Here is a 56,771-nt window from a genome sequence, read left to right as displayed (position 1 = left end):
AGCTCTTGCCTCTTTGTCTGCCTCACGTCTTTTTAAAGTCTCGCGCTTGTCGTGTAAATTTTTACCTTTTGCGAGCGCAAGCCTTGCTTTTACGATGTTTTTATCGCTTAGATAAAGTGCTAAAACAACCAAAGTAAGCCCATCTTGTGAGACTTGACCGAAAATTTTATCGATCTGCTTTCTGTGCATCAAAAGTTTTCTGGCTGCTCGCTCATTTGGACGAAATGCGCTGTGTGTGGTTTCAAGATAGCTGATATGAGCGTTTAGTAAGAAAAGCTCACCCTTTATGACGCGCACAAAGCTGTCTTTTAAATTTGCTCTGCCAGCCCTTAGAGCCTTGACCTCGCTGCCTTTTAAAACGATGCCAGCTTCAAAGGTCTCAAGTATGCTAAAGTCATGCAAAGCTTTCTTGTTTTTTGCTAGATCTTTTATCAAAATTTTACCTTTTATTTTACGCTAAATACGCTACTGCCGCTGCCGCTTAGAAATTTATCCCTAAACTCGTTCATCTGTGGATAGAGCTTAAAGCATGGGGCAAAAAGATCGTTTAGCTCCTTGTTTTTATAAATTTCAAGTAGCTCTTTGCTCTTTAAATTTTGCATCTTTTTTGCAGCATTAATGTCTATGTATTGTAAGAAATTGCTTCTAAATTCTTGATAAACCATCGGTGTGGAGCAAAAAACATTTGGCGTGAAGATATTTAAATTTGGCACTTCATCGTCAAATTCTTCTATGATCTCGCCTATGCCGCTTACATTTGCTGCCTTGTAGCCGCTTACAAAAAAGGCCACATCTGCGCCGATTTTAGAGGCTATTTGCATCAAATTTTCGCGTTTTATATTTAAATTTAGCTCGTCATTTACCATTAGTAAAAAGGTGGCAGCGTTTGAACTGCCTCCTCCTAGACCAGCACCTATTGGGATTTGTTTGTTGATGATGATTTTATGAGAGCTAAAAAACTCATCTAGCTCGTTTGAAAAGCCAGCTTTTTTTAGCTCGTCTATCGCTTTTTGGATGATGTTCTCTTTTATCTCTTTGTTGTCGCATTCGATAGCAAAAGAATTTGACCTTTTAAAATAAATTTCATCAAAAAGCTGCTCGCAAAGAACAAAACGTGACAAAATTTCGTGGTAGTTGCCTCTGGTGCCAACTACTTTCAAAAATACGTTGATCTTTGCAAAGCTTTTCATTTCTCGATTTTTTTCGCAAGCTCGTGGATATCGGCTTCGCTTGCTTTTTTGGTGGCGTGGATATTTTCATTTTTAATATCATTTGCCAGCTCGCTTCTTAGTATCATTGTATTGCGCGGGGCCTCGATACCAAGCTTAACGGTGCTTTTTGAGATACTTACTACGACGACTTTTATGTCGTTACCTAGTAAAATTTCTTCGTTTTCTTTTCTTGCTAAGATTAACATTTTTCTACCTTGTTTAAAGTGTAATTTATAGTATCATCCATGATTTGGATTACGCTCATAAATTTATCATAATTTAGCAAATAAATTCCTTGTGTTTGTGTTTCAAAATCGTTAATTTTTAATTTCTTACCATAAAGTATGTTATTAATATCCCCAAAATACGTGTTTTGCTCAATATTTAAAAAATTGCAAATATTTAAAAATTTTTCATTTTCATAGCGAAATTTACCCTCGCTTATCCTCTTTAATGAGCTTAAAGTTACATTATAACCAACTTTTTGCCCAAAAATTTCTGCATAAGAGCGGATGTAACTCCCCTCACTTACACTTAAGCGAAGTGTCAAAAAAGGATGTGAATAATTCAAAATTTCACTCTCATAAATTTCCATTGTCTCTGGCTTTAGCTCAAATTCTTCGCCACTTCTTGCTAGCTTGTAAGCTCTTGTGCCATTTACATGTTTGGCGCTAAATTTTGGCGGGATATAGCTTATCTTACCAGTTAGCTCGCCTCTTATGGCTTCAAGTTTTTCTAAATTTAGCTCTTTTACATTTGAAATTTCAGTGATATTTTCATTATCCATGCTAGGACTGCTAGCTCCAAGCCAGATCGTCGCCTCATAGACCTTTGGGCTTTTGTCTAAAAATCTAAAAAATTTCGTATACGAGCCAAAAGCGACTATCAAACAGCCACTCGCAAATGGATCAAGCGTGCCTGAAAATCCAGCCTTTTTAACGCCATACTTTCTCTTTAGTCGTCCTAAAAAGTGGTTTGAGCTCATGCCAGCAGGCTTGTTTGCCACGAAAATGGCGTTCATACGGCCTTTTCCACGAAGCTTGACATGATCTCTCTTACATTGCCACCAAAATTTATAGTCAGTTTAAACTCTTTTTTGATCTTGCTAACCGCACTTACTCTGCCGATACCAAAAATTTTATGTTTAACAAGGTCACCTTTTTTAAATTCATTGCTCTGTTCGATAACTAGCGAGCCATGCGTGATACCGCTCTCGCTTAAAAATCTACTCTTATTTAGCCTAGTGCGCTGACCTTTGTAAAAGCGCGAATTTGCAAAGCTTAGGCTAAGTGTCCTCTTAGCTCTTGTTATCGCCACGTAAGCGAGCCTGCGCTCCTCTTCGATGTCGCTACCATCGCCAATGAGCGGGAAAAATCCCTCTTCAAGGCCGATCACAAAAAGGTGCTCAAACTCAAGTCCCTTGCTCGCATGCACGCTCATAATGCTAATAGCCTCGTCGCTGATGCCGTCTTGCTCGCTTGTTAGCGTGATCTCGTTTAAAAACTCCTCCAGATCAAAGCTTGGATTTTGCTTGATCTGATCTTTTAAAACAGCGTAAAACTCGTCGATGTTCGCCGCTCTTTCAGCGCCATCTGGCAAGCTCTCGTAGTATTTTTTCACGCCAAATTTAGCTTCAAATTTATCTATGAGGTCAAAAACTGAGCTGCTTTCTTGAAGCTCTTTTAGGTTGTTTGCAAACTCAAGAAGGGCTGATTTTACCTTTTTACTAAAGGCTTCATCGTTATCAGAGATGTTTGAGATTGCTTCAAAAATGGAAATTTTGCCCTCAAATGCCATCTTTTCAAGCTTATCAAGACTCACTTTGCCTAGTCCTCGCTTTGGGCGGTTTATTATGCGTCTTATTGAAAAATCATCATTTGGATTGTTTATCAGCCTTAGGTAGCTTATGATATCTTTGATCTCGGCTCTTTCGTAAAATTTAACGCCGCCTACCATTTTATAAGCGATCTGCTCTTTGTTTAGCCCATCTTCAAGCGAGCGAGAAAGCGCGTTTATGCGGTATAAGATAGCGATATCTTTTGCCTGCACGCCTTTGCTTAAAAGCTCTTTTATATTTTTTGCGATCTTGCCAGCCTCGACGCTCTCATCAAAGCTCTCTATCAAATTTACAGCTTCGCCTTCGCCTTTTGTGCCTACAAGCTTCTTGCCAAGGCGGTTGCGGTTATGATCTATTAGCTCATTTGCAGCCTTTAGTATCGCCTCGCTCGAGCGGTAGTTTTTCTCAAGTCTGATGATCTTTACATTGCTAAATTGATCTTTGAAATTTAAGATATTATCGATCTTCGCACCACGCCAGCCATAAATACTTTGGTCATCATCGCCCACTACGCAGATGTTTTCGTGGCATAGGCAGAGTTTTTTTAGCAGTTTATACTGAAGATCGTTTGTATCTTGATACTCATCGACCATTATGTATTTGTAGCGGTTTGAAATTTCTCTAGCAAGATCTTCGTTTTCGTCTAAAATTTTATATGTAAGCCCTAGTAAATCGTCAAAATCAACAAGGTTATTTGCCTTTAAATAGTCTTCATATTTTTCATAAATTTGCGCTGCTTGCTTATAAAAGTTGTCCTTGCTTTTATCAAATGAGGAGAAATTTGCGTTTTTATAGACCTCTTCGACGCTTAAAAGTGAGTTTTTGTAGTTTGAAATTTCACTTGACAAAATAGCCGTAGCGACTGGGCTTTCAAAGCTTTTGATGATGCGTTTTTTATCGTCTGTGTCGATTATTACGAAGTTATTTTTTCTGCCAAGCTTTTCTATGTAGAGCTTTAAAAACAAAAGTCCAAATTTGTGAAATGTGCAAAGAAGCGGTGAGTAGTTTTTGCCGCTTTGGCTTAGCATCGCCATGGCTCTGCTGCGCATCTCGTTGGCAGCTTTATTTGTAAAAGTAAGAGTTAGCGTGTTTGCCGCGTCTATGCCGACCTCGCCGATGAGATAGGCAAGCCTAGTCGTGATCGTCTTTGTCTTGCCACTGCCAGCACCTGCTAGTATGAGCATCGCACCGTCTATGTGGGTGGCTGCTTCGCGCTGGGCTTCGTTTAAATTTGATAGTAAATTTTCCATTTTTCGCTTTTTAAATTTTCTTTTGATTTTAGCCAAAAATGCTTAAAATTACTATTTTTTCTTAAATATATCTTTATTTTTTGGGTTTTGCAAAAAGACTGAGGCTGATTTTTTAGCATGATCGACTTGCTTCTCTTTTGGCTTATAAATGGAGAAATTTACGAGGATCGGGCTATTTTCAACCAAAATTTGAACCACCGCGCCAAGTGGAAACGATACCACTGAGGCGAAATTTTCACTGCCAAAGCCAGCCTCAAAGCTAAGCTCATCTTGTGTTAGTCTCGCACTCTCAAGCGTATAGCCACCAAGTGAGAACATAATGACTGGCATGCTAAAGCCACTGCTTATCTCATCTGGCAAGCTAGGCTCAAAGCTAACTAGCGGTAAATTTGCCATAACTGAGAAATTTAGCCCCTTTTCAAGTAAAAAATCAATGCACTCATAGACGTGCATCTTCATCAAAAGCGCAAATTTCTCATCGTCTAAAATTTCGTCTAACATCTTAATCCTTTGAAATTTCTAAAAACTCATCTACTAGTTTTTTGACCTCGTTTATACCGATCTGCCAGAAATTTTTATCATCTATATCAAAGCCAAATTTACCCACAAGCTCCCTTGGGCTGAGGCTCCCACCAAGGCTCAAAAACTCGGTGTAAATTTCGACAAAATTTTTGCATTTGCCGCTTTTGTAAAGCCCAAAAAGTGCAAGCACAAGAAGCTGCGCGTAAGAGTAAGCGTAGCAGTAAAATGGCGTATGGATGAAGTGCGGGATGTAGCTCCACCAAATTTTGTAGTAGTCATTTAACGTGACACTTTTGCCAAACATCTTTTTGCTCTCTCTTAGCCAAATTTTATTTAGCTCATCTAGGCTGATCTCGCCTTCATGTGCGTGCACAGCCCTTTCAAAGGTGGTGAAATTTATCTGGCGGTAAAGCGTGGCAAATATATCCTCGATCTTGCCAGCAAGCAGTGAAATTTTCTCTTTTTTGCTAAGACCATCTTTTACGTGGTCAAAAACTAACATCTCGCAAAAGACTGAAGCCGTCTCAGCCGTGGTTAGCGGAGTGTCTGAGTTTAGGTAACTTACGCTATATGAGAGCTTTTGATGCACAGCGTGACCAAGCTCGTGGGCTAGCGTGAAAAGGTCTCTTCGCTGGTTTGTGTGATTTAGCAAAACATAAGGGTGAGTGTCGCTTGATCCTGAGTGAGAAAACGCGCCACCTCGCTTGTTTGGCGCTGGATAAACGTCGATCCAGCCGTCATTAAAGGCGCTTTTAGCTATATCGCCAAATTTAGGTGAAAATGTCCCAAACGCCTTTAAAACTATCTTTTTGCACTCATCAAATTTATACTCACCTTCGCTGCTAAGAGGCGCGTATCTGTCGTAATCATAAAGCTTTTTAAGACCTAAAATTTCTCTTTTTCGCTCGTAAAATTTAGAGACTAGGTCAAAATTTTTCTCCGTTACGGCAATTAGTGAATCAACACTTTTTTTAGTGATTTGATTTTCAAGGTGTCTTGGCTCTTCAGGAAGCTTGAAATTTCGCAGCTCGCAGCTCGTTTTTAGATCAGTTTTTATCATATTATATATGTAGCCAAGAAGGTGCTGGTGCTTGCTAAGCTCGTTTGAGAGGCTTTTGGCGGCCAGTTTTCGCACGCTTTGATCGTTATCATGAAGCTTGGCTAAAATCTCTTCTTCATTTAAAAGCTCGCCTTTAAATTTAAATCTCATCTTGCTCATGCTCTCATCAAAAAGCCTTGAAAAGCCCTCAGCTCCGGTGCTTGCCGTGCGAAGTAGCACTCTTTCTTCAGCAACGCTTAGTTGGTGTGGTTTTGCTTTAGCGAGGTTGCTTAGATAGTAGCCATATTTTTTAGAGCTTTTTATGATCTCTTCTTGTTTTTTAGGGCTAAACTCATTAAATTTGATCTCAAAAAATATCAAATTTTCATTTGCTTTTGTCGCTATCTCATCGATCTTTGCATAAAATGCACCCTTGCTTGTATCTTTGGCAAAATTTAAAAAAGCGTAAGTCATTACTTTTGAAATTTTAGCGATTAAATTTTCATATTCGCCAAATGCCTTTAAAAACTGGTCTGTTTTTAAATTTTCATAAATTTCAAGGTATTTATCTTTAAATTTCTCGCACTCTTTTTGTAAATTTAGTGCGTTTTGTTCGCACTCTTTTTCATTTGCAAAAAGTGCTTTTAGATCCCAAATTTGCATATTTATCCTTTAAATTTTTGGGACATTTTACAAAAAAATGGATAAAAGTAAAATTTCAGCCAAAATTTAGCTGAAATTTTACTGAGGATTATTCTGAAGTCTCTGAGGCTACGGCTGTAAAAAGCACGTCTGATGAGCTATTTAACGCAGTTTCAACTGAGTCTTGGATGACGCCTATCGTAAAGCCAACTGTGACAAACTGCATAGCGATGTCATTGCCGATGCCAAAAAGTCCGCACGCTAATGGCACTAGAAGAAGCGATCCTCCAGCCACGCCAGATGCGCCGCACGCACCAAGAGCTGAGATGAAGCATAGAAGAAGCGCATCGCCAAATGTAACTGTGATAGACGGGATAGAATTTACCGCAGTAAGCGCTAGGATGCTAATGGTAACTGCCGCACCGCCCATGTTTATAGTAGCGCCAAGTGGGATAGAGATCGAGTAGAGCTCCTCTTTTAGTCCAAGCTTTTTGCAAAGCGCCATATTTACTGGGATGTTTGCAGCTGAACTTCTTGTAAAAAACGCTGAGATCGCGCTCTCTTTTAAACAGATCATCACAAGTGGATAAGGATTTTTCTTTGTTAGTGCAAAAACCATCGCTGGATAGACGATAAATGCCACTACAAGCATCGCTCCAACAAGAACTAAGATCAGTTTTAGATATCCTGCAAGTGCCTCAAATCCTGTGTCATGAATGCTGATAGCAACCATGCCAAAGATACCAAATGGAGCAAGTCTAATGATAAATTTAACGATATGAGTTACGCCGTCGCTTATATCTTTAAATACTTTTTTGGTTTCAGGTGTAGCATATCTCATAGCGATGCCACCGCCTATCGCCCATGTTATGATGCCTATATAGTTGCCGTTTGCTAGAGCGGTTATCGGATTTTCGACCATTTTATAGATAAGGTCTTTTAATACGTTTGTGATGCCTTGAGGTGCTGACATATCAGCGCTTTGCAGACCTTTTAGCGGTATCTCGATAGGAAATAAAAAGCTTGCAATTACCGCCACAACAGCTGCTAAAAAGGTGCCAACGAGGTAGAGAGTGATGATCTTTTGCATGCCTTTTGTATGACCAAAATCTTTTAAAATGATAGAGGTTGCAACTAAAACAAAAACAAGAATAGGTGCGATCGCTTTTAGAGCACCTTTAAACAAATCTCCTAAAACTGAGGCTGAAGCAGCGATAGAATCAGCCGAACTAGCCTTTTCTTTGGCCTCATCAAGCTGTTTTGCTTCATCTTGGCTAAGGCGAGTTTTTATGACTTCATCTACGCTTAAGCCACTCTCTTTTTGGATGGTTTGAATTTTAGCTGAGAGTTGGTTGTAAGGGGCTGCTTGATAATGTGTGTAAAAGCCAACTAGGGCACCTAGGATGATACCAACTAAAATTTGAACGATCAAATTTCCATCGGCGTATCTTCTTGCAATGTTTTTAAACATATTCATTTGACACCTTAATAAATTAGTTTTTTGTTGATTCTAGCTAAATGATTTTTAAATATAAAGAAATTTAAAAAGATTAATTCGCTTTTTATATAGATTTGTTACAATTGCACGAAAATTTAACCAAGGAAAAGGACGAAAATGTATCTATTTACTTCTGAAGTTGTAAGCCCAGGTCATCCAGACAAATGCGCTGATATCATCGCTGATAGCATTGTCGATACTATTTTAATGCAAGATCCAAATGGACGCGTCGCAAGCGAAGTTTTTGTAGCTGGAAAAAACATAGTAATAGGCGGAGAGATAAACTCAAAGGTAAAGCTATCTTATAAAGACTACGAAAAGATCGTAAAAGACGCTCTTGCGCATATTGGATATGACGGAAAGAGCAACTTCACAAAAGAGCAGTGCTTGCATCCAGACGATATCGAGGTCAAAGTTTGCTTAAATCAACAAAGTCCAGATATAAATCAAGGTGTTGATCAAAGTGACGGCGAGATCGGAGCAGGAGATCAAGGCATCATGTTTGGCTTTGCAAGCTGCGAGGCGAAAGAATTTATGCCAGCAGCTATAACTTACGCAAGAATGCTTTGTGAAAAAGTCTATAAATTTGCCAAAGCAAACCCTGATAAACTTGGCGTTGATATAAAAACGCAAGTTACGATTGATTACGGCAGTAAAGACAACTTTGAAAACTGCAAACCTCAAAGCATCCACACTATCGTCGTCTCTGCACCTTGTGTGGAGAGCATGAAGATAGAAGAGCTTCGCGCACTAATACAAAATTTAATAGACGAAACTGGCCTTCCAAAAGAGCTATATAATAAAGAAAAAACGATCATCTATATAAATCCAACAGGTAGATATGTAAATCACAGCTCACTGCACGATAGTGGTTTAACAGGCAGAAAACTAATCGTTGATAGCTTTGGTGGATATAGCCCAATAGGCGGTGGCGCTCAGTCAAGCAAGGACTACACAAAGGTTGATCGCAGCGGACTTTACGCAGCGCGCTGGATAGCTAAAAATATCGTTGCAGCTGGCCTTGCTAAAAAATGTATCGTTCAGATAAGCTATGCAATTGGCGTTGCAAAGCCAACTTCAGTTAGTGTTGATACTATGGGAACTCACGCAAACGGCGTAAATGACGATATGCTTTCAAATTTTGTAAGCGAGCATTTTTCTCTAACACCTCGCTGGATAACAAATAAATTTGGTCTTGATAAGCCAAGTAAAGAGACATTTTTATATGCAAAAGTAGCTGCAAAAGGTCAAGTGGGAAATGCAAAATACCCTTGGGAAAAGCTTGATGCGGTTGATACTTTCAAGGCTTTACTGAAAAAATAATCAAAAAAGTGGCTTTATCTAAAAGCCACTTTAAATCTCCCTTTTAAAACTCATCCCAAAACGCTTTTTTAGGCAAAATGATCTCGCTTTTTGAACCATTTACGCTGTGATAGACTGCTTTATTATACTTTGTAGCAAGGTGCTTTATAAGCACTCTTTGAAGCACAGGTTCGCTACTTGGCACAAACCAGCCGTTGTTTGTGATAGCCACGACCACGTCAAATTCGCCCTTATAAAGCTCCTCTCTTGTTGCCTCGTAGCAGATAGCATTTCTGATTTTAACCCCATCTATCTCATAGTCACTAAAATTTTCAGCCTTTTTAAAGTCGCTAGCTCCGCCAAAAAATAGCTTATTTACTGCATCTTGCATAAATTTTGGTAGAGGAATTTCTTCTCCAAATGGCACTAAAAATTTCTTATCCATTCGCCTTAGAGTACCATCTTGAAACAAAAATGCAGAGTTATAAATTTGCTTATTTTCATAGGCAAGCGCACCAGCTACGATAGTTATCTGTTTTGAAAGCTCTTTTAGCTCATCAACAAGTAGTGGCTCATTTGTCATAAATAACGGAAACGCGCTCTCTGGCAGCACGATAAGGCGCCTTTGCTCGGCTATGGCGCTATTTATCATGTCTAAATTTTCATTTGTAAATTTCATGCGCAAGTTTTTATCCCAGCGCACTCTTTGAGCGACATTAGTATTTGTTAGCTCCACCTCAAATGGTAGAGTTTTCGCCTCGCTACTTTTAAACTGCAAGGCGGCGATGAGGCAGATAAAAGCTAGGATAAATTTTAAAATTTTGCTTTTTAAACTCAAAGAAATGGCTGCTAAAAATATAAATATAAGTCCCCTCGTGCTTGGCTCAAAAGCGCCTAAAACAAGTGTCGCTTCAAGGTTAAGCCAGTTAAAACCAAATGGATGCACGTAGCTTATTAAAAATAATAAAACAGCTCTTAGTGCCACAAAGCTTGGAAAAGAGGCTATCCAAAACAAAAGCCCATAAACAAGGGCTACAAAGAGGATGACAAATGGGATAAGCCAGACAAGCTCGTAGTAGATAAAGCTAAAGCCGATCCAGTAAAACCACAAAATTCCAGTGAAAAATCCAGCTGCAAAAAAGCCAGCTCTGCTTAAATTTATGATGATGTAAATTCCAGCTAGTGTGAGAAAAGGTGAGATGAAATTTAAAATTTGATTTTCAGCCATAGCTAAAAAAATGAAATTAGAGAGCAAAAAAGCACCGACAAAGGCTTTTATTATAATTTTAGTGCTAAAATGTCCGTTTAAAAATCTTACAAATAAGGAAATCCATGCAAAACGCAGAATTTTTAACATCACTACTACCCCTTGTTGTGCTTTTCGCCATATTTTACTTTTTGGTTATCAGACCTCAACAAAAACAACAAAAAGCCCATGCAGCAATGCTTGCAGCTCTTGACAAAGGCGATAAGATAGTAACTAATGGCGGACTTATATGCGAAGTGATTAAAGCCGAAAGCGATTTTATCAAAGTTAAACTTAACGATGATGTAATTGTTCGTGTAGCACGTGAGTTTGTAGCTAAAAAGATCGAAGATAAATAATGCGTAACGCAAGAGTTACATATAGGCTGATTATATTAATATTAGCCTTGATTTTTGGTTTTGGCTTTTCGGTGCCATCTTTTTTTCAGACTCAAAGCGGAGCTAAAATTTCGCTGGGACTTGATCTTCAAGGTGGCCTTCATATGCTTCTTGGTGTTGAGACTAACGAAGCCATCCACTCTAAAATCAAATCAATCGCTGGAAGTATAAATTATTATGCTAAAAAAGAAGATGTACTTATTGATAAATTTAAGATAAAAGAAGATAGTGTTGATTTTGCACTACTTGATAGTGACGAGGCTCCAAAGGTTGATAAGGCACTTGCTGAGATAAAAGGACTTGATATCAAAAAAGATGGCCTAAACTATCACATCACTCTAACAGAGCAAGAGAGGCTTGACACGATCGAGTATGCGATCTCGCAAGCTGTTGAGACCATTAGAAACAGACTTGATCAGTTTGGTTTGGCTGAACCAACCGTTGCAAGGCAAGGTAAAGATAATATCCTAGTTGAACTTCCTGGCATAAAGACTGAAGAGGACGAGCAAAGAGCAAGAGACCTTATCGCAAAGGCTGCTCACTTGCAGCTTATGGCAGTTGATGATAAAAGACAAGATCAAGCAAATACTATGAGCGAGGCTGAGGCTGAAAGCTATGGTGATGTGATCTTTAAAGATGCTAAAAACGATCGCGTAAAATACGTCGTTAAAAATATCCCTGTGCTTGATGGCTCGATGCTAACTGATGCAAAGGTTGCATTTTCTCAGCAAAACAACCTACCGATCATAAATTTCACACTAAATTCAGAAGGTGCTAGAATTTTTGGTGATTTTACTGGTGCAAATGTCGGCAAAAGGCTTGCTATCGTGCTTGATGGCAAGGTCTATTCAGCTCCAGTTATAAACGAAAGAATAGGTGGCGGCAGCGGTCAGATCAGCGGTGGCTTTACCCTTGATGAGGCCCACGACGTGGCGATCGCTCTTAGAAGTGGTGCGCTTTTAGCACCTGTTAAGATGTTAGAAAAAAGAAGTGTTGGTCCATCTTTAGGACAAGAGAGTATCAATCAAAGCATGGTAGCGCTTGCTGCTGGATCTATCTTGGTTGTGCTATTTATGCTAGTTTATTATGGAATTTCAGGCGTTTTTGCAAATATTGCTCTAGTTGCGGATGTCGTTATATTGGTAGCTGTCATGGCACTTTTTGGAGCGACGCTTACTCTGCCAGGTATGGCTGGTATCGTGCTAACGATCGGTATGGCTGTTGATGCAAACGTCATCATAAATGAGCGCATACGTGAGCTTTTACGTGAAGGCGTGGCGATAAGAACAGCCGTTCAAAAGGGTTACGAGCACGCTATGAGTGCAATCATCGACTCAAACTTGACTACTATAATCACAGTTGCTGTGCTTTATGCTTATGGTACTGGTCCAGTTAAGGGCTTTGCGGTAACCATGGCGATAGGTATTATGGCTTCGATGCTAACGGCCATTTTAGGCACTCACGGTATGTTTGATGCAGTCATGGATAAGATAGAAAAAAGCGGAAATACCAGACTTTGGTTTGGCTATAAAAGGAGCTAGGGATGCAAATTTTCACTAAGGCAAAAGTTTATGATTTTATGCGGTTTAGATTTGTGTCACTCGCACTTTCTATATTTTTATTTGTTGGTTCGATCTTTTTGCTTGCAACGAAGGGGCTAAACTACGGCATTGACTTTTCTGGTGGTACGCTTATCCAGCTAAAATACGACACCAAAGCGCCACTTGATAAAATTCGCGATGCTTTTGGCACAAATGAAGTGCTTAAAAACGCCTCTGTTACTGAGTTTGGAAGCGAAGATGAGGCTGTTATTAGATTTTCAGGATCAAGTTCAAATTTAACTGGTGACATCGGCACTGAGATAAAGCAAATTTTAAAAGATACTGGAAATTTTGAAGTAAGACGTGTAGATATTGTTGGTCCAAAGGTTGGTGACGAGCTTAGGCAAAAGGGCTTGATGGCTCTTGGAATTTCGCTAATTGGCGTGCTTCTTTATATCACATTTAGATTTGAGTGGAGATTTGCGCTAGCTGCGATCGCAACTGAAATTCACGATATAGTCATAACCGTCGGTGCTATTTCGCTATTTGATATCGATGTAAATTTAGACACTCTAGCGGCTGTATTAACGGTGCTTGGCTACTCGCTAAACGATACGATCATCATTTTTGACAGGATAAGAGAAGGCATAAAAGAGAGCAAGAGAACTGATATCGAGGGCGTTATCAACGAGTCAGTTTCAGCCACACTTTCAAGAACTATCCTAACTTCAGCCACTACGATGATGACTGTTGTTGTGTTATTTTTATTTGGTGGAGATATGATACATGGATTTTCATTTATCCTTATCGTTGGTATCGTTATAGGAACGATCAGCTCGATCTACATCTCATCGCCATTTCTTATCTGGTTTAAATTTAGCATCGAGCATTTTAGGGCTAGAGAGGCTGAGAAGCAAAGGATCAAAAAAGAGCGTGATAAAGAGCGTGCTATGTTTGAAAAAGGCGTTGTGTAAGGAGGGATAATGAACTGGGGAAAAGTTATCTACATATTTTTTGCGCTGATGAGTCTTACGACTACGGCGGAGTTTTTATATGATAAAAACGAGATTGCCCTTTTTGTGGCGGCTAGTATAAATTTGGTTTCAACTTTACTTAAGATCGGTGTTAAAAATTTACTATCAGCTGAGCTTTTTGCTAGCTCGCTGGTTGCTGATTTGCACCTTATACCAGCTTTTGTTATTTTGCAAGTCTCTGAAAATGCAACGCTTAGCTACTCTTTAGCTATTGGCGCAGTCATTGCAAATATATTTTCACTGGCCTTGGTACTAATAGAATCAAGCAAATCACAAGAAGAATTTTAGGAGAAAAAATGGCTGAAAAGAGAAAATATGAGCCTTTAAAGATAGAAAAAAAATGGCAAGAAATTTGGGATAAAAATGAAGAATTTGAACCAAAAGACGACTTAAGCTTGCCAAAAAAATATATCCTAAGTATGTTTCCATATCCAAGTGGACGCATACACATGGGGCATGTGAGAAACTACTCTATCGGCGATGCGCTGGCTAGATCATATAGAAAAAGCGGCTACAACGTGCTTCATCCTATTGGATTTGATAGCTTTGGTATGCCAGCTGAAAACGCAGCCATAAAACATAAAATTCACCCTAAAATTTGGACTTACGAAAACATCGACTATATGAAAAAGGAGCTTGCAAGCCTTGGCTTTTCATTTTCTAAAAAGAGAATTTTAGCTACATCTGACCCACTTTACACAAAGTGGGAGCAAAGCTTTTTTATAAAGATGTTTGAAAAAGGGCTTGTTTATAGAAAAAATGCCATCGTAAACTGGTGTGAGTACGATCAAACCGTGCTTGCAAACGAGCAGGTTGAAGACGGCAAATGCTGGAGATGTGGTAATGATGTTGTGCAAAAAGAACTTCCAGGATATTACTTTAACATCACAAAATACGCTAGCGAGCTACTTGAAGATCTAAAACTTCTTGAAGGCAAATGGCCAAATCAAGTCATCACAATGCAAGAAAACTGGATCGGCAGAAGCTACGGCTTGGAGTTTAAATTTAGCCTTGATGAGGCTTCAAAAGAGACTTTAGGTGGTAAATTTGATGGCTTTGAGGTATTTACGACAAGACCTGATACGATTTATGGTGTTAGCTACACAGCTCTTGCGCCAGAGCATCCTATCGTAAAAGCGCTTCTTGAAAGTGATAAATTTGATGAAAGCAAGAAGGCAAAGATAAAAGCAATACTTAATCAAAGCCCAAGAGAGCGTCAAGCAAGCGATAAAGACGGAGAATTTTTAGGAATTTACGTCGTTCATCCTCTCACAAATGAAAAGGTCCCAGTTTGGGTTGCAAATTTCATCCTAGCTGACTACGGCAGTGGCGCTATCATGGCTGTCCCTGCGCATGATCAAAGAGACTTCGAGTTTGCAAGTAAATTTAATCTACCTATAAAACCAGTCGTAAAGCCGCTTGAAGGTGAGAATAACGGCTCTAAGGCCTATTCGGAGTATGGAATTTCAATAAATTCTGAGCTTATAAACGGCCTTAGCTCAGAGGATGCCAAAAGCTTTATAATAGAGAAATTTGAAAAAGATGGCCTTGGCAAAAGGATCACAAACTACAAACTAAGAGACTGGGGAATTTCTCGCCAAAGATACTGGGGTGCGCCAATACCTGTTGTACACTGCAAATGCTGCGGCGTAGTGCCTGAAAAAGAGGAAAATTTGCCTATCGCACTGCCTGAAGATGTCGAAATCACAGGCGAGGGCAATCCACTTGATAAACATCCAACTTGGAAATTTACAAAGTGTCCAAAATGCGGACAAGACGCGCTCAGAGAGACTGATACGATGGATACATTTGTGGAGAGTAGCTGGTATTTTGCCCGGTTTGCAAGCGATGAGAAGAGTTGGGGGCAAAAAGCGCTTGATGAAAAGAGTGTGAATTATTGGATGAATGTAGATCAGTACATCGGCGGCATCGAGCATGCGATCTTGCACCTTTTGTACGCTAGATTTTTCCAAAAGGTCTTAAGAGACCTTGGCTATCTAAGAGATGATGAGCCGTTTGAAAATTTACTAACTCAAGGCATGGTCTTAAAAGATGGCAAAAAGATGAGTAAAAGCAAGGGCAATGTCGTAGACCCTGATGATATCATAAATAGATATGGCGCCGATACGGCAAGGCTATTTATCCTTTTTGCTGCTCCTCCTCAAAAAGAGCTTGAGTGGAATGACAGTGCAGTTGAGGGCGCATTTAGGTTTTTAAATAGGCTTTGGGAGAAGGCGCAAACTATCAAAAAGATAGACAAGCTGCCTGAGATAGATCACGAAAGTCTAAATAAAGATGAGAAATTTGCAAGGCTTAAAATTTATGAAGCGCTTAAAAAATCAACCGAGGTTTTTGGCGATACATTTGCTTTTAACACTTTAATCGCTGCTTGCATGGAGGCGCTAAACGCTATAAATGCGCAAGATAATGACGACGTAAATGCTGAGGGCTTTTTCATCATCTTAAGTTTACTAGAACCTATCGTGCCGCATATCGCAAATGAGCTTAGCGAAGAACTTTTTGGCAGAAAAAATTTCACAAAGATAGCTGTAAAAGAAGAGGTCTTTGTAAAAGATAGCATCGCTCTTGCAGTTACAGTAAATGGCAAGAAAAGGGCTGAGTTTGAAGTAGCAGCAAGCGAGAGTGAGAGTGAAATTTTAAAACAAGCTAAGCAAAACGTGGCTAAATGGCTTGAAGGAAAAGAAATTTTAAAAGAGATTTATATAAAAGGCAAATTAGTAAATTTTGTCATTAAAGGATAAATTTTGAGATATTTTTTAGCGTTTTTTATTGCGATATTTATATGTGGATGTGGCTATAAACCAGTTTCAAAGATCTCGCAGGATTTGGTTGGAGATAGAGTTTATGTTGATGTTATCATCAGCAAAGAAGAGCCAAAAAATAGTGTCTGGATAAAAGACGCCGTAAAAGAGGGTATGGTCGCAAGGCTAAATAAGAGTTTATCTAGCAAAGAGAGCGCTGATACTTCGATAATTGTCTCAGTGCAAAATTTAACCTATGAAGCGATAATCTATGATGAATACGGCTATATCACATCGTATAAAGCTTTTTTAATTCTAAACTATAAAACCAAATTTAAAGATGGTCGTGTCATAGATATACCTGCTACTGGCGAGTATGATTTTAGCGTGGCAAGACGTCAAAAAAGCGTAAGATACGCAGATAGTGTCATTAGCGATACTCAAAAGTATGAAGCTATAAAAGAGGCTTCAAAAGAGGCGTTTGATGAGTACATCGCAAATTTAGCTGTAAAAGGATATAAAAATGGCAGCAGTAACCGTTAGTCAAATAGTCAAGGAAGCCTTGAGCGAGATAAAAGATCGCCATTTGATGCTAACGCCAGAAAATTACACTGAAGTTTATAATGAAATTTCTAAAAAATATGGCTTTACTACCGAAGAGAGCAAAAAGATAGAAAAATATATCTCAAGGCTTGGTGATGACTATAAAGCGCAAGCTATAAGTCTTCATATAAAAACGGTTGATGAGTTTGTAGCTTTTATGACCGCTAGGCTCTCTCATGGTGCTAAAAATAGCACAGCCCAAGTGGTCGATGATAAAAAGTTAAAGTCATTAAACGCCTTTGCAAGAAGAATCCTCCAAGCCATCTCTATGCTTCACAACAAAGACGCAAAAGCTCTAGCGGAGCAGGGCATGCAGCTACTTGCTAGAAGATATGATGAGAAAAATCTTGAAGAGATGTGCCTTAAATGGTTTGACTTTGTAAGCTCTTACGACACTGAATTTTTGGACTTTTTGAAATATTATGGCGTGAGAGACTTTGACGATCTAAGGACTATGAGCGCTGAGCTTGAGAAGTTTCTTTCTCAAAAAAATGAGGGCGGCGAAGAAAACGCTTTAGTTGAGCTTTTAAATTTTGCCCTTGAGCCTTCTATCACAAAGGAGCTTAGCGAGGAGCTTGGCAACATTAGAAGTGTTTTAAAGCAAAATCCACAAAGTCTAAATAACAAAGAAATTCAAGATAAGATAAAGACCTTTGTTGATCGCAGGATAGAAGAGGATAGAAGCGAGATCATCGAAAAAGTGGGCTCGATAAATAACATCTTGCAAAACATAGGCGATAGAATTTCTGACATCGCAGCTAGCTCAAAAAGTAGCTCGGCTAAGGCACAAAGCATCAAAAACGATCTTAAAAAGGTAAATTTAAATGAAAATAGCATAGATCATGTAAAGAGCATGCTTATCGAGATCGCGGGTGCGCTTGAGATCGAGAGCAAGGAGCTTGGCCTTGAGATGAATAGCAAGCAAGCGACCATTTCTGAGCTACAAAATAGGGTTATTAGCCTAGAAAAAGAGCTGGAGGCTGCTAAACTTGAGAGCAAAGAGGACTTTTTGACAAAGGTTGCTACAAAGCGCGCATTGATGACTGAGATGCAGCGTATCGAAGAGGCTTATAAGCGCTACGGCACGGACTATTCTATCTGCTTTGTTGATATTGACTTTTTTAAAAAGATAAATGACACCTACGGGCATGAGGCTGGCGACGTGATACTTTCAGCCGTGGCTCAAGTGCTTAAGAAAAATGCTAGAAAAGTGGACTTTGTTGGCAGATATGGCGGCGAAGAATTTGTCATTTTGCTACCAAGTACGAGCCTAAAAGATGGTGTTAGATTTGGCGAGAAGCTAAGAAGCATGATCGAAAATTTCAAATTTATCTATAAAAACGAGCGCATTAAAGTTACCATTAGCTCTGGCGTGGCGACAAGAAGTGCAAATTTAAGCGACACTATGACACTTGAAGCGGCTGATAAGATGCTCTACTCTGCAAAAGAGGGCGGCAGAAACCAAGTCATGCCAAAGATAATAGAGGAAAAATGAGCCTAGCGAAATTTCTTGACGGCAAGCCACTTTACTACAAAGAGATCGACTATGGCAGGATCATAAGGGCTTATGATACGATCAAAGGCCATCTAAAGCCTTTTAAGATAATCCACATCATCGGCACAAATGGCAAAGGTAGCACGGGCCGCTTTTTAGCGCAAATTTTAAGCCAAAATGGCGCAAAAGTAGGCCACTATACGAGCCCACATATATTTAAATTTAACGAGCGATTTTGGCTAAATGGCGAGGTCGCTAGCGATGAAATTTTAGAGGTAGCTCATGAGCGTTTGCAAGCTCTTTTGAGTGATGAATACAAGATAAAAACGAGCTATTTTGAGTATATGACGCTGCTTTCTGCAGTTCTTTTTGAGGGTTGTGACTACTTTGTCTGCGAGGCTGGCATGGGCGGCGTGCTGGACGCGACAAATGTCTTTGAAAAAGAGCTAAGTATCTTTACTCCGATCGGCTTTGATCACATGGCGATACTGGGAAATAGCATAGAAGAAATTTCACGCACAAAATTTGAAGCCATGGGCAAAAGAGCTATCTTAAATGATGAGATGAACGAGATAAGTGTGGCTATCGCAAAAGAGATCGCAAGCGAAAAAGGCGCAACTTTAAGCTTTCCAAGAGAAATTTTGACCAAAGAAAATTTAAACGAGATAGCAAACTACGCAGATAAATTTAACCTACCAGAGTTTTTGCGCTCAAATTTAACTCTAGCCTACGCCGCGGCTAAAATTTTAGATAGCAGCATAGATATCAAAAAGCTTGGTGTCTTATCGCTTCGTGGCAGATGTGAAAAGATCGATTCAAATTTATACGTTGATGTCGGTCACAACGAGCTTGGCGCTAAGGCTGTGGCTAAGAAATTTAGCCAAGAAGAGTTTGGCGGCAAAAAGCTTACTCTAGTTTATAACTCATTTTTAGATAAAGACTTCAAGGCAGTTTTGGCAGCTCTAAAGCCAGTCATTGAGGACGTGCTGCTTTATCACTACCACTGCGAGGGCAGGGAGCTTGGCGGAGAGCTTATAAATAAAGCGCTAAATGAGCTTGAAATTTCGCATAGAGAGTTTGAGCCAAGTGATATGAACGATATAAAAGAGGCAAAAAACGGCAAAATTTACCTAGCATTTGGCTCGTTTCACTTGGCCGAAGCCTTTTTAAAAGAGTACTATGCAAGCAAAGGTCTATGAGTATCTTTTAACGCACGCCCCACAAATTCTCATCTGTGAAGATGACAAAGAGGCGGCTCTTTGCGCTGATGCGGCCAGTTTTGCTGGCTTTAGTGCCTTTAAACTACCTGATTTTAGAGCTAAAAAGGGCGATGATCTAAGAAGCTTTAACGAAGAGCTTTTTGAAATTTCATCCGTGCTTAGCAAATACTACAAATTTGATGGCAAAAAGATCATCATAAGCCCATTTAGCACGCTTTTAAACCCACTTCCAACGCAAAAAAACTTAGAAAGCTCAACGATCAAGCTAAAAGATAATCTAAATTTAAACGAATTTGCCGACTTGCTCATACGCTTTGGCTATGAGTGCGTCGATATCGTTGAGAGCGTTGGCGAGTTTAGCATTCGCGGCGAAGTGATCGACATTTATGGCGTAAATATGGACGATCCTGTTAGAATTTTACTCTTTGGCGATGAGGTGGAGAGTATCAGAAACTACAACACCGCCACGCAAATTAGCAACAAAAATGAGCTAAGCGAAGCCGAGATCGTGCCATTTATCGCAAATTTGAGCAAAGATGAGTTTGAAAAAGTGAGCCAAAAGATCGAGGATATGCAAAGTGACGCCCCTGTGAGCGATCTAAATTCGCTTGGATTTTGGGCGATAGATAGCTTTAGCGACTACTTGAAAGAATTTGACTCAAAGCTTGTTAAAAAGATCGATTTTGAAATTTATGATGTGCCTGAGGAGAAATTTAAGGGCATTGAAATTTTGCCTGAGCCAAAGGTCTATAAAGACCTAGAAGTTACTTTAAATTTTGACTTTTTTGAGCTAAACAAGAGCAAAAGCATAACCGTTCTTTCAAGAAATGAGGGGCTTTTTAAGGGCTATGAGCTTGATGGCTTTGCCAACGTAAAGCTTGAAATTTCGCCCCTTGTAGTAAATTTAACCTCAAACGACAAGATCGTAGTATCACTAAATAAATTTGAGAAAAAAAGGCGAGCAAAACGCTCAAGCCTCGTGGTGGATGAGCTAAAAGTAAATGACTACGTTGTGCATGAAGATTATGGTATAGGCAGATTTTTAGGGCTTGAAAAGATCAAGGTTTTGGGCGCGACGAAGGAATTTGTGGTTATCGCCTACCAAAATGACGACAAACTCCTTTTGCCAGTTGAGCATCTAAATTTGATAGATCGCTACATCGCGCAAAATGGCTCTATGGCGGTGCTTGATCGCTTAGGCAAGGCAAATTTTGCCAAGATAAAAGAGAAGGTTAGGGAAAAACTCTTTGCGATCGCTTCAAAGATCGTGGCGATGGCGGCAAAAAGGGAGCTAATCACAGGCAAAATTTTACAAAAAGAGGATATCTCTTATCTAAATTTCGTCCAAGACGCTGGCTTTTCATACACGAGCGACCAGCAAAAAGCGGTAAATGATATAAAAGATGAGCTAAAAAGCGGCAAGGTGATGGATAGGCTGCTTAGTGGAGATGTTGGCTTTGGTAAGACCGAAGTTGCGATGAATGCCATATTTACTTGCATAAAATCAGGCTTTAGCGCATTTTTCTTTGTGCCAACGACGCTTCTTAGCTCGCAGCACTACAAGACGCTAAGCCAGAGATTTAGCAAATTTGGCATAAAGGTCTTTAGGCTGGATCGCTTCTCAAGCGCCAAAGAGAAATCAAGCCTGCAAAAAGCGCTAAAAGAAAATGAGCCCATAGTTTGCGTGGGCACGCATGCGCTTCTTGGTGTAAAGGCTGAAAATTTAGGGCTTATAGTGGTTGATGAGGAGCATAAATTTGGCGTTAAGCAAAAAGAGCAGCTAAAAGAAATTTCTCAGCACTCACACATCTTAAGCATGAGTGCCACACCGATACCAAGAAGCCTAAATATGGCGCTTAGCAAGATAAAAACATATAGCATTTTAGCCACTCCGCCAAGCTCGAGGCTAGATGTGAGGACAAGCGTGAGAGAGTGGGACGAAAAGGTCGTCAAAGAGGCTATCATGCGTGAGCTAAGACGCGGTGGGCAGACCTTTTACATCCACAACCACATCGCAGACATCGAGCAGACAGCAAATGAGCTAAGAAAAATTTTGCCAAAGCTTAGAATTTTGATACTTCACTCAAAGGTAAATGCAAAAGTCGCTGAAGATGAGATGATGAAATTTGAGCGGGGCGAGTATGACTTGCTGCTTTGCACCAGCATCGTTGAAAGCGGTATCCACCTGCCAAATGCAAACACCATAATCGTAGAAAATGCCAATAAATTTGGCATGGCTGACCTGCATCAGTTGCGTGGTCGCGTGGGCAGAAGCGATAAGCAGGCTTATTGCTACTTTTTGGTAGAAGATAAAGATGCCATTAGTAAAGACGCTCTAAAACGACTTGTCGCACTTGAGGGCAACTCATTTTTGGGCGCTGGCTCAGTGCTAGCTTATCACGATCTTGAGATAAGAGGTGGTGGCAACATCATCGGCGAGGCACAAAGCGGACACATCGAGGCTATCGGCTACTCGCTATATCTAAAGATGCTAGAAGATGAGATAAACAAGCTTCTTAATCAAGACTCCGCAAAGCTTGACAAGATCGATCTAAAGCTTAGTGTGAGCGCCTTTTTAAATCAAGAATTTATAAGAGAAGATAGGCTAAGGCTTGAAATTTACAGGCGCCTTAGCAAGTGTAAAGAGGTAGCCGAGGTCTATGAGATACAAAGCGAGCTTGAGGATAGATTTGGCAAGATAGATACCTTTACAAAGCAGTTTTTAGACCTTATCATCATCAAAATTTTAGCTCTAAAAGCTGGCATAAAGACGATCTCAAATAGCGAACAAAATATACTAATAACAAAAAATGATGACGAGAAGATCAGGCTAAAGTCACGCAGCAAGGACGACGACGATGTTTTGGCTGAAATTTTGGTCTATCTAAGAAAGGATAAAAAATGATAGATTGGGGAGTAAAGTACGCAGCGATTTATAAAAGCACAAAAGGGATGTTAAAGCCAGTTGAGGATATCGATTTTGTAGATATCGACTCACTTTATGGACTAGAGAAACAAAAAGAAATTTTGCTAAAAAATACTAGAAATTTTATAGCTGGTGACGAGGCAAATCATGTGCTTCTTTGGGGCGAGAGAGGATGCGGCAAGTCAAGCCTTGTAAGGGCTGTTTTTACTAAATTTTATAAAGAGGGACTTCGCATCATTGAGATCGGCTGCGAGGATCTAAAATACCTTGGCGACATCATCGACGAGATCAGAAAGAGCGAGTTTAAATTTATCATTTTTTGCGATGATCTAAGCTTTGAAAATGGCAGCAATGAGTATAAATTTCTAAAACCTATCATGGATGGCTCTATCCAAAAGCCGCCAAAAAACGTCCTTTTATACGCCACATCAAATCGCAGACATCTAATAAGCGAGTTTAAAAGCGAAAATGAAAACTCAGAGCTAATAGACGGAGAAATCCACTACAGCGACGCAGCTCAGGAGAAAATTTCGCTCTCAGACCGCTTTGGTCTTTGGATCAGCTTTTATCAAGGCAACTATGATGAGTACCTAAAAATGGTTGATTTTTACTTCAAAGACTACACTGGCGACAAAGATGAGCTTCACACACTTGCTAAAAATTTCGCCACGCTAAGAGCTAGCAGGAGTGGCAGGACGGCAAAGCAGTTTTACCTAACTTTTAAAGAAAATTTAAAATGAGATCAACTGATCTGTTTTTGGCTCTGCTAAATCACAAAAGTAGAAATTTTGATGAGCTAAAATGGCCAGGCGAGGGCACTTTTGAGGTCATTTTGTGCGCTATTTTGGTGCAAAATACCAACTGGAAAAACGTTGAAAAAGCGCTAGATAATCTAAAAAAAGCGAGCAAAGATAGCCTACAAGGCATTTGCACGCTTGAAAACAGCGAGCTTGCCACATTCATAAAGCCAAGTGGCTTTTACAACACAAAGGCAAAACGGCTAAAGACGCTTTGTCTAGCTATAAAAAATGAATTTGAGAACTTTGATAATTTTAAAGAAAACGTTAGCCGCGAGTGGCTCATAAGCGTAAAAGGCGTTGGCGCTGAGACTTGCGACGCGATACTTGCTTACGCTTGTGGCAAGCCTTATATGGTCGTTGATGCTTATGCGCTTAGGATAATGGCATATTTTGACTACATTTTTGAGAGCTACGACGAGGCGGCTGAGTGGTTTAGCTCGCTTGATTATGATGAAATTTACAAATTTCTTGATAGCGAGAAATTTGACGAGACTGAGGTTTTAAAACTCTATCATGCGCTTATTTTGGAGTTTTGCAAAGAGAATTTCAAAGGCAAAATTTTGAGTCAAAGCGGACAAGAGGTGCTTGATAGCATTAAAAACTAAATTTTTATTTTAAATTTAGCGCAAATTAGGACTTTTTATGTTTTATTTTAAATTCTATGCTAAATTTACGAGAAATTTATTTTAGGAGAAGTGATGATCTACGATAACATCGTAAAAACGATCGGTAATACACCTATCGTAAAGGTTAAAACAGGTGCTGACGAGGCTGAAATTTACGTAAAATTAGAGTTTTTTAACCCAGGCGGCTCTGTAAAAGATAGGATCGCATTTAATATGATCACAAAAATGCTAGCTGATGGCACACTAAAACATGGCGACACTATCGTTGAGCCAACAAGCGGAAATACAGGCATCGGCGTAGCTATGTGCGGTGCTGCGCTTGGCTTTAAAGTGATCCTTTGCATGCCTGAGAGCATGAGTATCGAAAGACGCAAGATCGTGGCTGCATATGGCGCTCATCTTGAGCTAACTCCTGCAGCTGGCGGTATGAAAGCAGCGATCGCAAAAGCTACTGAGCTAGCTTCTCAGCCAAATCACATAATGCTAAGCCAGTTTGAAAACAAGTATAACCCACAAGCTCACGAGCTAACAACAGCTGCCGAGATCGTGGCTGACTTTAGCAAGCTTGATGCCTTTGTGGCTGGCGTTGGCACAGGCGGCACGATAAGCGGAGTGGCAAAGGTTCTAAAAGAAAAAGGCTATGACACTAAGATCATCGCAGTAGAGCCTGAGGCATCACCGGTTTTAAGTGGCGGCAACCCAGGACCACATAAAATTCAAGGCATCGGAGCTGGATTTTTACCAAATACAATGGATATGAGCCTAGTTAGCGAAGTAGAAAAAGTAAGCAACGATGACGCACTAAACGCAGCTAGAGCGATCGCAAAGAGCGATGGTTTGATGATAGGCATAAGCGGCGGTGCTTCTTACGTGGCTGCAAAAAGAGTGGCTAAAAGACTTGGCGCTGGCAAAAAAGTGCTTTTCATAGCCCCTGATAACGGCGAGAGATACCTAAGTACAGAGCTTTACGGAGCATAAAATTATGTGGGAGAGTCTAAAAGAGCTAGTTCAAACCGTCCGTGAAAAAGACCCATCGGTGCATAGTTGTTGCTTTTTGGCGATACTTATAAACACTCCTGGTATCCATGCGGTTTTGTTTCATAAAATTTCTCATTTTTTATATGAGAAAAAGTGGTTTTTTCTAGCTAGACTCATCTCGCAAATAGCAAGATTTCTAACAGGCATCGAGATCCACCCAGGGGCCAAGATCGGTAGGAGATTTTTCATAGATCACGGCATGGGCGTGGTTATCGGCGAGACGGCTGAGGTTGGGGATGATGTGATGATGTATCATCAAGTGACACTTGGTGGCACTGGCAAAGAGTGTGGTAAACGCCATCCAACCATTAAAAATGGCGTCACTATCGCAGCTGGCTCAAAGATACTTGGGGCTATAACGATCGGCGAAAATGCCAAGATCGGCGCAAACTCAGTCGTGCTAAAAAACGTCCCAGCAAATGCAACCGTAGTTGGCATACCAGCAAGAGTTGTCAGAGTAAATGGGACAAAATTTGAGCCAGAATTTATCATTTAAAATTTAAATTTACTCTTACTACACCATAAAAATGCAAATTTTTGATACGGCAAATTTACTATCCACTATGCTGTCAGCGTTTTTTAGCTTTACGCTGCCTATCATAATATTTGTCATTTTAGTAAATTTGATAACAAAATTTATCAGGCGAAAGATGCGCCAAAAAACTTATGTGAAATTTAATCAAGGAAATATAGCTGATACGTTTAGCGCAAAAGAGATAGCGAAGAAATTTGGCAAAAATGCAAAAGATGTAAATTTGGCTTTGCTAAATTTGGGCTTTATAAAAAAATGTGACAATGGCTACAACGTAACAGATGTTGGCAAATACTATGGTGGCAAGCAAAATTTCTACATGGGCAAAGCAAGTGTTAGATGGGATGAGAGGATAGTTTATAACGAAAATTTCGTAGATGAGATAATGAAAAATACCGCAAAAACGGCCAAAGAAGAGCAAAAAGAAGATTTTAGAGAGAAATTTAAGGCTGAATACCGAACTAACGACGGCCACTACGTAAGAAGCAGGGCAGAGCTAGTCATCGCAAACTGGCTTTTTGCTGAGGGCATAGCCTACGCTTATGAAAAAAGAGTGCCGATAAAAGAGGACATATATTGTGATTTTTACATACCAAATGTCAAAAGAGCTTTTAAAATTTGGTGTAAGTTTAAATTTATAGAAAAAGGGGCAAGCGCCCCTATGATTATTTTAAAGTTTGGATATATTCTGCAACTGCTTTGATGTCGTCGTCGCTCATTGGAGTAGCGATAGGTTTCATCATGGCACCAAGACCAAATTTATTTGCACCTGTTTTGTAGCCTTTTAGAGCTGCTTCGATAGCTGCTGCATCAAGTGATGTTAAAGCTGGAACTTTGTTATTGAAAACTTTTTCAGCTTTAGCGCCATGACAGGCAACGCATTTTTTATAGATAGTAGCGCCATCTGCAGCGAAAGCAGCAGTTGAAAGTAGTGCTGCAACACTTGAAACGATTAGTAGTTTTTTCATTTGTCATCCTTTTTAAAAAACGTGCCGGCATTATAATACAAAAATGTAAATTTGCAAGGGGCGGGTTAAAATATTTTGGCTATAATCACCAAATGATAAAAGAAACAGCCAACAAAGCACTTTTTTTAGACCGAGACGGCGTCATAAATGAGGACGCTGGATACGTTTGCGAGATCAAAGATTTTAAATTTATTGATGGCATTTTTGATGCGTTAAAAGAATTTGCTAAGGCTGGCTACAAACTCTTTGTCGTGACAAATCAATCAGGCATCGGCAGGGGCTACTACACGCAAGAGCAGTTTGACGCTCTAAACAAATTTATGCTTGAAAGCTTTAAAAAAGAGCAAATTTTTATCACCAAGGTCTATTTTTGCCCGCACGCTCCAGAGCAAAAGTGCACCTGCAGAAAACCAAATCCAAAAATGATACTTGATGCTTGCAAAGAGTTTGACATAGACCTTGAAAACTCGCTAATGATAGGCGATAAACCAAGCGACGTCGAGGCTGGCAAAAGGGCAGGTGTGGGTAGAAATTTCTTGCTTGATGGGATAAATTTTAAAGATGTAAGAGATGTTTTAAATAAGCTAAAAAAGGAAAAATCACTATGAATTTAAACGGAAAAAAGATAGTTATAACTGGCGGCGCTGGCTTTATCGGCTCAGCTTTAGCGCACTATTTTGATGAAAATTTTAAAGACGCTCACGTGCTTGTCGTGGATAAATTTAGAAACGACGAGACATTTAGCAACGGCAACTTAAAAAGCTTTGGACATTTTAAAAATTTACTTGGCTTTAAGGGTGAAATTTACGCTGGCGATATCAACGACCCTAGCACGCTTGAGAAGATAAAAAGCTTTCGCCCAGACGTCATCTACCACGAAGCAGCGATCTCAGACACGACCGTAAAAGAGCAAGACGAGCTAATAAAAACAAATGTAAATGCCTTTGTAAATTTGCTTGACATCTGCGAGAGTTTGGGCACAAAGATGATCTACGCTAGCTCAGGCGCCACTTATGGCAACGCAAAGAGCCCGCAAACAGTTGGCGAGTGCGAAGCGCCAAATAACGTCTATGGCTTTAGCAAGCTAAGCATGGATAATATCAATAAAATTTACGCAAAGCGCGGTGTGAGCGTGGTTGGACTGAGGTATTTTAACGTCTTTGGCAAGGGCGAGTTTTTCAAAAACAAAACCGCTTCAATGGTGCTTCAGTTTGGCCTGCAAATTTTAGCTGGCAAGACCCCAAAGCTCTTTGAGGGCAGCGACCAGATCAAACGCGACTTTGTCTATATAAAAGATATCATTGATGCAAACATAAAAGCGCTTGATGTGCCAAGTGGTGTCTATAACGCAGCTACTGGCAAGGCTAGAAGCTTTCAAGATATCGCTGACATCTTGCAGCGTGAGATCGGCGTAAATTTAGGTAACGAATATATCAAAAACCCATTTGTAGGCTCTTATCAGTTTCACACAGAGGCCGACGTAGCCCCAGCTCGTGAGGCATTTGGCTTTAGCGCGACTTGGAGCTTAGAAGAGGCTATAAAAGACTATTTGCCAGAGATAAAGAGAATTTACAAGGAAGAGCTAAATGGCTAAGAGAGTTAAAATTTTAGTCGTCGGTGACCTCATGCTAGATCACTATATCTGGGGCAGTTGTGAGCGTATCTCGCCTGAAGCGCCGGTGCAGGTCGTAAAGATAAATAACGAAACCTACACGCTTGGTGGCGCTGGCAATGTGGTGAGAAATTTACTCTCTCTTGGCGCAAATGTGAGCGTGGCTAGCGTCTTAGGAGATGATGAGGCTGGCAAAAAGATAAAAGAGAAGCTTGCTGAGCTAAATGTAAAAGATGAGCTGATCCTCACTGAAAAGGGGCGTGAAAGCTCGATAAAAAGCCGCATCATGGCATCTCACCAGCAAGTTGTCAGGATCGATAAAGAGAGCGTTGTCAAGATAAATTTAGAAGATGAGCTAGTCTTAAAAGTCAAAGAAAATCTTGCAAATTTTAAGGCCGTCTTACTAAGTGACTACGGCAAAGGTGTGCTTAGCGAGAAGGTTTGTCAAGAGATCATAAACGAGTGCGTAAGGCTAAAAATACCAGTTCTCATAGATCCAAAAGGCAGTGACTACTCAAAGTATAAAAACGCAACCCTTTTAACGCCAAATAAAAAAGAGGCGAGTGAGGCTACAAATTTAAAGATAAAAGACAAGGCTGAGCTTGAAAAGGCGATAAAACAGCTAAAAGACGAGCTAAATTTGACCTATTCGATCATCACGATCTCAGAAGAGGGTATCGCGCTATATGACGACAGGCTACACATCTTTGCCGCAAAAGCAAAAGAGGTCTTTGATGTCACTGGCGCTGGAGATACGGTGCTTGCGACACTTGGCTACATGCTAGCAAATGGGGCTGATATAAAAGAGGCGATAAAGATAGCAAACCTCGCAGCAGCCGTCGTCGTGGCAAAGATAGGTAGCGCAACGGCTAGCTTTAGTGAGATCGAGCAGCTGTTAAATAGCTCATTTGGGGCAAATTTCGAGCACAAGCTTAAAAGCATTGAGGAGCTAGAGGAAATTTTGAGCCAAAAGGGCAAGAAAAAGGTCGTTTTCACAAATGGCTGCTTTGATATCTTACACGCTGGACACGTAAAATACCTAGCGCGCGCAAGGGAGCTTGGCGATCTTTTGGTAGTTGGGCTAAACTCGGACGCTTCAGTTAAGAGGCTAAAAGGCGAGGCTAGGCCTATAAACTCGCAAGATGATAGAGCCTGCGTGCTAAGTGGGCTTGGATTTGTTGATTACGTCGTGATATTTGATGAGGATACGCCATTAAATTTAATAACAAAGATAAAGCCAGACGTGCTTGTAAAAGGGGCTGACTACAAGGGCAAAGATGTCGTTGGCAGCGATATCGTAAAAGAGGTCAGGCTGATCGACTTTGTCGAGGGCAAAAGCACAACAGGGATAATAAAAAGGATAAAAGATGCTAAAAACAATGATAAAAAATGAGCTCGAGGCTCACCAAAAGACCTTTAGTGAGCATGTAAATTTGCTAGGTAGCCTAGAGCGTGCTTGCCAGATGGTGGCTGATACGCTAAAAAATGGCAAGAAGGTGCTGATATGCGGTAACGGCGGCTCTGCGGCGGACGCTCAACACTTTGCAGCCGAGCTAACTGGTAGATATAAAAGTGAGCGTCAGCCACTACCAGGCATCGCGCTAACTACTGATACTTCGGCACTTACGGCCATTGGCAACGACTACGGCTTTGACTATGTCTTTTCGCGTCAGTTTGAGGCTTTAGCTCAGTCAGGCGACTTGCTCGTGGCGATCTCAACGAGTGGCAACAGCAAAAATGTCCTTGAGGCTATAAAAAGTGCCAAGAAAATGGGCGCATCAGTGCTTGGACTTAGCGGTAAAGGCGGCGGCGCGATGAATGAAGGTTGCGATCTAAATTTAGTCGTTAGCTCAAGCGATACAGCAAGAATTCAAGAGTCACACATCTTTTTCATACACACGATCTGCCAAGCTGTAGATGAGGCTTTTAGGAGCTAATATGCAAGAAGCGATGGATAAATTTTTAAATGATCCAAGCCAGCAAAATGAGGTAAATTTGATATCAGCTTTAAAAAAGGCCACATTTTTTGCTCCGGTGCTTTTAAACCAAGCGCTCGCAAAGCCTGATGGCGGCGTAGTTTATGAGGAGGAGGGTTCAAATATCAAATTTATCCTACTTGAAGATGAGGGCGAGAAGCTTAGCTATTTTCCGGCATTTACAAGCAAAGAGGCGATGAAGCTTTGGCGAAACGACAGCGAGCAAGAGAGCATCGAAATAGGGCTAAAAGAGTATCTTGCGATGCTAAAAGAGAGCAGTTACGCCGGCGTCGTGGTCGATGCTTTTAGCTATGACTTTGTGCTAAAAAGAGAGCTGATAGAAAAAATCCTCTCCTAGTGTGTAATAAAATTTATAAAATTTTACGCATTATTTTATGCAAATAGATTGTTTAAATTTTTAGGCTGGTTTTTGTTGTGATCGGCATAAATTTATAAATTTGACTTTTTGGGCGCGTTTATTAAATTTGATATTGTAAATGAGCTAAATTTAATAAGCAACAAATTTCACTACCTCGTTTATAAAATTTGGTTTCATATATCAAATTTACGCTTTTATTATTGGTAGTAAAATTAAATTTAATATACGACATTAAAGCCAAAAGAGCGCTATGAATTTTAAATTTGAGACTGAAGATTGGCTGCTATCCTGCAATAAATATATGTGGATCAATTTAGATTTTTTTGCTTGAGAAATTTACATCGCAGATGAGTTTTTTGGCTGTTTTAAAACAGCTGTGAAATTAAATTTACTAGATAATGCTTTAAATTTGGCTCTTGATAGATTAAATTTAACTTTTAGCATAGAAAATTTGCAGGTTTTTGTGCCACATTTGCCAAGGTTGAAGCGGACATTTACTTTGAGAGCTTGAGTAAATTTGCTGCTTAAGGCTTTAAAATTGACTTTTTAGATCAAATTTGTAGCTAAATTTAAGCCCAAAAAATAGTTGCAATAAACTAAAAATAAATAAATTTACCGATGTAAATTTTTAAATTTTGCAGACTTAACGCTTTAGTGCGAATATCGTAAAGATAAAATTTGGTGCTAGAAACTTTAAATTTGCTCTTTTGTGGGTCAGATTTATAGCTTTTATGCTCTAAATTTAAATGCAAAAGCAGTTTATGTTAGAGAAAAATATCCAAAATCAAATTTGCAGTTTTTTACTCAAAATACCAATGTTAGCGGGTGCTCTAGTTTAAGGGTTGAAGCAAAATTTAGTTTTAAATTTGACCTTTGTAGATCAAATTCGCAGATATAAATTTTAAATTTTTGCAGACTTGTTAAGATTGTTGCAGAAAATTTGGCGATAAAAAGTTTAGATTAGCCTTTAGTAGATAAAATTTATAGCCCAAAACGCTCTATTTGCTAATAAATTTAGAGAGATTTTCTATTTGAATGCCGCTTGCAAATAGATAGCCCCTATTTATCGCTGGGAGCTTTAAAATTCTAGCCTTTTCTTTAAATTTTTTTGACATTACGGCTTTGCAAAATGGCGTTACTAAGATAAATGCACCAGCGTAGCCAACGGCGATCTTGCCGCTTAGCACCACGCTTGTTTGCTTTGCTAAATTTGCGCTTAGCTCATCTTTTTGAGCCTTGCTTAAAAGCACATTTAGCTCTTTTGCCGCCATATCGACGCCTCGAACGACGTTACTATCATTTTTTATAATGAAAATTTCATCATCTATCTTTGTGATATTTGGCAGTAATTTTTGCCTATCAGCCTCTAAAAACTCAAAGCTTCTTTTCACGCCGCTAAAATACTCGTCCAAAAACGGCTCGCTAAAATTTAGTCTTACAAAGCTTCTTTTAAGCTTGCCATCTAAATTTGTCTCATCGACAAAGTAGCGCAAGCCTCGCTCGCCAAGGTAGTTTTGAAGCTCTTTTTTGCGTGAATTTAAAAGCGGTCTAACTAGCCAAAAGTGCTCTCTCTTCTCAAGCTCACTCATACCAAAGAGCTCTTTTAGTCCAGCGCCCTTGCCAAGTTGCATCAAAAACCACTCAAATTTATCGTCAAATTGATGCGCTAGGATCAAATTTTCATAACCAAATTTTTTGCAAATTTCACCAAAAAACTCATACCTCGCCTCGCGCGCGTTTTTTTCAAAATTTGACTTACCCAAATTTACGCTTTTTATGTAGATTTTTTTGCCAAATTTACTAGCAAGCTCTTTGGCGCTTTCAACTTCAAATTTACTCTGCTCTCTGGCGTTGTGATCGACTATGGCTAGATCAAATTTGACCCCAGCTTCTTGCAAAATGTAAAAAAGTGCAGTGCTATCGATGCCGTGCGAGAAGGCGAGCAGATTTGCGCCCAAGCTTAGCCTATCAAGCACATTTTGGTTTATCATTTTGCTTTTTTGACGATGGTGGCGACTAGTTTTTGATCAACCACGTCGCTGACCTCACAGAGATAGAGCGAGCCGATCTCAAGCTCTTTTACGTCGCTTTCATTGATCAAAATTTCGCCGTCTATATCTTTGTCCCAGATATCTTTTTTGGCAGCGTAAAACATCTCGCCCTCGCTGCTAACGCCCTCAAGCGATGCGTAAATCTGCTTGCCAAGCTCTTTTTTCAAGCTCTCATTTATCGCTTTTTTGGTGATCTTTTCTATCTTGCTTAGCCTTTTTGAGATGATCTTTGCTGGGATTTGCTCCATTTCAAAAGAGGCTGTGTCCTCTTCTTTTGAGTAGGCAAAGGCTGAAATTCTATCAAATTTAAACTCTTCCAAAAACTCGCAAAGCTCCTCAAAATCCTCCTCGCTCTCGCCCGGATGTCCCACGATGACGCCAGTTCGCAAGAATGAATTTTTGGCATTTCTCATCAAATTTAAAAGCTCTTTTATCTTTTTGGCGCCACTTCCACGCTTCATTATCTTTAGCATATTTTCGCTGATGTGCTGGATGGGCATGTCAAAGTAGTTGTGAAAGATGGGCGAAGCGATGATACGCGAAATGAGCTCCTTGCTGGTCGTACTTGGGTAGAGATAAAGTATCCTAGCGCTCCTTACGCCTTTTATCTTTTCTATCTCGTCTATTAAATTTATTAGTCCGTCGCTAATGCCGTGATCACGCATATATGAGCTTGAGTCTTGGGATAAAAAGCTAAAGTCGTAGTAGCCTTTTTTGACTAGATTTTTGACCTCATTTACGATGTTTTCAAGCGAGCGTGAGTTTAGCTTGCCTTTAAATGTCGGTATCGCGCAAAAGCTGCATTTTTGGTTACAGCCCTCTGAAATTTTGATGTAGGCGTGGTAGTTTGAGCCAGTTATCACGCGCTCTTCGTTTGCTTGCAGATAAGTTTCTGGGCTAAATAAATTTTGCTTTTTCAAGATGATCTCGTCGATCTTGTCATAATCAGCCACGCCGGTAAAGAGATCGACCTCTGGCAGTTCTTTTATGAGCTCATCTTTGTAGCGCTGCATAAGACAGCCAGTCACCACGAGCAAAGAGCCATTTTTACGAGCTTCGTGCATCTCAAGGATGGTTTGTATGCTCTCTTCTTTGGCAGATTTGATAAATCCACAAGTATTTACGATAATGACGTCTGCGTCGCTGATATCGTCCGTGATATCGTAGTTTTGCAAGCGTCCCAGCATGATCTCAGAATCAACTAAATTTTTATTACAACCAAGCGAGATTAGATGAAGTTTTGGCATTTTTAGATCCAGATGTTGTCTATTAGCCTAGTTTTGCCTACAAAGGCGGCTACTAAGATGATGGTGTTGCCTTTTTCTACCTTTGAAATTTCGTTTAAATTTCTATCTGTAACCGCAACGTAATCAACCTTTAGTGGCTCTAACACTTCAAGCATATTTGCTTTGACCTCGCTCGCGTCCTCTTCGCCGTTTTGGATCAAATTTTGTGCTTTATTTAGCGATCTTGAAAGTCTTAGCGCGTTGCACTTATCTTCGTCGCAGATATAGACGTTTCTGCTTGAAAGCGCTAGGCCGTCTGGCTCTCTAACGATATCGCAGGCAACTAGCTCGATGTTTAGAAAAAATGTCTTTATCATATTTTGCACGATGATGAGCTGCTGGGTGTCTTTTTTGCCCATATAGACGCTATTTGCACGAGTTAGGCGAAATAATTTATTTAGCACTCTTAAGACGCCGTCAAAGTGCCCAGGTCTAGTTTTGCCCTCTAAAATGGTCGAAAGCTTCTTTGGAGCGACGATGAGAGGCTCATCTTCAAAGTAAAGCTCTTTTTCGTCTGGTATAAAGATAGCGCTAACGCCGTTTTGCTCGCAAATTTGGATGTCGCTTTGCTCTTTTCTTGGGTATTTTTCTAGGTCTTCGCCTGGTAGAAATTGAGTTGGATTTACGAAAGTTGAGACGATGCTTACCTCATTTTCGCTCACACATTTTTTGATAAGGCTAACGTGTCCGTTGTGAAGTGCGCCCATTGTTGGGACAAAACCGATCTTGCCGCTTGCATTTTGGACAAAATTTTCAAGCTCTTTTATAGTTCTTATAATTTGCATATTTGACTCTTTTTATCTAAATTTTAACTTGGCATTGTAACAAAAAAGGATTAAAAGGGCGTAAATTTAAAAATGTAAGCAACTTTTGGCTAAAATCGGCAAAAATTTATGGAGAAAAACTTGGATAGTTACGAATACAACGAGCTTTTAAAGAAGCTACAAACAAAAGTTGAAAACATAGGCTCTATCGTAAAGCCTGACGAGATAAAGGCTAGGCTAAAAGAGATCGAGGCCATAGAGCAAGACCCTGACTTTTGGCAAGATATCGCTAGGGCTGGGGCACTAAATAAAGAAAAGACAAAAATTTCAAACATGCTTGCTAAATTTAGCGACGCTCACCAAGCAGTTAGCGACGCAAAGGAGCTCTTTGAGCTAGCAAATTCTGAAAATGATGAGGAGACTATAAATTCTTTATTTGAAGATGCTAAAAATTTAGATGAAAAGATAGTAAATTTAGAAATTTCCATGCTTTTAAGTGGCGAAGATGATGGCAAAAACGCGATCGTATCGATCCACCCTGGAGCTGGCGGCACTGAGAGCAACGACTGGGCGAGCATGCTTTATAGGATGTATCTTAGATTTTGCGAGCGTGAGGGCTTTAAGGTCGAGACTTTGGACTTTCAAGAGGGAGAAGAGGCTGGACTAAAGGATGTGAGCTTTATCGTAAAAGGTGAAAACGCCTATGGATATTTCAAAGCAGAAAATGGCATCCACAGGCTCGTTCGTACAAGCCCATTTGATAGTGCAGGACGCCGTCACACGAGCTTTTCTAGTGTCATGGTAAGCCCTGAAGTAGATGATGATATAGAGATCGAGATCGAAGAGAAAGATCTAAAGATAGACACTTATAGAGCCAGTGGCGCAGGTGGTCAGCACGTAAATAAGACTGAATCAGCCATCCGCATCACGCACATACCAACTGGCATCGTCGTACAGTGTCAAAATGACCGCAGTCAGCACAAAAACAGAGCCACAGCGATGAAGATGCTAAAGTCGCGCCTTTACGAGCTTGAGCTGATGAAGCAGCAAGAGGCGAGCAACAGCGTCGAAAAGAGCGAGATTGGCTGGGGTCATCAGATAAGATCATACGTGCTTTTCCCGTATCAGCAAGTAAAAGACAACCGCAGCGGTGAGGCATTTTCGCAAACTGATGCGATACTTGATGGTGATATCAAAAAGATGATAGAGGGCGTTTTGATCGCTCAAAAGGCTGAGGGGTAGTAAATTTTAAAGAGATGAGAGCTAAAATTTCATCTCTTTTAGCTTCGTGCAGGCTTCTTCTTTGCCATGGTAGCAAGCCTCATCAAGATAAATTCTAGCTTTTTTATAGTCATTTTTGCCTAGGTAGATAAGCCCTAGATCGTAGCTAGCCTCGCTTGAGCCAAGACTAGTGGCTTTTTCATAAAAATATATCGCTTTTTCTAAATTTTTATTGACCCCAAGACCGTATTCGTAGATGTATCCAGCGCTTCTAAGACCGTCTATGTTGCCGTATCTGCCAGCTGTCTCAAACCAAAAAAGTGCCCTTAAGATATCTTTGCTAAAGCCTTTGCCGTCACGAAAACAAACGCCAGTTTGCTGCATGGCTAGGACATTGCCATCTTTTGCGTAGTCGTAAAATCTCTTGCAAGCCTTTGGGTAGTTGCCCTCGTTATATAGATAGATGGCGTCTGCTATCTGCTCGACTTCAGGATCAAGTGGTGGCTCGCTAAGACCTAAATTTTGCGAAATTTGCTCTGCTGAACAGCCCCAAAATAGCAAAATGTTAAATAGAAAAATGATAAATTTTTTCATATTTGTCCTTGAAAATTTAGGCTATTTTATCGAATTTTATCTTATAATGATCGCAAATTTAAGCAAAAAGGAACGATATGGATCATAACGCACTTTTGACACAGCTTGGCTACAACATAGATGAAACGACCACTGAGCATATGCGTAGAATTTTAAATAACACTGACGGCCTTTTGCCAAAGAGTGTGATCGAGCTAAACGATCATCTAAAGCCACACCTTTGCTTTGTAGCGATGAGCGGGAGTGAGGATAGGCTAAAGATAAAAAACGTCGCAACCGTCAAAGAGATAAAAGAGCGGGTTGATGAGATCATCAAAAGCTGGGCAAATAAATACAAAATGGATATCAAAAAGATAAACGAAACTACATACTACATAATGGGAAAAATTAAATGAAATATGACATTGTTATTATTGGATTTGGTAAGGCTGGCAAGACGCTAGCTGTAAAGGCTGCTGCGCTTGGCAAAAAGGTCGCGCTAATCGAGAGATCGCCGAAGATGTATGGAGGCACTTGCATAAACGTGGGCTGCATACCGACAAAGCGTCTAATCACAGCTGCAAAAGAGGCGATATATGCAGACAATAGCGTTGAAAACGAGTATTACACGCTTAGCATCGAAAATAAAAATAAGCTAATCTCAGCTTTAAATTCTAAAAACTATGCGATGCTAAATGATAAAGAAAATATCGACGTGATCGATGGTGTTGGCTCGTTTAAAGATAAAAATAGCGTCTTAGTCACAACCTCAAGTGGCGAGCAAAAAGTCGTTGAAGGTGAGTTTATCATCATAAATACTGGCTCAAAAGAGGCGTATGCGCCATTTGAGATAACAAACTCAAACGTCTTTTCAAGCAAAACTTTGCTCGATCTAAAAACTATGCCAAAGCATCTTGTCATCGTTGGTAGTGGATTTATCGGCATCGAGTTTGCATCGATGTTTGCAAATTTTGGCTCAAAAGTGACCATCGTCGGACGCTCACCACTTCTAAAAAACGAAGATGAAGACATAGCTAAAAGCGTAAAAGATGCGCTAAACGTGCAGGGCATCGAAATTTTAGAGGGCTGCGAGATAGAGAGCCTAAAAGACAATGCGCTAAATTTCAAACAAGATAATGAAGATAGGATCATCAAGGCAGATGCGTTCTTAGTAGCGCTTGGCAGAGTGGCAAATTTAGATGATCTAAATTTAAAAGCAGCTGGCGTCGAGCTAAATGAAAAAGGCTTTATAAAGATAAATGAGCACCTTCAAACAAATGTGTCAAACATCTACGCAGTGGGCGATGTGCGCGGCGGAGAGCTTTTTACCTACACTAGTTTGGATGATTTTAGGATAGTTTTCTCGCAAATTTTTGGCGACAAAAAACGCACCACACAAAACAGAAGTATCCACGCAAATGTGCTATTTACCGACACTCCGCTAGCAAGAGTTGGCGTAAATGCAAAAGAGGCTAGCAAGCTTGGGCTAAATTTCAAGGAGCTAAAGCTTAGCATGGCAGCAGTGCCAGGAGCAAAGGTGCTAAACCACGATGTGGGCATGCTAAAAGCGATCGTTGAAGCTAGTAGTGGCGAAATTTTGGGGGCGAGCTTTCACTGCATCTACGCAAATGAGATCATAAATGAGATCGCGATCGCCATGAATTTAAAAGCAGATGCAAATTTCTTTAAAAACCAAATTTTCACCCATCCAAGCATCAGCGAAGCCCTAAATGACTTGTTTGGACAATATTAAAAGGACGAAAATGAAAAAATATCTACTACTTTTAACTGCTCTATTTTTTACAGGTTGCTTAAACGTCATTGGCATCGGAGAGACGCCAAAGCAAGATGACTCTTGGCAGCAACCAAAGGACGAAAAGGTGGTGCAAAACAAAGAGCAAATTTCAAAAAATGCCATCGATCTTTTAACACCAAAGTGCGAGAGCGGCGATGCTGAAGCTTGCAACGACTTGGGCGTAAATTTTGAGCTTATGAAAGAGTATGACAATGCCTACGCAAACTACAAAAAGGCTTGCGATGCGAAGGTGCAGCTTGCTTGCTCAAACCTTGGCACGCTCTATGAAAACGGCCTTGGCGTGAAAAAAGATCCAAAAAAAGCGGTCGAAATTTACAAAGATAGCTGCAACAGTGGCGGTGCGCAAGCTTGCTATCATCTAGGCAACGCCTACCGCAAGGGCGAGATCGTAAAACAAGACTACTATCTAGCGATGGAGGCCTACACAAACGCTTGCAACGCTGGAGATCTGCCAAGCTGCGCAAATATCGGTGCGATGTATGAACTAGGTCTTGGCATGAACAAGGACGAAAAGAGAGCTTATGGAATTTACAAAGTCGCTTGCTTTCGCGGTCTAAACAAGGCGTGCCCACAGATGAAAAGACTAGGCGCAAAGCTTGGCATGTAAGCAGGAAAATAAGTGAAAAAAGTTTTAAATTTTGGGCTTATCGTAGCTGCTAGCTTTATGCTAAGTGGCTGCTGGTCGTGGCAAAAGATGGTGAGCTTTGGCTTTTGGCAAAGTGATGAGGAGGCTAGGGCGGAGCGTCTTGAGCTTGAAAAAGAGAAGATGGTGCAAAACTGCGAGAGCGGAAATAGCATCGACTGCAACAACTTAGCTGTAAATTTTAGCAACGAAAAGGACTTTGTAAAGGCAAAGGGCTACTACGAAAAGGCTTGCAATGCTGGCCTTGCGACTGCTTGCTCAAATTTGGGTCAAATTTACGAGCAAGGGCTAGTTGATGAGCAAAAAGATATCGAAAAGGCTCTAAAACTTTATAAACTTGCTTGCGATAGTGGCGACGGCGTTGGCTGTTACAACGAGGCTATGGGGCTAAAGTCATACATCGAAAGCGAAAATTTAAAAACTCATAAGATAGATAGAAACAAGGCTGAGGCTAGAGTTTTAAAGCTTTTGGCAAAGAGCTGTGAGCTTGAGTATGCTCAGTCATGCTTCTTGCTTGCAAAGCTAAGTGGCGATGAAACAAAGGCGGACGCACTTTACAAAAGAGCCTGCCAACTTGGCAAATGCGTGGATAAAAAGTAAGAATTTGTGTAGCTTAAATTTATAAAAGCTACACAAAGTTAAATTTAGTTTGATCCGCTAAGTCTATATCCCACCCCTGAGATGTTTTTGATGAGGTCGGCGTCAGTTTTTGCCCTTATCTTTTTGATAGTCATTCTAAGCGCTTCGTTACTCATCGATTTTTCGCTCCAGACATAGTTTTCTATCACTTCGTAACTCACCACTTTTTCTATATTACTCACGAGTAAAAAGAAGAGTTTTGCCTCATTTTTTGGCATTTGCACCTCTTCACCATTTTTGAAAAGCTGCTTGCTCTTCATATCGTATTCGTAAATTTCTTTAAATTTGATCCTACTTTCAAAAAGATCTTTTGTCGCCATTATGATCGTGTTTTGAAGCTCTTTGCGTAGTTTTACAACATTGCTTTATAAGCCAGCACTTACTATGTAAGAATTGTAGCAGGGGTAATTTTATATCCATATCTTTGCTAAGAGCAGCGCAGTTTTAAATTTGATGCGGAGAAATTTATTAAATTTGATTATTTTAACCCAAAAACTTTTATGTTAAAAGTCGTGTGGATCTTGTCGTTTTCGCCTTTCATAACGATAGGAAATTCGGCTTTTATGATGCTATCGTAGTTACTAAGTGCGTCTAAAAAGTCATAAAATTTCTGCGGGGTTTTTAGTGAGCTAGTGACGTTTAGGCGGTATCTAAAGAACTTTTCAGTTGCGTTATTCTCGCCTTCTTCTATCTTGCTAAGGCTCACTTCGCTAAAAAATTGCGATGCGAAATTTATAAATTTATCCTTATCAAAAGCTGTATCATAAGCCAAGATGATAGCGCCATCTTTTTGTCTTGTCGCTTCAAGTGCTTTAAATTTAGCCTCAAATTCGTTTTTTACCTTCGTGTATGATGAGGTTTGCGAGTAGTTTTGTCTCGAGAGGCTTTTAAATTCTTTTATATTTGGCACGATAAAGCCAAATATCATTATAAAGCAAACTATGATAAAAGCAAATATAAAAAGTAAAAGCTTTACTGGGTCGATTTTTTCTAAGCTCGTATCTTTTTTACTCATTATATCCCTCAGAATTATCAATCTTATTTGTGCTTATAAAGCCGTACCAGCCGTTTTTGCTCTGATAAAAGCTAGTGTTTGACGTGGTGAAAATCGACCTTAGCGGCGAGGCTAAGAGCTGGTTAAAGACATCCTTTGTTGGCGTTATGCCACGGATGATGAGCGAGTTTTTGTCCATAAAGACCTCTTCAAGCGTTATGCTATCAGGCACAAGGTCAAAAAGGTTGTGCAAGCTTTGCTTTAGGATAGAATTTGACGTAAATATGTCGTTTGCAGAGTCTATCTGCACGGCAAGTTTGGCTGAAATTTCATCCGTAGTGACTATCTTTTGGCTAAGCTCTTTTTGCTCGTTTGCTAGGAATTCTATATTTTTCTTAGTTGAGTAGTTTTTATAAACGATGAAGAAATTTGCCACCAAAAGCACCACAAAAACAAAGCCGATGAGGCTTAGCCAGAGCTTACTAAAGATAGATAGAAGCGGTCTTGGTTCTGGAGTGATGAAGCTAAATTTCATAGTGTTATCTCTTCTTGCATGATCTCATTCATGATGTGATTTGTGTTGATCGGATAGCTTGATGTCTCCACAAATAGCTCTGATTGCAGGTATTGTAAAAATGTCGCGCTCGTCTTTGTGTTTTCAAAAACGATGATCTGCTCGATAAAATCGCCGCCGTAGATTGGATTTTCATAAAATTCTTTCATGGCCTTTGCGATGTAGTCAAACATCTTCATATCGCGCCCAAAGATCGCCACTGACTTCTCGACATTGGTCGAAGCTGGCATGTTTAGCTCGTAGTTTAGATCTTCAAATTCTTTTGGCTTATCGTCGCTTAAAAAATCATCCAAACTCTTAAAATCATCAAGCGCCGTTGCGCCATCTTCTTCTTTGACAATGAGATTGTCGATGTCTGTTATATCCTCTTCTTTTAGGCTTTCGATCTCTTCGTTGCCCTCTTCAGCGTCGCTCATATTTAAAAACGTAGAGAGCTTCATCTGCTTATCTTTAAATATCGTAAGCGCAAAAGAGTGCGAGTGGATGTAGAGATATAGCGTGGTTTTTGGCGAAATTCCTCTTTTTAGCAGCTCGTGAAAGAGCAGGGCGATAGGCGAGTAGATAAGATCGACGCTACCTTGTCCAAAGAGATTTTTATATCTTCTTATAGCATTTAAATTTGCATATATGCTCCAGCTATCTTGCATCACAAGGCTGGTTAAATTTTGCGTGTTGATGTTAAATTTTTTGTACTCGTCAAAGTTAGCAGTAGGCAGCGCACCTTGCGAGTCGTCGTTAAAAAAGAGCGAAACATAGACGCCAAAATAGGCCTTTTCTTGCTCCTCTATGTATTTTAAAACTTTTTCATCGACACTATCGATGCTTATGTCTGTAAATTTAGCATTTATGGTTTTTATAAGCTTGCCATTTCTAAAGACCTGACCGTAAAAAACGCACTCATTGCCCTCGATCACGGCGCTTAAGAAAAGGTTTGAAAAAAGCTTTCTGATGCTAAAAGACATAACTCTCCTAAATTTAGTGCATTATTTTTGGTATGTTAGCTAAAAAGGGATTAAATAAGTTTAAAACAGCTCGTTTTTTAGTTTTGCAAACGCCTCTTTCATCTTCAGAGCTTCGCTTTTTAGCTCCTCATCAAGCAGTGCAGAATTTCTCAAATTTTCAAAATCCTCTATCATCACATCACACATCATTTTGATGCGCTCATTATCAGCCTTACTGACGCCATTTTGGCTCATTTTTTTGATGCGTTCAAGATACTCTTTGCCGTTTTTTATGTATGAGCTAAATTTCATAGCTGCCTTGCTTTGATTAAGCGTGGTGGCTGCCATCTTGTTGTAGGCGTCAAGATCAAGGGCTTTTTGGCTTAAATTTATAGCCTTTTCATACTCTTTGCTCTCGTAGTAAAATTTTGCTTCAAGAGCGAGCTTGTAGGAGTTGTCGCTGTAAAAAAATAGCCCAAACAAAGCTATTATAAAAATGGCTATAAAGATAGAAAATTTATTTTTCATAAATTTCGTCCAAAATTTCTCTTATCTCATCGCTTATTTGCGGATTTTTATGCGCATATTTTTTCCACCAAATTTTTAAATTTGACCTAAAGTCCTCTTTGTTTTGTAGCACGCTCTTACCGCCGTCATTTTGTGAGGCTTGCCAAAGCTCGTTTTGTATCTTCTCTTTTGCCTCTTTTTGCTCTAAATTTGCCACGCTAAAAGGAGCTGAGAGGCTAAAATTTATAGTTGAAAATGGCTTTGGAAGTATCATCTTATCCCAGCTTTTAAATTCCCAAAATGAGTTTGCTTCGAAATTTAGAGCATAAATTTCGCAGGACGACTTTTGTGCGATCACCGCAGCTCCGTCTGCGACGCTGTGTCTTGGACCGCGTGGGCCATCTGGCGTGATGATGACGTCGTGACCTTGCTTTATCTCTCTTAGGGCTTCTATTAGTGCCCTTGCGCCGCCTTTTGAGCTGCTACCTCTAATGGTGCCGATGCCAAAAAATTTGATTATTCTGGTGATGAGCTCGCCATCTTTATGGTCGCTTATTATCACCTTGCCTTGTTTTCTATTTTGACTGCTCCACCAGCGTCTGTAAGCAAAGCTCATAAAGCTAAGTCTGCCGTGCCAAAAGACGACGACGCAGCCATTTTGTGGCAAGAAATTTGAAGTGTAGCTCTTTTTGCAGGTTAGAAAAATGAGCCACATCAAAATGTAGATGAAAAAGACGCCAACGCTCGTGGCGAGCTTTTCAAGGGTGCTTTTAAATTTGCAGCTCGCCATACAAAACCATTCGTTTTGGATTTGTGATCTTTACTTTTTGCGTAGTGCCAAGAAGCTCTTCGCTGCCATCAACTTGAACTAAAAAGTTGTTAAAACTTCGTCCCGCAACGCCGCCATTTGCTCTTAGCTCTTCAAAATATACATCAAAAATTTTATCTTTTTGCATCGCCACGATCTCGTCCAAAATTTCGCTGTGGCGATTTTGAAGGCGAGTTAGCCTTTCTGAGGCGGTCTTGTCGTCTATTTGATTTGTAAAAGTAGCTGCCTTTGTAAGCGGACGAGGCGAATACTTAAAGCTAAAAATTTGCTCAAACCTAACTTGCTCTAGCACGTCCATCGTATCTTCAAATTCGCTATCGCTCTCGCCTGGAAATGCGACGATGATATCAGTTGAGATGCTCACATCTGGGCACATTTTTCTAAGTCTTAGCGCGCGGTCTAAAAACCACTCTTTTGTGTATCCACGCTTCATCTCGCGCAAAACTTTGGTGTTTCCGCTTTGAAGTGGCATGTGCATAGACTTGCAAATTTTTGGGTTATTAGTGAAAATTTCAAGAAATTTATCATCCATGTGAAGTGGGTGCGGGCTTGTAAATCTTATCCTCTCAACGCCCTCTATCTCACTTATCTTTACTAATAGGTCGCTAAAATCGATATTTTCTTGCACGCCTGAAAATCTTTTGCCGTAGTTATTGACATTTTGCCCTAGTAAAAATATCTCTTTTGCGCCGCTTTTTGCAGCCTTTTCTACCTCTTTTAGGATGAGACTTGAGGGGATGGAAATTTCATCGCCTCTGGTGTGTGGGACGATGCAGTAGGTGCATTTTTTATCGCAGCCGATCGAGATGTTGATGTGGCTTTTGTATGGTGAGCCTCTAAATTCACCAAATGCGTATTCGCTCTCGTCGTGGTTGATGTCGGTTGAGATAAATTTAGGCGTATTTACTGCCTTTGTGATCTTACTGACGTTTCTTGCACCAAGGACAAAATCAACATAAGGCGCGCGCCTAAAAATTTCACTACCCAAATGGCTTGCAGTGCAGCCGCAAACGCCTATTTTAGCACCTCTTTTTTTGGCTTTTTCAAAGGCTCCGACCTCGCTAAAGAGCTTATGAACTGGCTTTTCACGAACTGAGCAGGTATTTATAAGGATTAAATCAGCTTCTTCAATGTTTTGTGTTAAGGAGTAGTCTTCTTTTTGTGAGAGCTCGGCTATGATATGCTCGCTGTCACGAACATTCATAGCACAACCTAGAGTTTGGATAAAGAGTTTTTTACTCATTAAAGTATATGCACTTCATACATATAATCGCTATCATCAAGCCCGTATTTCACGGTTCTGTGATAAACGCTTAATCCTTTTTCTTCAAAGTGCTCGACTAAGGCGATTAGTTGTTTGTGTGTGTTTTCTTTATCAAAATAGAAAATTTTCTGACCCTCTTTTTCGACAGCTGCCTCTATCTTTTCTAGTGAAATCGTTTTTGGTTTTGCGTCTAATTCGGCTCTTGCAAGTTTTAGCTCCATTTTTAATCCTTTCAAAATCTTAAATTTTAATCGGTCAATATACCCAAATCATCATAAAAAAAGGATTAAATAAAAGTTAATAACAAGCTTAATCTTATTAAAAGTATGGCTTATGTATAATTTCAAAACTTCACGAAAAATCCCCGAAATTTATCGTCACAATGGAGAAAAAATGGAAAGAATATCAGACATTATAGAGTCGATTGCAAATGAGAAAAATTTAGAGATAGAAGATGTAAAAGAGCGTGTCATAAGAGCCTTGATAAACACTGCAAAAAGGGTTTATGGAGAAAATTATGAGTATGACGTGAGCATCGATGCAAATAAAAATTTAAAGCTTTATCAAAAAATTTCAATCGTAGCAAACGACGATGAGAGGCTTGCTGAAGACAATGAGCACTTTTTAAGCTTAAAAGAGGCTAAAAAGATAGATAGTGGCGTAGAGATCGGAGATGAGCTCACTTACGAGCTAAGCCTTGATAACCTTGGCAGAACAGCCGCCCAAACGCTTCACAAGGAGCTTGAGTATCACATCCAACGCCTAGTTGAAGAGAAAATTTTACAAAAATATAATGAGATGAGCGGTCACATGGTATTTGGTCCTGTTGTTAGGGTTGATAACGATGAAAACACCTTTATCGAGATAGATGAGCTTCGTGCTATATTGCCACGTAAAAACCGCATAAAAGGCGAGAAATTTAAAGTAGGCGACGTGGTAAAAGCGGTCATTAGAAAAGTTTTTACAGATAAAAATTTAGGCATAAAGGTCGAGCTTTCAAGGACTTCGCCTAAATTTCTTGAGGCGCTACTAACTTCAGAGGTGCCTGAGATAAAAGACGGCGGCATTATCATTCAAGGAAGTGCGAGGATACCTGGCGAAAGGGCAAAAGTAGCGCTCATCTCAACCACTCCAAATATCGATCCAGTCGGCGCAACGGTCGGCACGAAGGGCGTTAGGATAAATGCTGTAAGCAAAGAGCTTCATGGTGAGAGCATCGATGCGATCGAATACACCACCGAGCCAGCGATCTTGGTAGCTCGCGCTATGGCACCTGCGATCATCACATCTGTAAAGATCGAAGAAAACAAGGCGATCGTGACACTTGCGAGCGAGCAAAAGAGCAAAGCTATCGGCAAAAATGGTATAAATATCCGCCTTGCAAGCATGCTAACTGGCTATGAGATCGAGCTAAATGAGCTTGGCTCAAAAACTAGCAGCAGCGGCGAAAATGGAGAAATGGTTAAAGATCTAAAAGCACTCTTTGGAGATAACTAATGAAATTTAAAATAAGAAAAGCGACTGAGGGCGATATAGACGTGATCTGCGAGCTCGTAAGAGAGCTTGCTAGCTATGAAAAAATGAGCGATCAAGTCACTTTTACAAATGAAATTTTTGCAGACTCTATCTTTAATAAAAATCACGCAAAAGCCTTAGTCTGTGAAAGTGAGGGCAGGGTGGTAGGATATGCCATCTATTTTTACACGTTTTCTACATTTTTAGGGCTTGGCGGGATCTATCTTGAGGATATTTATGTCAAAAAAGAGTTTAGAGATCAAGGCATCGGCAAGGCTTTTTTTAAATTTCTAGCTCAAATTTGCAAGGATGAAAATTTAAAAAGGCTTGAGTGGTGCTGTCTAAACTGGAATGAGCCAAGTGTCAAATTTTATGAAAGCATGGGCGCTAAAAACCAATCTCTTGAGTGGAGAAACTACCGCTTAGACGGCGAAAATTTAGAAAAGCTAGTAAATTTATAGTTTCTAATAAAAGCTCAAATTTGCTTTGAAATTTGAGCTTGCTGGTGATTAAAATTTATATGTATATCCCATATAAAGACCGAGGTTTGTCTCTTTTATTTTTGCGTTATCATATTTTGCTATAGAGCGATATTTTGTTCTATCAGCCTTTAAACCAAACTCAACTGCATTGTTTTCATTAATAGAGTACTCAGCGCCGACTTTTGCTCCAAGTATCCAGCCGGTCGCGTTGCCTTTTTCAGATCCATCATGTGTGTCAAATACATCCATTTTTAGTTTTGAAAAACCAGTATAGCCACCAAGAACTAGTTTAATATCTTTTGCTACGCTTGGAGTGTAGTCAGCTCCAACTATAAATTTATGTGTATTCCATTTTACTACTGTGCCATCTTCGTTACCAAGTGACTTTTTGGCTTGAAAGTCATATATGTAAGCACCATAAACTCTAGCCACATCAAAGTCATAGCCAGCTTTTAGACCAAGACCTGGTTGTGCTTTTTTAATGCTATCTTTTGATCCATTACCTTTTTTTACTTTTAATTTTGATCCAAAAGAGTAGTCCCCTTCAACTCCTACAAAGGCTCCTTGTGCTAAAGCAGCTGCACTAACTAGGCTTAAACCTAAAGCAACCTTTAAAACTACATTTTTCATTTTTACTCCTTATTTAAAAAAATGTTACGCGACTATTTTAAGTTTTCTTATATTAAATAAAGTTTAAATATTCAATGAAATTAATAAAAAACATAAAATAATTCAATTGTTTTCTTATCAGAATAAAATTTATAAAATCACTCGAAAAAAGGAGTGTAAAGTGGCTAAGATGACAAAACGTGATATGGCTTATCATTTAGACGTTGATGTCGCAACGCTTTACAACTGGCGAAAACACAAACCAAACCTTTATCGTATCGTGATGCTTGGATTTAAATTTGACGAGCTTATCGAGCAGAGCAAAAAGACTTGCAACGAGCTTTGCGAATATGAAAATTTAATCAATCAAGACATAGAAAAATTTAGTAAATAATCGTAATCTTTCTTATAACTGCAAGTGCTTGAAAATTTAAAATTTATAAGATATTTTTGGCTAGATATTTTAAGTGAAGAAATTTGAGCTCAAAGCAAGCGCCTCAAGCTCAGTTAAATTTACTCGTTTAGGATAGAGAGAAGCTCTTTGTTGTCTTTTGTTTTTAGCATTTTTGCGTATAAGAATTTAAGCGCTTCGACGTCGTCCATTGTCGCGATCGCAGAGCGGATAGCCCAAATTTTTTGAAGCTCGTCAGGTTTTTGAAGTAGCTCTTCTTTTCTGGTGCCTGATTTTAGCACGTTGATAGCTGGGTAAATTCTGCGGTCTGAGATGTTGCGGTCAAGCACGATCTCGCTGTTTCCAGTGCCTTTAAACTCTTCAAATATCACTTCGTCCATACGTGAGCCAGTGTCGATAAGTGCGGTTGCGATGATGGTTAGTGAGCCGCCATGCTCGATGTTTCTAGCTGCGCCAAAGAAGCGTTTTGGTTTGTGAAGTGCGTTTGCGTCCACGCCGCCTGTTAGCACCTTGCCGCTTGGCGGGGTCACTGTGTTGTAGGCGCGTGCTAGACGGGTTATACTATCAAGCAAGATGATGACGTCTTTGCCCATCTCAACTAGACGTTTTGCCTTTTCGATGACTAGCTCTGCTACGCGGACGTGGTTAAGCGCTGGCAGGTCAAATGTCGAGCTAAATACCTCGCCTTTTACGCAGCGCTGCATGTCTGTAACTTCTTCTGGTCTCTCATCTACTAGAAGAACCATTAGCTGGGCTTCTGGGTGGTTTTTGGCGATGCCGTGAGCTAGCTCTTTCATAAGCTCTGTTTTACCACTTCTTGGAGGTGCGACGATGAGACCACGCTGACCCTTGCCAATAGGCGTGAAAAGGTCAAGCACACGGCCCGTTAGCTTCATCGGATCATACTCTAAATTTAGCTTTTCAGTTGGGAAAAGTGGGGTTAGGTTGTCAAAAAGTGGTCTCTCTTTTGCATCTGCTAGAGGCATGTAGTTTACCGCTTCGATCTTTAAAAGGGCGTAGTATTTTTCTTGATCTTTTGGCTCTCTTACTTGGCCGGTGATGATGTCGCCCACACGAAGTGCAAATTTGCGGATCTGAGAGTTTGAAACATAAGCGTCGTTTGAGCTATCGCTTAAATTTGCATCAACAGCCCTTAAAAAGCCGTAGCCCTCGTTTGTGATCTCTAAAATTCCAGTAAATAGTATAAATCCGCCTTGTTTTGTCTGGGTTTTTAGTATCTCAAATATCAAATCCTGCCTACGAAATTCGCGTGGATTTTCGACGCCAACGCCATTTGCGATCTGCACTAGTTCGTCTAAGCTAAGCGTTCTTAGCTCTTCGATCTTGTGTCCATCGACTGGTACGTGGGTTCTTGATGCTTGATGTTTTTTTGTAGTTTTTGTGCTTTGAGCAGCACTTTGCTCGGTTTGGTTATTGTTTTCCATTTTTCCTCTTTAAATGCGGGGATAAGATTGCAGAATTCTGGGCTTCAAAAGTTTTTTGAAAGTTTTGGCATTTTATAAAAATAAAACTTTGTTGTCAAGAAATGCCACGACCAAAGTCGCTAAAATAGGCAAATTTGCAGGCATAGTGACCTGCAAATTTAAATTTAATGCTCGCTTTTTAGCCCAGCGCCACACATCGAGATGATGCTTTTGCCCTCAAGCTCGTGCGATTTTACGTAGCTTGCGTATGCCGCGTAGATGGCTGCTGTGGTGTGCTCGACGTAAAAGCCACGGCTTGCTAGGAAATTTCTAGCTGGCTCAATATCATCTTCTTTTATCGTGATTACTTCGCGCTCGCCAGCGTAGTTGCTAGCTAAAATTTCAGCGCCACGAGCAGGTTTTGCGATCGCTATGCCCTCAGCCAAAGTTGGCTCTGCCTTTATCGCAACTGGCTCGCTTGTTGCCCCCAAAAATGGCGCGCACTTCTCGCTTTGAACGATGAAAATTTTAGGCAGTTTTTTGATCACTCCAGCATCATATAGCTCTTTTAGCGCTATCTCGCAGCCAAGTAACAAGGTGCCGTTGCCAACTGGCAAAAAGAGATTTTCAGGGACAAAGCCAAGCTGCTCGTAAATTTCATATATATATGTTTTAGTGCCTTGGTAAAAAAGCGGGTTAAATACGTGGTTTGCGTAAAAAATTCCCTCATCTTTTGCCCTTTTTCTGCAAGCATCTGCCGTCTCGTCGCGTGTGCCGTCAAAGACAACCGCCTTTGCGCCGTAGTACTCAAGCATCTTTATTTTTTTCTCGCTTGTGCCTTTTGGGACGTAAATTTCACACTCTATCCCAGCTCTTGCAGCGTAGGCAGCGACCGAGTTTCCAGCGTTTCCGCTGCTATCTTGCAAGATCTTCTTGATGCCATGAGTTTTGCAAAACCAAATAAGCATCACCGCACCTCTATCTTTAAAGGAGAGCGTTGGCATCGCATAGTCCATTTTAAGATAGAGTGAGTCATCAAATTTCACGCTCTTTGTTAGCCCTTCGTCAAGGCTTATGTCGCGCCAAAGATCGTTTTTGATAGGGAAAAACTCGCGGTATCTAAAGAGGCTAAACTCGTGCTGGTCGATCAAATTTAGATCAAATTTGACTGGTTTAAACTCCATATCATAAAGCCCGCCACACTCGCACGCAAATATAGGTGTCTCAAAATCTGCACTCTTGCCGCACTTTGAGCAGATAAATTTAGGCATTGTTGCTCCTTTTAAAATTTTCTATCAAGTATCGCTGTGGCTTCGATCTCTAGCAGGCAGCCAAAGTGAAGTTTGTTTGTCGGCACTACGACACGAGCTGGCTTATGCTCGCCAAAAAAAAGCGCATACTCATCATCTATCTCGTCCCAAAAGTCGATATCTGGCGTATAGATGCGGCACATCAAGATGTCATTTCTTGTCGCATTTGCTAGTTTTAGCACGTTATCAAGGTTTTTTAAAGCCTGCCTTGTTTGCGCCTTTAGCCCTTCTGGTATCTGCCTAGTCTCTGGGTCCATACTAAGCTGTCCTGAGATGTAGAGGATGCCGTTGTGTTCGGTCGCTAACGAGTAGTGAGCCTTTTTCTTTTTTGAAATTTCAGTCTCATAAATTTTCATATTTTCTCCTTAAAAATTTAAAGAATTATAGATAAAAAATTATTTTTTCTACTTAAATTTCACAAATTTTCATAAAAAATTATATTTTTTCTTATCGAAAATTTAAAAATATTTTGGCTAAACTACTCGGTAAAAAAACAAAAGGCGCCTTATGCACCATATATTAAAGGCTTTTATCCCAACGGCAAATCTCATACAAAAAAGCTCGCCATTTGCCTGCGAAGTCGTACTGCACGATCTCTCACACCCGCAGCGCTCAGTCGTCTACGTAGCTGGCGACGTTACTGGCAGAAAGGTCGGACAAAGCTTTGATCACCTCGTAAGCGAGGTCTTAAATAGTAAAAATTTCAAAGAGGACTACGTGGCGAACTACTTTTTTACCAAGGATGAAAAGCTTGTGAAGTCCTCAACTGCATTTATCAGAGACGAGCACGGTGAGATCATAGGGGCGATATGCGTAAATGTTGATGCAAGCGTGGCAAAGAGCCTTTTTGAAGTGGCTGGGAATTTCTTAAAAACAAGTGAAAATGAGCTAGATAGCGAGCAAAATGACGACGTGATGCAGATAGTTTTAAATTTGATCGACAAGATCATCGCTAAAAACGAGGGCAAGAAGCTTAAAAAAGAGCAAAAGCTAGAACTCGTTGGCTTTATGAATGAAAAGGGCATTTTTAACATAAAAGGCGCTATCGAGGTCGTGGCAGCCAAGCTAAATGTCTCAAAGATCACGATATATGGCTATTTAGACCAGCTTAAAAAGAAGCGTCCGTGAAGTGTAGGTGCTCTCACTGCAAGCAAAGCTTTGATGAAAGCGCGATGATAGAGGCTAGTGGCGGGCTTAAGTTTTGTTGCGCTGGCTGCAAAGGCGTCTATGAAATTTTAAATGAAAGTGGACTTGGCGAGTTTTACGTGAGGCTTGGCAAAAACACGCTAAATCCTGCAAGTAGCGGCGCAAATGTCAAAAATTTAGCGGCAAATTTTAGTGAGCTAGTGACAAAAGAGGGCGAGTTTTCTAAAATTTCGCTTCTAATCGACGGCATAACCTGCTCAGCGTGCATCTGGCTACTTGAAAAGGCACTTTTTAGCCTACCTGGCATCTTGGAGGTAAATATCAACTCGCTTAGCCAAAAGGCGGTCATCATTTACGATGAGCAAGAGCTTTTGGTGGAGCAGATAATCGAGAAAATTTACGCCGTTGGCTACACTCCAAAGGCCTACGCGGCGAGCCAAAAAGAGGACGAACTAGTCAAAAAAAGGCGAAATTTCTACGCAAAAGCGCTTGTTGGCGTCTTTGCCACGATGAATATCATGTGGCTGGCGATAGCGCAGTATGGCGGCTACTTTAGCGGTATCAGAAGCGACGTGAAGGACCTACTAAGCTTCGCGCAGTTTGTGCTGGCAACGCCTGTGCTTTTCTACACCGGCAGCGAGTTTTTTAAAGGGGCAAAAATAGCCATTAAAAACGCCTCGCCAAATATGGACCTGCTCGTCATCACGGGGGCTAGCATAACCTATATCTACTCTATTTTTGCGATGCTTGCAAGAAGCGGCGAGAGTTATTTTGACTCGGTTGCGATGATCATAACCTTTGTTTTTATCGGTAAATTTTTAGAAATTTTAGGCAAGAAAAAGGCGCTTGAGACCTCAAATTTCTTAAGCGACATGTTGCTTGCAAAGGTCTGTGTTTTAGAGGATGGCAAGGACATTTTAAAAGAGCCAAAAGATGTAAATTTAAGCGAAAAGATCGTGCTAAGAGCTGGCGAGAGGGCACTGCTTGATGGGGTGGTGCTTAGCGGTGAGGCGAGCGTGGATAGCTCAAGCTTAACAGGCGAAAGTTTGCCACTTTTGCTAGGCTCTGGCGGCGAGGTCAAAAGTGGCGTCGTTTGTCTAAACGGGCAGATCGTCTATGAAGCAAGGCAAATTTTTAAAAACTCATATCTTAATAAGCTTATAAATTTACTCCAAAACGCAGAGCTAAAAAAGCCAAATATCGAGCTAGCAGTCAATAAAATCGCCTCGAAATTCTCTCTTAGCGTGCTAACTCTAGCGTTTTTTACATTTTGGTTTTGGTACTTTAAATTTAGCTTTTCAGAAGCGATGGTGACAGCCGTGAGCGTCATCGTGATCGCCTGCCCTTGCGCGCTTGCTCTTGCCACGCCAGTTAGCAACGTTTGCGCCCTTGGGGTGGCCTTTAAAAACAAGGTGCTTTTTAAGGAGGCTAAATTTTTTGAAAGCCTTGCAAAGTGCGACGTGGCGGTCTTTGACAAGACTGGGACGCTTACAAAAGCTAAATTTGAAGTTGGCGAGTTTTTTATAAAAGAGGGCGTGAGTATTGATAAAATTTACTCGCTTTGCCTCATCTCAAACCACCAAATAAGCGTGGCGGTGGCTGAGTTTTTAAAGCAAAAAGGCGCAAAAAAAGTTGAGCTTGAAAATGCAAATTTAAGCGTAGCAAAGGGAGTTAGTGCTGATATTATGGGCGAGCGTTTTGTGGCTGGGAGCAAGCGCTTTTTGGCTGAAAATGGGGTGAAATTTGATGAGAGCGAAGAAAATGTGAGCTTTTTTGTGGCCAAGCAGGGCGAGCTGGTGGCTAAATTTTACCTAAAAGATAGCGTAAAGTCCGAGGCAAAGGCACTTATAGAGGAGCTAAAGAGCGCTGGCATGAAAGTGTGTATCCTAAGTGGCGACGTGCAAAATGTGGTAAAAAACGTGGCAGATGAGCTTGGGGTGAGTGAGTTTAGAGCAGGGATGTTGCCTGATGAGAAGGCTAAATTTATAAGCGAGCTAAAGCAGCAGGGCAAAAACGTGCTGATGGTAGGCGACGGCATAAACGACGCAGCTGCGCTTAGCCTCGCTCACGTGGCCATTTGCATGGGAAGTGGCGCGGCGGTGAGCTTAGAAAAAAGCGATGTGGTGCTACTTGATGATAGCCTTCAAAGCCTTGCAAAAGCGGTGAAAATTTCAAAATTTACCTATAAAACGATAAAGCAAAATTTACTCTTTTGCCTGCTTTATAACGCCCTTAGCCTGCCATTTGCTGTCTGTGGCTACGTCATGCCGCTATTTGCCGCGCTTTTTATGTCGGCAAGCTCGCTTAGCGTCATACTAAACTCGCTTTTTATAGTTAGAAAATTTAAGGACAAATAGTGGATACAACGACTCTTGCGATGCTTGTTTTGGTCTCTGTTTTGATGGGGGCGGCCTTGCTTTTTGGCGTGCTTTGGGGGATAAAAAATAGGCAGTTTGAAGACTACCGCAAATTTTTAGACGGAGCAAATTTAGACGACGAAGATGCGCTAAATGAAGCCTACCAGCTCGAACTTCGCAAAAAAGAGGCGCTAAAAAAGAGGCTAGAAGCTAGCAAAAAGGAGCATGAAGGCAAGGGCGAGCATGACGAGGCCGACAAAAAACTCTAAAATTTTCCAAGAGATGGGCTTTGCAAAAATGGGCGCTAAAAACCTAGCCAGATAGCCAAGTGCGAAGAAAAAACAAAACGAGGCAAGACTAGCTCCCACGCCAAATATCAAATTTTCATCTTTAAATTTAGTAGAAACCGAGCCTATTAGGATCATCGTGTCAAGATAGACGTGAGGATTTAGCCAAGTAAAAGCAAGCGTTAAAAGGATGTTTTTCTTTAAATTTGATCTGGCATAATCGCTGCTAGTCTCCATGCGAAGATCCTTGAAAAAGCACGCGTGAAAGCTCTTTAGCGCGTAAAATAGCAAAAATAAAAAGCCGCCATATAGGGCGATTTGCTTGATGATGGGGAAGTTTTGCACGAGGCTGCCAAGCCCAAAAACTCCCGCAAAGATCAAGACAGCGTCGCTAATAGCGCAAATAAGGCAGATGATAAAGATATTTTCTCTTTTGATGCCCTGTTTTAGCACAAATGCGTTTTGTGCGCCGATAGCTAAAATGAGCGATAAAGAGGTGAAAAATCCAGATATAAATGCTTGCAAATTTATCCTTATCGCCAAAGTTTTGCTTAAATTTAGCAAAATTTAACTTTATCATAACCATAAATTTATGCCTTTTTTTATAAAATCAGCAAATTAAAATTGCAAAAAGGAAAGCAGTTGCAAGCACTAGCCCTAAAATATCGACCAAAAAATTTTGACGAGCTCATCGGACAAGAAGCCGTAAGCAAGAGCCTAACCCATGCACTTGACGAAAACAGAGTGAGTCATGCCTATTTGTTTTCAGGCCTTAGGGGAAGCGGCAAGACATCGAGTGCTAGGATATTTGCAAAGGCTTTGGTCTGCGAAAAGGGGCCAACTTCTAGGCCTTGTGAGGCCTGTGCGCAGTGCGTGATGGCAAACGAGTCGCGTCACATGGACATCATCGAGATGGACGCAGCTAGCCACAGAAAGATCGACGATATAAGAGAGCTCATCGAACAGACAAAGTACGCTCCTACGGCTGCTAGATATAAAATTTTCATCATCGACGAAGTGCATATGCTAACAAAAGAGGCGTTTAATGCCCTTCTTAAAACGCTTGAAGAGCCGCCAAGCTATGTTAAATTTATCCTAGCGACGACTGACCCTTTGAAGCTTCCAACGACGGTGCTTTCAAGGACGCAGCATTTTAGATTTAAGCAAATAAGCAGATATGAAATCGTAAAACACCTTGAATTTATCCTTAGCAAAGAGGGCGTGAGCTACGAGAGGGAGGCGCTTGAGATACTTGCAAGAAGCGGCGGCGGCTCGCTGAGAGATACGCTAACGCTGCTTGATCAAGCTATCATTTATGGCGCTGGTAATATCACAAAATCAAGCGTGGCAGCGATGCTCGGACTTCTTGATCCAAGTAGGATCGAGCAGATCATCGAGCACGTCGCAAATGCCGATAAAAACGCCATAAGAGTGCTAGTAACCGAGCTTGAGACCTATGAGCCAGAGATGATCATAGATGAAATTTTGGCAAATTTAAAGCAGAGATTTTTAGACAATGACCCAAAATTTTCACTTCTTATATATGAGAGATTTTTTAGGATTTTGGCGCAGGCAAAGTCGATGTTAAGCGTATCAAGCGACAATGGCTTTGTGCTGATGCTTATGCTTTTTATGATGATAGAGGCGCTAAATTTACAAAATATCGATGAAGCCATAAAGCTTGCTAAGAGCGAAGCTAGCGTGGCTATAGAGCCAAAAGCTGGCGTGAGTGAGCAAATTTTAGCCCTAAAAGAGGCACCAAAGTCGCCATACGAGCAGTTTGTGGCAAAAATTTATGATAGAAGCTTTGAGCTTGGAGAAATTTTTAAAAATCATATAAGTTTTAGCTTTTTAAATGAAAATGAGCTTGGCTTAGTCGTCAATGCAACTGGCGATGAGCTGGCATTTTTCAAAAAAAGCTGGGGCGTAATGCATGAAATTTTACATACAATTTTTGGTAAAAAAATAAAGATCGTAAATGCTAAAACTCAAATTCCTGCCGCAAAGTCTGAGCCTCAAACTAAGCCACAAGAGCCACAGGATAAATATAGCTACCTTGACGAGGAGATCGCTAAGATAAAGGCTAGGCAGCAAGACGAGCAAAAAGATGAGCCAGCAAGCAAGCCCGACGTAGCGCCTGAAACTAGGGAAAATGCGCTAGCTCGGCCGCAAAATGACTTTGCAAAAGAGCTGATGTCGCTAAGTCAGAGCAAGAGCCCAGAAGAGCTTAAAAAGCAAAGAGAAGAGGGCGTGATAAAAGAAGCAAATAGGCTCTTTGGACAGCCTGAAGTGCAAAATAGCTAGGGATTTGACTCTTTTGTAAATTTGCTTTATTTAGCGCTTTAAATTTGACTTTTCTGGCGTAAATTTTTAAATAAAAGTGGTCAAATTTAGCTTTTAATAAATTTATCTGCTGCTATCCTGACTAAATAAAATCTCAAATTTATATTGCAAATTTAAAAGAGCTGTCTTTTTAAATTTAACCTTTTAATGAGGCGATAAATTTAAAACCCTGGCAAATTTACTCCCTGTTTGCTTTTTAAGCTCTTCTGGGCTCTTGCTCTGACTTAGCGACATCAGCTCTTTTGCAAAGTCATTTTGCGGCCGAGCTAGCGCATTTTCCCTAGTTTCAGGCGCTACGTCGGGCTTGCTTGCTGGCTCATCTTTTTG

60 protein-coding genes (1 of these 60 only partly in view) are annotated in these 56,771 nt (G+C 40.4%); 32 read left to right on the top strand and 28 right to left on the bottom strand.

The genetic code is table 11. From position 1 onward, the window contains the following. From smpB to sstT, 8 genes are all read right to left on the bottom strand, one after another. Positions 1-432, bottom strand: the 5' portion of a protein-coding gene (smpB, locus tag F3G91_RS02385) for an SsrA-binding protein SmpB (RefSeq protein ID WP_035142320.1). Its footprint begins 21 nt before the window's first position; only the first 432 of its 453 coding nucleotides appear in the window; it begins with the start codon at positions 430-432; the stop codon falls past the left edge of the window. A gap of 14 nt (positions 433-446) precedes the next feature. Next, on the bottom strand, positions 447-1,190 hold the full coding sequence (locus F3G91_RS02380) for a 4-(cytidine 5'-diphospho)-2-C-methyl-D-erythritol kinase (protein ID WP_149700571.1): 744 nt from the start codon (positions 1,188-1,190) through the stop codon (positions 447-449). Beyond that, entirely contained in the window at positions 1,187-1,417 is a 231-nt protein-coding gene (gene csrA, locus F3G91_RS02375; protein ID WP_002941828.1) for a carbon storage regulator CsrA, read from the bottom strand. The genes F3G91_RS02380 and csrA overlap by 4 nt, the downstream gene beginning before the upstream one ends. Further along, a complete protein-coding gene (truB, locus tag F3G91_RS02370) occupies positions 1,411-2,232 on the bottom strand; it encodes a tRNA pseudouridine(55) synthase TruB (protein ID WP_149700570.1) in 822 nt (273 codons plus the stop codon). Before truB ends, csrA begins: the two co-directional genes overlap by 7 nt. Then, positions 2,229-4,298, bottom strand: a complete 2,070-nt coding sequence (locus F3G91_RS02365) for an ATP-dependent helicase (RefSeq protein ID WP_103634208.1) — start codon at positions 4,296-4,298, stop codon at positions 2,229-2,231. Before F3G91_RS02365 ends, truB begins: the two co-directional genes overlap by 4 nt. Positions 4,299-4,349: 51 nt before the next feature. Next, positions 4,350-4,799 carry a hypothetical protein gene (locus F3G91_RS02360; protein WP_021085502.1) on the bottom strand — a complete coding sequence of 150 codons (450 nt, stop codon included), beginning with the start codon at positions 4,797-4,799 and terminating at the stop codon, positions 4,350-4,352. 1 nt (position 4,800) lies between these two features. Then, positions 4,801-6,522: a M3 family oligoendopeptidase gene (locus tag F3G91_RS02355; RefSeq protein WP_149700569.1), complete on the bottom strand. Its 1,722-nt coding sequence runs from the start codon at positions 6,520-6,522 to the stop codon at positions 4,801-4,803. An 88-nt stretch (positions 6,523-6,610) separates the two neighbouring features. Beyond that, on the bottom strand, positions 6,611-7,978 hold the full coding sequence (gene sstT / locus F3G91_RS02350; protein ID WP_374220093.1) for a serine/threonine transporter SstT: 1,368 nt from the start codon (positions 7,976-7,978) through the stop codon (positions 6,611-6,613). Positions 7,979-8,116: 138 nt separating this feature from the next. Between sstT and metK the strand changes: the two genes are divergently transcribed. Further along, positions 8,117-9,322: a methionine adenosyltransferase gene (metK, locus tag F3G91_RS02345; protein WP_149700568.1), complete on the top strand. Its 1,206-nt coding sequence runs from the start codon at positions 8,117-8,119 to the stop codon at positions 9,320-9,322. A 43-nt stretch (positions 9,323-9,365) separates the two neighbouring features. Here the strand turns inward: metK and F3G91_RS02340 are convergent, their stop codons facing one another. After that, a complete protein-coding gene (locus F3G91_RS02340) occupies positions 9,366-10,658 on the bottom strand; it encodes an apolipoprotein N-acyltransferase (protein ID WP_149700567.1) in 1,293 nt (430 codons plus the stop codon). Between F3G91_RS02340 and yajC the strand changes: the two genes are divergently transcribed. The 14 genes from yajC (at position 10,634) to F3G91_RS02270 (ending at position 26,225) form a co-directional block, all read left to right on the top strand. Continuing rightward, on the top strand, positions 10,634-10,906 hold the full coding sequence (gene yajC / locus F3G91_RS02335; protein WP_103606044.1) for a preprotein translocase subunit YajC: 273 nt from the start codon (positions 10,634-10,636) through the stop codon (positions 10,904-10,906). The genes F3G91_RS02340 and yajC overlap by 25 nt on opposite strands. After that, positions 10,906-12,486 (top strand): protein translocase subunit SecD, encoded by a 1,581-nt coding sequence (gene secD / locus F3G91_RS02330; protein ID WP_103558533.1) that lies wholly within the window; start codon positions 10,906-10,908, stop codon positions 12,484-12,486. The genes yajC and secD overlap by 1 nt, the downstream gene beginning before the upstream one ends. 2 nt (positions 12,487-12,488) lie before the next feature. Next, a complete protein-coding gene (secF, locus tag F3G91_RS02325; protein ID WP_009294062.1) occupies positions 12,489-13,460 on the top strand; it encodes a protein translocase subunit SecF in 972 nt (323 codons plus the stop codon). 9 nt (positions 13,461-13,469) lie between these two features. Then, positions 13,470-13,808, top strand: coding sequence for a DUF6394 family protein (locus tag F3G91_RS02320; protein ID WP_002942000.1), 339 nt, complete (start codon positions 13,470-13,472; stop codon positions 13,806-13,808). Positions 13,809-13,816: 8 nt separating this feature from the next. Continuing rightward, on the top strand, positions 13,817-16,282 hold the full coding sequence (gene leuS / locus F3G91_RS02315; protein ID WP_149700566.1) for a leucine--tRNA ligase: 2,466 nt from the start codon (positions 13,817-13,819) through the stop codon (positions 16,280-16,282). Between the two features lie 3 nt (positions 16,283-16,285). Continuing rightward, the gene (lptE, locus tag F3G91_RS02310; protein WP_107797255.1) at positions 16,286-16,825 is read left to right on the top strand and encodes an LPS assembly lipoprotein LptE; all 540 of its coding nucleotides are present in this window, start codon (positions 16,286-16,288) and stop codon (positions 16,823-16,825) included. After that, positions 16,806-18,380, top strand: a complete 1,575-nt coding sequence (locus F3G91_RS02305; protein ID WP_149700565.1) for a GGDEF domain-containing protein — start codon at positions 16,806-16,808, stop codon at positions 18,378-18,380. Before lptE ends, F3G91_RS02305 begins: the two co-directional genes overlap by 20 nt. Then, positions 18,377-19,579 (top strand): Mur ligase family protein, encoded by a 1,203-nt coding sequence (locus tag F3G91_RS02300; RefSeq protein ID WP_149700564.1) that lies wholly within the window; start codon positions 18,377-18,379, stop codon positions 19,577-19,579. Before F3G91_RS02305 ends, F3G91_RS02300 begins: the two co-directional genes overlap by 4 nt. Further along, complete coding sequence (mfd, locus tag F3G91_RS02295) at positions 19,560-22,505, top strand: transcription-repair coupling factor (protein ID WP_149700563.1); 2,946 nt, start codon at positions 19,560-19,562, stop codon at positions 22,503-22,505. The genes F3G91_RS02300 and mfd overlap by 20 nt, the downstream gene beginning before the upstream one ends. Then, positions 22,502-23,266: an ATP-binding protein gene (locus F3G91_RS02290; protein ID WP_002942073.1), complete on the top strand. Its 765-nt coding sequence runs from the start codon at positions 22,502-22,504 to the stop codon at positions 23,264-23,266. Before mfd ends, F3G91_RS02290 begins: the two co-directional genes overlap by 4 nt. Further along, the gene (locus F3G91_RS02285) at positions 23,263-23,931 is read left to right on the top strand and encodes an endonuclease III domain-containing protein (protein WP_149700562.1); all 669 of its coding nucleotides are present in this window, start codon (positions 23,263-23,265) and stop codon (positions 23,929-23,931) included. Before F3G91_RS02290 ends, F3G91_RS02285 begins: the two co-directional genes overlap by 4 nt. Positions 23,932-24,024: 93 nt before the next feature. Then, positions 24,025-24,930 carry a cysteine synthase A gene (gene cysK / locus F3G91_RS02280; protein WP_149700561.1) on the top strand — a complete coding sequence of 302 codons (906 nt, stop codon included), beginning with the start codon at positions 24,025-24,027 and terminating at the stop codon, positions 24,928-24,930. Positions 24,931-24,934: 4 nt separating this feature from the next. After that, positions 24,935-25,486 (top strand): serine O-acetyltransferase EpsC, encoded by a 552-nt coding sequence (gene epsC, locus F3G91_RS02275; protein WP_009294053.1) that lies wholly within the window; start codon positions 24,935-24,937, stop codon positions 25,484-25,486. 31 nt (positions 25,487-25,517) lie between these two features. Beyond that, on the top strand, positions 25,518-26,225 hold the full coding sequence (locus F3G91_RS02270) for a hypothetical protein (protein ID WP_149700560.1): 708 nt from the start codon (positions 25,518-25,520) through the stop codon (positions 26,223-26,225). On the opposite strand, the gene F3G91_RS02265 is transcribed toward F3G91_RS02270, so the two are convergent. Continuing rightward, complete coding sequence (locus tag F3G91_RS02265; RefSeq protein WP_087582377.1) at positions 26,188-26,490, bottom strand: c-type cytochrome; 303 nt, start codon at positions 26,488-26,490, stop codon at positions 26,188-26,190. The genes F3G91_RS02270 and F3G91_RS02265 overlap by 38 nt on opposite strands. Positions 26,491-26,582: 92 nt before the next feature. On the opposite strand from F3G91_RS02265, the gene gmhB reads away from it, so the two are divergent. From gmhB to F3G91_RS02240, 5 genes are read left to right on the top strand one after another with little or no spacing between them, the layout of a single operon-like run. Next, positions 26,583-27,098: a D-glycero-beta-D-manno-heptose 1,7-bisphosphate 7-phosphatase gene (gene gmhB, locus F3G91_RS02260; RefSeq protein WP_149700559.1), complete on the top strand. Its 516-nt coding sequence runs from the start codon at positions 26,583-26,585 to the stop codon at positions 27,096-27,098. Then, positions 27,095-28,084 (top strand): ADP-glyceromanno-heptose 6-epimerase, encoded by a 990-nt coding sequence (gene rfaD, locus F3G91_RS02255; protein ID WP_149700558.1) that lies wholly within the window; start codon positions 27,095-27,097, stop codon positions 28,082-28,084. The genes gmhB and rfaD overlap by 4 nt, the downstream gene beginning before the upstream one ends. Continuing rightward, positions 28,077-29,495, top strand: a complete 1,419-nt coding sequence (rfaE1, locus tag F3G91_RS02250) for a D-glycero-beta-D-manno-heptose-7-phosphate kinase (RefSeq protein WP_149700557.1) — start codon at positions 28,077-28,079, stop codon at positions 29,493-29,495. The genes rfaD and rfaE1 overlap by 8 nt, the downstream gene beginning before the upstream one ends. Continuing rightward, complete coding sequence (gene gmhA, locus F3G91_RS02245; RefSeq protein WP_103580737.1) at positions 29,470-30,039, top strand: D-sedoheptulose 7-phosphate isomerase; 570 nt, start codon at positions 29,470-29,472, stop codon at positions 30,037-30,039. Before rfaE1 ends, gmhA begins: the two co-directional genes overlap by 26 nt. Position 30,040: 1 nt before the next feature. Then, positions 30,041-30,436 (top strand): SseB family protein, encoded by a 396-nt coding sequence (locus F3G91_RS02240; protein ID WP_149700556.1) that lies wholly within the window; start codon positions 30,041-30,043, stop codon positions 30,434-30,436. Between the two features lie 1,019 nt (positions 30,437-31,455). Here the strand turns inward: F3G91_RS02240 and tilS are convergent. Genes tilS through panC form a run of 3 tightly spaced genes read right to left on the bottom strand, consistent with a single transcriptional unit; the run spans position 31,456 to position 34,579 of the window. Then, a complete protein-coding gene (tilS, locus tag F3G91_RS02235; RefSeq protein WP_149700555.1) occupies positions 31,456-32,448 on the bottom strand; it encodes a tRNA lysidine(34) synthetase TilS in 993 nt (330 codons plus the stop codon). Continuing rightward, positions 32,445-33,755: a 30S ribosomal protein S12 methylthiotransferase RimO gene (gene rimO, locus F3G91_RS02230; protein WP_149700554.1), complete on the bottom strand. Its 1,311-nt coding sequence runs from the start codon at positions 33,753-33,755 to the stop codon at positions 32,445-32,447. The genes tilS and rimO overlap by 4 nt, the downstream gene beginning before the upstream one ends. A 2-nt stretch (positions 33,756-33,757) precedes the next feature. Beyond that, positions 33,758-34,579 carry a pantoate--beta-alanine ligase gene (gene panC / locus F3G91_RS02225; protein WP_149700553.1) on the bottom strand — a complete coding sequence of 274 codons (822 nt, stop codon included), beginning with the start codon at positions 34,577-34,579 and terminating at the stop codon, positions 33,758-33,760. A gap of 120 nt (positions 34,580-34,699) precedes the next feature. On the opposite strand from panC, the gene prfB reads away from it, so the two are divergent. Next, positions 34,700-35,800: a peptide chain release factor 2 gene (gene prfB, locus F3G91_RS02220; RefSeq protein ID WP_149700552.1), complete on the top strand. Its 1,101-nt coding sequence runs from the start codon at positions 34,700-34,702 to the stop codon at positions 35,798-35,800. Between the two features lie 21 nt (positions 35,801-35,821). Here prfB and F3G91_RS02215 read toward each other — a convergent pair whose 3' ends face one another. Further along, entirely contained in the window at positions 35,822-36,373 is a 552-nt protein-coding gene (locus F3G91_RS02215) for a tetratricopeptide repeat protein (RefSeq protein WP_149700551.1), read from the bottom strand. A gap of 77 nt (positions 36,374-36,450) precedes the next feature. On the opposite strand from F3G91_RS02215, the gene F3G91_RS02205 reads away from it, so the two are divergent. From F3G91_RS02205 to F3G91_RS02190, 4 genes are read left to right on the top strand one after another with little or no spacing between them, the layout of a single operon-like run. Beyond that, entirely contained in the window at positions 36,451-36,768 is a 318-nt protein-coding gene (locus F3G91_RS02205; RefSeq protein WP_002941809.1) for a hypothetical protein, read from the top strand. Continuing rightward, positions 36,765-38,105: a dihydrolipoyl dehydrogenase family protein gene (locus F3G91_RS02200; RefSeq protein ID WP_149700549.1), complete on the top strand. Its 1,341-nt coding sequence runs from the start codon at positions 36,765-36,767 to the stop codon at positions 38,103-38,105. Before F3G91_RS02205 ends, F3G91_RS02200 begins: the two co-directional genes overlap by 4 nt. A 10-nt stretch (positions 38,106-38,115) precedes the next feature. Further along, positions 38,116-38,775 carry a tetratricopeptide repeat protein gene (locus F3G91_RS02195; protein ID WP_149700548.1) on the top strand — a complete coding sequence of 220 codons (660 nt, stop codon included), beginning with the start codon at positions 38,116-38,118 and terminating at the stop codon, positions 38,773-38,775. 12 nt (positions 38,776-38,787) lie between these two features. Next, on the top strand, positions 38,788-39,411 hold the full coding sequence (locus tag F3G91_RS02190; RefSeq protein ID WP_087580858.1) for a tetratricopeptide repeat protein: 624 nt from the start codon (positions 38,788-38,790) through the stop codon (positions 39,409-39,411). Between the two features lie 44 nt (positions 39,412-39,455). Here the strand turns inward: F3G91_RS02190 and F3G91_RS02185 are convergent, their stop codons facing one another. The 8 genes from F3G91_RS02185 to F3G91_RS02150 form a co-directional block, all read right to left on the bottom strand. Continuing rightward, positions 39,456-39,770 carry a winged helix-turn-helix domain-containing protein gene (locus F3G91_RS02185; protein ID WP_103640131.1) on the bottom strand — a complete coding sequence of 105 codons (315 nt, stop codon included), beginning with the start codon at positions 39,768-39,770 and terminating at the stop codon, positions 39,456-39,458. 158 nt (positions 39,771-39,928) lie between these two features. Next, positions 39,929-40,465, bottom strand: a complete 537-nt coding sequence (locus F3G91_RS02180) for a hypothetical protein (RefSeq protein ID WP_149700547.1) — start codon at positions 40,463-40,465, stop codon at positions 39,929-39,931. Next, positions 40,458-40,979 carry a PilN family protein gene (locus tag F3G91_RS02175; RefSeq protein WP_002941847.1) on the bottom strand — a complete coding sequence of 174 codons (522 nt, stop codon included), beginning with the start codon at positions 40,977-40,979 and terminating at the stop codon, positions 40,458-40,460. The genes F3G91_RS02180 and F3G91_RS02175 overlap by 8 nt, the downstream gene beginning before the upstream one ends. Continuing rightward, positions 40,976-41,980, bottom strand: a complete 1,005-nt coding sequence (locus F3G91_RS02170; protein ID WP_149700546.1) for a DUF8341 domain-containing protein — start codon at positions 41,978-41,980, stop codon at positions 40,976-40,978. The genes F3G91_RS02175 and F3G91_RS02170 overlap by 4 nt, the downstream gene beginning before the upstream one ends. Positions 41,981-42,040: 60 nt before the next feature. After that, on the bottom strand, positions 42,041-42,487 hold the full coding sequence (locus F3G91_RS02165; RefSeq protein WP_149700545.1) for a hypothetical protein: 447 nt from the start codon (positions 42,485-42,487) through the stop codon (positions 42,041-42,043). After that, positions 42,477-43,256, bottom strand: a complete 780-nt coding sequence (locus F3G91_RS02160) for a lysophospholipid acyltransferase family protein (RefSeq protein ID WP_103599369.1) — start codon at positions 43,254-43,256, stop codon at positions 42,477-42,479. Before F3G91_RS02160 ends, F3G91_RS02165 begins: the two co-directional genes overlap by 11 nt. Continuing rightward, positions 43,237-44,538, bottom strand: a complete 1,302-nt coding sequence (gene miaB, locus F3G91_RS02155; RefSeq protein WP_103599370.1) for a tRNA (N6-isopentenyl adenosine(37)-C2)-methylthiotransferase MiaB — start codon at positions 44,536-44,538, stop codon at positions 43,237-43,239. Before miaB ends, F3G91_RS02160 begins: the two co-directional genes overlap by 20 nt. Further along, the gene (locus F3G91_RS02150; RefSeq protein WP_002941786.1) at positions 44,538-44,780 is read right to left on the bottom strand and encodes an HP0268 family nuclease; all 243 of its coding nucleotides are present in this window, start codon (positions 44,778-44,780) and stop codon (positions 44,538-44,540) included. Before F3G91_RS02150 ends, miaB begins: the two co-directional genes overlap by 1 nt. A 172-nt stretch (positions 44,781-44,952) precedes the next feature. Between F3G91_RS02150 and nusA the strand changes: the two genes are divergently transcribed. Further along, positions 44,953-46,056, top strand: a complete 1,104-nt coding sequence (gene nusA / locus F3G91_RS02145) for a transcription termination factor NusA (RefSeq protein WP_012139939.1) — start codon at positions 44,953-44,955, stop codon at positions 46,054-46,056. After that, positions 46,056-46,535, top strand: coding sequence for a GNAT family N-acetyltransferase (locus tag F3G91_RS02140; RefSeq protein ID WP_103599372.1), 480 nt, complete (start codon positions 46,056-46,058; stop codon positions 46,533-46,535). The genes nusA and F3G91_RS02140 overlap by 1 nt, the downstream gene beginning before the upstream one ends. 48 nt (positions 46,536-46,583) lie before the next feature. On the opposite strand, the gene F3G91_RS02135 is transcribed toward F3G91_RS02140, so the two are convergent. Next, positions 46,584-47,186: an outer membrane beta-barrel protein gene (locus F3G91_RS02135; protein ID WP_149700544.1), complete on the bottom strand. Its 603-nt coding sequence runs from the start codon at positions 47,184-47,186 to the stop codon at positions 46,584-46,586. A 160-nt stretch (positions 47,187-47,346) separates the two neighbouring features. On the opposite strand from F3G91_RS02135, the gene F3G91_RS02130 reads away from it, so the two are divergent. Next, a complete protein-coding gene (locus F3G91_RS02130; RefSeq protein WP_002941953.1) occupies positions 47,347-47,559 on the top strand; it encodes a transcriptional regulator in 213 nt (70 codons plus the stop codon). Positions 47,560-47,678: 119 nt separating this feature from the next. Here the strand turns inward: F3G91_RS02130 and rho are convergent, their stop codons facing one another. The 3 genes from rho to F3G91_RS02115 form a co-directional block, all read right to left on the bottom strand. Further along, positions 47,679-49,022 (bottom strand): transcription termination factor Rho, encoded by a 1,344-nt coding sequence (gene rho, locus F3G91_RS02125; RefSeq protein ID WP_021092197.1) that lies wholly within the window; start codon positions 49,020-49,022, stop codon positions 47,679-47,681. Between the two features lie 164 nt (positions 49,023-49,186). Continuing rightward, on the bottom strand, positions 49,187-50,272 hold the full coding sequence (locus F3G91_RS02120; RefSeq protein WP_149700543.1) for a pyridoxal-phosphate dependent enzyme: 1,086 nt from the start codon (positions 50,270-50,272) through the stop codon (positions 49,187-49,189). Between the two features lie 11 nt (positions 50,273-50,283). Then, positions 50,284-50,667, bottom strand: a complete 384-nt coding sequence (locus F3G91_RS02115; RefSeq protein WP_103567345.1) for a RidA family protein — start codon at positions 50,665-50,667, stop codon at positions 50,284-50,286. Between the two features lie 151 nt (positions 50,668-50,818). Between F3G91_RS02115 and F3G91_RS02110 the strand changes: the two genes are divergently transcribed. The 3 genes from F3G91_RS02110 to ccoS are packed head-to-tail and all read left to right on the top strand — an operon-like array spanning position 50,819 to position 54,083. Beyond that, positions 50,819-51,439 (top strand): helix-turn-helix transcriptional regulator, encoded by a 621-nt coding sequence (locus F3G91_RS02110; protein WP_149700542.1) that lies wholly within the window; start codon positions 50,819-50,821, stop codon positions 51,437-51,439. Beyond that, positions 51,436-53,814 carry a heavy metal translocating P-type ATPase gene (locus tag F3G91_RS02105; protein ID WP_149700541.1) on the top strand — a complete coding sequence of 793 codons (2,379 nt, stop codon included), beginning with the start codon at positions 51,436-51,438 and terminating at the stop codon, positions 53,812-53,814. Before F3G91_RS02110 ends, F3G91_RS02105 begins: the two co-directional genes overlap by 4 nt. Next, a complete protein-coding gene (ccoS, locus tag F3G91_RS02100) occupies positions 53,814-54,083 on the top strand; it encodes a cbb3-type cytochrome oxidase assembly protein CcoS (protein WP_149700540.1) in 270 nt (89 codons plus the stop codon). Before F3G91_RS02105 ends, ccoS begins: the two co-directional genes overlap by 1 nt. On the opposite strand, the gene F3G91_RS02095 is transcribed toward ccoS, so the two are convergent. Continuing rightward, positions 54,018-54,626, bottom strand: coding sequence for a LysE/ArgO family amino acid transporter (locus tag F3G91_RS02095; protein WP_223227799.1), 609 nt, complete (start codon positions 54,624-54,626; stop codon positions 54,018-54,020). The genes ccoS and F3G91_RS02095 overlap by 66 nt on opposite strands. 117 nt (positions 54,627-54,743) lie before the next feature. On the opposite strand from F3G91_RS02095, the gene F3G91_RS02090 reads away from it, so the two are divergent. Next, entirely contained in the window at positions 54,744-56,405 is a 1,662-nt protein-coding gene (locus tag F3G91_RS02090; protein WP_149700538.1) for a DNA polymerase III subunit gamma/tau, read from the top strand. 183 nt (positions 56,406-56,588) lie between these two features. On the opposite strand, the gene F3G91_RS02085 is transcribed toward F3G91_RS02090, so the two are convergent. After that, positions 56,589-56,771: hypothetical protein (locus F3G91_RS02085; RefSeq protein ID WP_149700985.1), on the bottom strand; the 183-nt coding region annotated here is incomplete at its 5' end.

Origin of the sequence: Campylobacter concisus (assembly GCF_902460715.1) — a bacterium.
Classification (GTDB): domain Bacteria; phylum Campylobacterota; class Campylobacteria; order Campylobacterales; family Campylobacteraceae; genus Campylobacter_A; species Campylobacter_A concisus_AK.
This window is presented reverse-complemented; position numbering and strand designations above follow the sequence as displayed.

Coding starts and splice junctions, on each gene's coding strand:
- panC (WP_149700553.1), bottom strand. CDS start 34,579: ATGCAAATTATAAGAACTATAAAAGAGCTTGAAAATTTTGTCCAAAAT.
- F3G91_RS02290 (WP_002942073.1), top strand. CDS start 22,502: ATGATAGATTGGGGAGTAAAGTACGCAGCGATTTATAAAAGCACAAAA.
- F3G91_RS02320 (WP_002942000.1), top strand. CDS start 13,470: ATGAACTGGGGAAAAGTTATCTACATATTTTTTGCGCTGATGAGTCTT.
- F3G91_RS02270 (WP_149700560.1), top strand. CDS start 25,518: ATGCAAATTTTTGATACGGCAAATTTACTATCCACTATGCTGTCAGCG.
- F3G91_RS02175 (WP_002941847.1), bottom strand. CDS start 40,979: ATGAAATTTAGCTTCATCACTCCAGAACCAAGACCGCTTCTATCTATC.
- epsC (WP_009294053.1), top strand. CDS start 24,935: ATGTGGGAGAGTCTAAAAGAGCTAGTTCAAACCGTCCGTGAAAAAGAC.
- F3G91_RS02215 (WP_149700551.1), bottom strand. CDS start 36,373: ATGAAAAAATTTATCATTTTTCTATTTAACATTTTGCTATTTTGGGGC.
- mfd (WP_149700563.1), top strand. CDS start 19,560: ATGCAAGCAAAGGTCTATGAGTATCTTTTAACGCACGCCCCACAAATT.
- F3G91_RS02195 (WP_149700548.1), top strand. CDS start 38,116: ATGAAAAAATATCTACTACTTTTAACTGCTCTATTTTTTACAGGTTGC.
- cysK (WP_149700561.1), top strand. CDS start 24,025: ATGATCTACGATAACATCGTAAAAACGATCGGTAATACACCTATCGTA.
- F3G91_RS02365 (WP_103634208.1), bottom strand. CDS start 4,298: ATGGAAAATTTACTATCAAATTTAAACGAAGCCCAGCGCGAAGCAGCC.
- secF (WP_009294062.1), top strand. CDS start 12,489: ATGCAAATTTTCACTAAGGCAAAAGTTTATGATTTTATGCGGTTTAGA.
- F3G91_RS02240 (WP_149700556.1), top strand. CDS start 30,041: ATGCAAGAAGCGATGGATAAATTTTTAAATGATCCAAGCCAGCAAAAT.
- F3G91_RS02200 (WP_149700549.1), top strand. CDS start 36,765: ATGAAATATGACATTGTTATTATTGGATTTGGTAAGGCTGGCAAGACG.
- F3G91_RS02180 (WP_149700547.1), bottom strand. CDS start 40,465: ATGAGTAAAAAAGATACGAGCTTAGAAAAAATCGACCCAGTAAAGCTT.
- F3G91_RS02185 (WP_103640131.1), bottom strand. CDS start 39,770: ATGGCGACAAAAGATCTTTTTGAAAGTAGGATCAAATTTAAAGAAATT.
- rfaE1 (WP_149700557.1), top strand. CDS start 28,077: ATGGCTAAGAGAGTTAAAATTTTAGTCGTCGGTGACCTCATGCTAGAT.
- rfaD (WP_149700558.1), top strand. CDS start 27,095: ATGAATTTAAACGGAAAAAAGATAGTTATAACTGGCGGCGCTGGCTTT.
- tilS (WP_149700555.1), bottom strand. CDS start 32,448: ATGATAAACCAAAATGTGCTTGATAGGCTAAGCTTGGGCGCAAATCTG.
- miaB (WP_103599370.1), bottom strand. CDS start 44,538: ATGAGTAAAAAACTCTTTATCCAAACTCTAGGTTGTGCTATGAATGTT.
- F3G91_RS02165 (WP_149700545.1), bottom strand. CDS start 42,487: ATGAAAAATAAATTTTCTATCTTTATAGCCATTTTTATAATAGCTTTG.
- F3G91_RS02150 (WP_002941786.1), bottom strand. CDS start 44,780: ATGGAGCTAAAACTTGCAAGAGCCGAATTAGACGCAAAACCAAAAACG.
- F3G91_RS02110 (WP_149700542.1), top strand. CDS start 50,819: ATGCACCATATATTAAAGGCTTTTATCCCAACGGCAAATCTCATACAA.
- secD (WP_103558533.1), top strand. CDS start 10,906: ATGCGTAACGCAAGAGTTACATATAGGCTGATTATATTAATATTAGCC.
- F3G91_RS02135 (WP_149700544.1), bottom strand. CDS start 47,186: ATGAAAAATGTAGTTTTAAAGGTTGCTTTAGGTTTAAGCCTAGTTAGT.
- F3G91_RS02205 (WP_002941809.1), top strand. CDS start 36,451: ATGGATCATAACGCACTTTTGACACAGCTTGGCTACAACATAGATGAA.
- F3G91_RS02305 (WP_149700565.1), top strand. CDS start 16,806: ATGGCAGCAGTAACCGTTAGTCAAATAGTCAAGGAAGCCTTGAGCGAG.
- metK (WP_149700568.1), top strand. CDS start 8,117: ATGTATCTATTTACTTCTGAAGTTGTAAGCCCAGGTCATCCAGACAAA.
- F3G91_RS02265 (WP_087582377.1), bottom strand. CDS start 26,490: ATGAAAAAACTACTAATCGTTTCAAGTGTTGCAGCACTACTTTCAACT.
- F3G91_RS02115 (WP_103567345.1), bottom strand. CDS start 50,667: ATGAAAATTTATGAGACTGAAATTTCAAAAAAGAAAAAGGCTCACTAC.
- F3G91_RS02380 (WP_149700571.1), bottom strand. CDS start 1,190: ATGAAAAGCTTTGCAAAGATCAACGTATTTTTGAAAGTAGTTGGCACC.
- sstT (WP_374220093.1), bottom strand. CDS start 7,978: ATGAATATGTTTAAAAACATTGCAAGAAGATACGCCGATGGAAATTTG.
- gmhB (WP_149700559.1), top strand. CDS start 26,583: ATGATAAAAGAAACAGCCAACAAAGCACTTTTTTTAGACCGAGACGGC.
- F3G91_RS02300 (WP_149700564.1), top strand. CDS start 18,377: ATGAGCCTAGCGAAATTTCTTGACGGCAAGCCACTTTACTACAAAGAG.
- F3G91_RS02285 (WP_149700562.1), top strand. CDS start 23,263: ATGAGATCAACTGATCTGTTTTTGGCTCTGCTAAATCACAAAAGTAGA.
- F3G91_RS02340 (WP_149700567.1), bottom strand. CDS start 10,658: ATGTTAAAAATTCTGCGTTTTGCATGGATTTCCTTATTTGTAAGATTT.
- leuS (WP_149700566.1), top strand. CDS start 13,817: ATGGCTGAAAAGAGAAAATATGAGCCTTTAAAGATAGAAAAAAAATGG.
- F3G91_RS02355 (WP_149700569.1), bottom strand. CDS start 6,522: ATGCAAATTTGGGATCTAAAAGCACTTTTTGCAAATGAAAAAGAGTGC.
- rimO (WP_149700554.1), bottom strand. CDS start 33,755: ATGCCAAAACTTCATCTAATCTCGCTTGGTTGTAATAAAAATTTAGTT.
- F3G91_RS02140 (WP_103599372.1), top strand. CDS start 46,056: ATGAAATTTAAAATAAGAAAAGCGACTGAGGGCGATATAGACGTGATC.
- yajC (WP_103606044.1), top strand. CDS start 10,634: ATGCAAAACGCAGAATTTTTAACATCACTACTACCCCTTGTTGTGCTT.
- F3G91_RS02170 (WP_149700546.1), bottom strand. CDS start 41,980: ATGTCTTTTAGCATCAGAAAGCTTTTTTCAAACCTTTTCTTAAGCGCC.
- csrA (WP_002941828.1), bottom strand. CDS start 1,417: ATGTTAATCTTAGCAAGAAAAGAAAACGAAGAAATTTTACTAGGTAAC.
- F3G91_RS02360 (WP_021085502.1), bottom strand. CDS start 4,799: ATGTTAGACGAAATTTTAGACGATGAGAAATTTGCGCTTTTGATGAAG.
- F3G91_RS02120 (WP_149700543.1), bottom strand. CDS start 50,272: ATGCCTAAATTTATCTGCTCAAAGTGCGGCAAGAGTGCAGATTTTGAG.
- F3G91_RS02160 (WP_103599369.1), bottom strand. CDS start 43,256: ATGGCGAGCTGCAAATTTAAAAGCACCCTTGAAAAGCTCGCCACGAGC.
- rho (WP_021092197.1), bottom strand. CDS start 49,022: ATGGAAAACAATAACCAAACCGAGCAAAGTGCTGCTCAAAGCACAAAA.
- gmhA (WP_103580737.1), top strand. CDS start 29,470: ATGCTAAAAACAATGATAAAAAATGAGCTCGAGGCTCACCAAAAGACC.
- nusA (WP_012139939.1), top strand. CDS start 44,953: ATGGAAAGAATATCAGACATTATAGAGTCGATTGCAAATGAGAAAAAT.
- truB (WP_149700570.1), bottom strand. CDS start 2,232: ATGAACGCCATTTTCGTGGCAAACAAGCCTGCTGGCATGAGCTCAAAC.